This is a genomic window from Nonomuraea sp. JJY05, from assembly GCF_043496855.1.
Lineage (GTDB): Bacteria > Actinomycetota > Actinomycetes > Streptosporangiales > Streptosporangiaceae > Nonomuraea.
Genome location: NZ_JBIEIS010000036.1, coordinates 1 through 55120, shown reverse-complemented (window position 1 = coordinate 55120; position 55120 = coordinate 1). Strand labels below are relative to the sequence as shown.

The window sequence follows — 55120 nt, the reverse complement described above, 5'->3', positions numbered from 1 at the left end:
ACTCCCGTCCTTTGACAGGTAAACGGTTATCCCTTCGTCGTGGAGGTCGATCCACCCGCCGCCCTCCCCGTAGGGGGCATCCTTCGCGCGCATGGAGTCGGCGTACACAACACCATGGACGGCAACCGCTGGGTGCCGAAGCCGGCGATGAGGGTGTAGGTGGTGTCACGTTTCGGGGCGTCGGCGGCGTCCAGCACCAAGGAGTACTGGCCATGCGACCCGGTGTGCTTGACCTTGGGAACGGTCTTCCGGCCGCCCGGGAAAAGGATCTCGTATGTGAAGTCGTCGGATCCCTCCCAGCTCAGCGTGACCTTTGTTCCGGCGTCCACCACGGCGTTGTCCGCGAGGAAGCTGTGCGGCGCCGGTATCTCCTTTGGCGCGGTCTTCACCAGCGCCACCGCCGCGAAGCTGTTGCTCAGGCGCCCGGTCTTGGTTCTGCTGGCGGCCTCGGTCACCTTCAGCACGGCTAGCCCGGCGGTGGGGGCGACGGTGACGTTCTCCAGCGTCAGCACCATGTAATCGCCGGGGGCGAAAGGGGCTCTGCCGCCAGGGGCGGTGGCCTGGAAGGCGTTGGAGCCCTGTGATCCCGGCTGGACGTTCACCGACGACCGGGTGCCCGCCCACGTGCTGTACTCGCCCTTGGGCTCGATCTTGTCGAAGTCCGAGGTGAGGTCGCCGGCGCCGTTGCCGACGGGCACCTCCACCTTGATCGTGGACCAGAACGCCGCCTGCTGCCCGGTGTTCGTGACGAGCAGGTACACCGTCCCTGTGGACTTGGACTGCCGCCCGGCCTCTGACGCCGCCAGGGGCGCCGGGTCGGTGAGGATGGTGCAGGTCAGCATGGTCAAGGTCGCGACTCCTTCTCTTGGAGGACGGCGCAGGCTGATGACCGGCGCGCCCAGACAGGACCGGACTGGGCGGGACAGGTAGCGTTAGGGATGACACGTCCGAAATCCGCTGCTTGTGACGCACCGCAGAAGATCACTCCTAGATCCAAACGCCAGCATTGGAGCGTGACAAGAGCACTCAGGGACGCCATAACAGGGCGACTCGGCAACGTCCTCAGCGTCTTGACACGCATTCGGGCCATGCGTCACTGCGCCACGATGAGACGGAGCGGCGGCGAGAAAACCTAGGACTCTCCTCTTCGTCCAAGACGGCTACCGCGGCTGTGATCTAGCGTGGACCCGGCAGCTCGCCCCAGTATGAGGAGACGGCACAGTGCGTAACTTGGTCTACACCGGTTTCATGTCGCTCGACGGCGTCGTGGACTCGCCTGGCGGCGGGCCGGGGGAAGAACACCGCAGCGGCGGGTGGGTGTTCAAGGACCTCGAGTTCGTCCCCGAAGCCTGGTCGCTAAAGGGTGAGGAGCTCACCAACACGACGGCGCTGATGTTCGGCCGTCGCAGTTACGAGGCGTTCGCGGCGGTCTGGCCCGGCTCGGAGGACCACGCCGACTACAAGGAACTGCCCAAGTATGTGGTGTCGACCACGCTGTCCGACGACGCCATCGTCGACGGATGGGGGCCGACCACGATCCTGCGCTCGACCGAGGACGTCGCGGCGCTCAAGGAGGGTGAGGGCGGTGCGATCTTCATCCACGGGAGCGCGGAGCTGGCGCGGCGGCTGTCGGACGCAGGGCTGATCGACCAGTACAACCTGCTTGTCTTCCCCGTGCTGCTCGGTGCCGGGAAGAGCCTGTTCGGCCGGGCCGACCGGGACAAGCACATGCTGACGCTGCGGGAATCGGAGAGCTACTCGAACGGGATCCTGAAGCTGGTCTACGACGTCAGGCGCTGATCCAGATCGAGGGCGATCGCGCCGCCGACGCCCTCGCGCAGCTGCCTGGCCCCCGTACGCAACGCCGTGCGCCGCGACGTGGTCAAGCGGAACGTAGTGGAACTGCGCGAGGTCCCCGTGGGACGGGCGGGCAGGCCGTCCAAGGCGCTCACGCTCGACCAGGCCGAAGCGGTGCTCAAGGCGGCCGGGACAGCGACGTGCCGCATGCGCGCCTACGTCGTGGTCTCCCTGCTCACAGGCGCCCGAACGGAAGAGCTGAGGGACCTTCGGTGGAATCACGTCGTGGCATACGACGCCACCCGAAAATCCTGGCAGGCCGTAACCGACGTCAGGCAGTTGGAGACGCAGACACAAATATGCCCCATCCATATGATCATGGGCGGGGCCCGTGCTGGCAAATAATGGTGGTCAGGGGCAGGGTCGAACTGCCGACCTTCCGCTTTTCAGGCGGACGCTCGTACCAACTGAGCTACCTGACCCAGAGCGGTCCTGACGGGACTTGAACCCGCGACCTCCACCTTGACAGGGTGGCGAGCACTCCAAACTGCTCTACAGGACCTTGCGTTTCTTGCTGTTCTTGCCGTTTGCGCTCGTTTAGCTTACCAGCTTTTCGGTGGTCTTCGACCAGCCGTTTTCCGGTGCGCTAACCGCTCGCAGTGCCCCCAACGGGATTCGAACCCGTGCCGCCGCCTTGAAAGGGCGGTGTCCTAGGCCGCTAGACGATGGGGGCTCAGGATTCCCTGTCGCCTTCCGTCGGAGACCTCTGAAGCATAGGGGACGATTGCCCCTGATGCCAAAGTGGCTTACCGGCGGACGGCGATTGTGTGCCAGAGATCGGTCCCGTTGGCGACGGGGCGTTCGATGGCTCCGGGGAAATCATACGTTGTGGGTCGGGCTCCACGTGACGCTGGATGTACACCGACTGCTCCCCCAGCCCGCCTAGCGTGATGTCGTCCCATGCCTGCATGCGCTTCGTCTCCCTGTCGAAGTACAGGACCGAGGCCTGGACCGGCGTGGGCTGGGCGTGTTCGAGGGCGCGCAGGCCGGCGCCGCCGGTCGAGCCCTGGACGAGGAGGCGGGTGCCCGAGGGCAGCATGGACGTCTTGCGGGCGTGGGTGTGGCCGGCGAGGACCATGGGGGCCGCGCCGGAGAAACCCTTGCCGACGTCCGGGTCGTGTACGGCGATCACGTCCGGTTTGTTCACCTTGGCGAGGTGGGAGCGGGCGTACTCGCCGAGCACGGCCGGGTCCGAGTCGGCGGCCACGGACTTGTCCGGGGTGAAGCGGGGGTCGCCCAGGCCGTAGATCTTCAGGCCTGCCACGGTCTCGGTGGTGTCGTCCAGGACCACGGAGTTCTTCTGCTTCTCGACCGCTTTCTGGGTGGTCATCGAGTCGTGGTTGCCGCGTACGTACACGTACGGGACCCCGAGGCGGCCGATCTCGTCCACAAACTTGTTCTCGGCCTTGGTGCCATGGTCGGAAATGTCGCCCGTGTCGATGACCATGTCCACGCTGAACTGGTCCTTGAGGGAGCGGATGACGTTCCAGGCGATGGGGTTGATGTGGATGTCGGAGACGTGCAGGACCCGGATGGTCCTGGGGTTGGCGTCGTAGAGCGGCAGGGTGGACACCGTGTCGTACAGCTTGGAGACGTTCGTGACGAGTTTGGTGAGCTGCGATCGGTACGACTCGAAACGGGTCACGATCGACTCGGCGCTGCCCACGAGCGACGGCGCGGCGGCGACGAGGCCCGAGTAGCGGGGCTCGACGAGAGAGCTGGGACGGAACGTGAGGGCTGCGAGGACCCCCGTGCCCGCCAGCGCCACAGAGGCGGCCAGAAGGCCCAGCAGGGCCACTCTGGGGCGCCTGAAGACCATCAGGACCGCGATGAGCGCCCCCGCCCCCGCGCAGAGGAGCGAGCGGATCACGAGCGCGCGTACGCCGTCGAGGAGGTCGTCCTCGACGAGCCCCGGCAGGCGGTCGGCCAGGCGCGGGTCCTCGATGAGGGACTTGGCGCGTTCCTGGTCGATGTTCTCGAGCGTGATGCGCAGCCGCAGCGGCGCGTCGTGCGTGCGGAACGTGAGCGTGCCGAGCGGGCTGGCGTCCACGATCGTCTCGCCGCTCCAGGCCGGCCGGAGCGACATGCCGGTCTCCACGGGTCCGATCTGGGCTCGTACGGTGCCGCTGAGGAAGATGCCCAGCCAAGCGCCGACCGCGGCCACGAGGAGCACCGCCGCGCCCCTCGCCACCCTGGACCTAATGACTGCCTTTGACCTGTGAACGAACTTCATACGCTTTCTTGCCTACCCGAGGGACGGGGCAGAATGGCAAGTGTGATCGAGGTTTCGCGGGAGAAGTTCGAGGAACTCGTGGCCGAGGCATTGGACACGATCCCCCCGGATCTCACGCGCGCCATGAGCAATGTCGTCGTCACGGTCGTCGATGACCCGCCGGAGCCCCACCTGCTCGGCCTGTACACCGGTGTCCCCCTCACGGAACGCGGCGACTGGTACTCAGGGGTCCTGCCCGACCGCATCGAGATCTACCGCAATCCGATATGCCAGATTTGCGATACGGAGGACGACGTCATCGACGAGGTGCGCATCACGGTCGTCCATGAGGTCGGCCATCACTTCGGCATCGACGACGCTAGACTTCACGAGCTGGGCTGGTAACCCTTTGCTTTTGGTTGGCTTCTTTGGGTTGCGGCTTGCCATAATGATCGGGCACCTTAGGTGACGTAGCGAACACTGTAAGTCAGGCACAGCGGAGTCCAATGGGGGCCATGCGGGCAGGTCGTCCGCCGGGACGGCATCGCCGTGCTGAAGGGCACGCCACATATCGGGAAGTCATCGCACTCAGGGAGTTCAGGGCACTCTGGTACGGGCAGGGCCTTTCCCTCCTTGGCGACCAGCTCGCCCAGGTGGCACTCGCCGTACTCGTCTACGACCGCACGCAATCACCGCTGGCCACGGCGGCCGTGTACGCGCTGACGTACCTGCCGTCGATCATGGGCGGGCCGCTGCTGGCCGGGCTGGCGGACCGGTTCGCGCGCAGGGCCGTGATGCTGGCCTGCGACCTGATCCGGGCGGCGCTGGTGGCCGCGATGGCGGTGCCGGGCATGCCGTTCTGGGCGCTGTGCGCGCTCGTGTTCCTCGTGGTGCTGCTCAGCGCGCCGTTCTCGGCCGCGCGGGCGGCGCTGCTGCCCGAGGTGCTCGAAGGCGACCGGTACGTCATCGGCTCGGCGATCCAGAACATGACGAACCAGGCCGTACAGATGCTCGGTTTCGCGGCGGGCGGAGCGGTCATCGCGACCATGGGCCCCTACCGGGCGCTCGCGCTGGACGCCGCGACGTTCCTCGGCTCCGCGCTGATCCTCGTGTCAGGGGTACGGCGCCGGCCCTCCGCGAGCCACGACGGCTCGAAACCGTCCATGTGGACGATGACCCGGGCGGGAGCCCGGCTCGTGTTCGGGTCGCGGAAGCTGCGGACGCTTGTCCTGTTCGCGTGGTTGTGCGGCTTCTACATCCTGCCTGAGGGCATCGCCGTGCCCTACGCGGCCAAGCTCTCCACGGGGATGCTGTTCGCCACGTGGACGCTGCCGGTTCCGGTGATCACCGGACTGCTGATGGCGGCGATGCCGACCGGGACGGTGCTGGGGGCGTTCCTTTTCAGTAGGTTCGTGCCGCCGCCGCGGCGGCTGCGGCTCATGGGGTGGCTGGCCATGCTGAGCTGCGCGCCGCTCATCGTGACGGCGCTGCGGCCGCCGCTGGAGGTGGTGCTCGCCGCGTGGGTTCTGTCGGGGGTCGGCGGGGCTTACCAGCTTGCGGCCAATGCCGCCTTTGTCCAGCGCGTACCGGCCGAACGTCGCGCCCAGGCGTTCGGCCTCGTGCAGTCGGGGCTGATGGCCGTACAGGGGATCGGGATCTTGGTGGGCGGGTTCGCGGCGGAGAGACTCGGTCCTGAGCCGGTGGTCGCGCTGGCCGGATTCACCGGCCTGATCTGCGCGGCCGTGCTCGCCCTGCTCTGGACCGAGCCTCGCGAACGCGTGCCCGCCACGGCCTGATCACGGCTGCGGCTTCTGCTCGCCGCTCCAGTCCGTCCTGCTGCGGTCCTGCTGCTTGTTGATCAGGTCCTGTACGATGGAGGTGTCGCTGGCCTCTTCGGGCATGAGGAGCCAGCCGATCGCGTACACGCCGACGCCCAGCCCGCCGAACAGCGTGGCGATCGCGAGCGCGATGCGCACCAGGTTGGCGTCGATCCCGACGTACTCGCCGATGCCGGAGCAGACGCCCGCGACGATCCTGCCCTTGTGGGTCCGACGCAGTTTCTTGACGTTGTATTCGCTCATGTCTCAAGACTGCCCGTGGGCCCGGTATTAGCACATCAGGATTCCCCCTGGTAGAACCCTGGTAGCCCCCTATGTGACGAAGGGACCCGCGATGGACGACCTGCTGCGCCTGGACGACCGGCTCGACGCCGACCAGCGGCTGATCCGCGACACGGTCAAGTCGTTCGTCACCGACCGCGTCCTGCCGCAGGTGGGCGACTGGTTCGAGGAGGCGGTCTTCCCGGCGCGCGAGCTCGCGCCCGAGCTCGGCGCCCTCGGGCTGCTGGGCATGCATCTGCAGGGGTACGGCTGCGCCGGGACGGACGCGGTGTCGTACGGGGTGGCGTGCCGCGAGCTCGAGGCCGGCGACTCGGGGCTACGGTCTTTCGTGTCGGTCCAGGGCTCGCTGGCCATGTTCCCCATCTGGCGGTACGGCTCTGACGAGCAGAAGGAGGAGTGGCTGCCGCGGATGGCGGCCGGTTCGGCCATCGGCTGCTTCGGCCTGACGGAGCCGGACCACGGCTCCGACCCCGCCAATATGCGGACTTATGCCAAGAAAGATGGATCCGACTGGATCCTCAACGGCTCCAAGATGTGGATCACCAACGGCTCCATCGCCGACGTCGCCGTGGTCTGGGCGCAGACCGACGAAGGCGTCCGCGGCTTCGTCGTCCCGACCTCCACCCCCGGCTTCTCCGCCCCTGAGATCCACAAGAAGCTGTCCCTTAGGGCCTCGGTCACCTCGTCCCTCTACTTCGACGACGTACGCCTGCCCGCCTCCGCCGCCCTCCCGGGCGTCGTCGGTCTCCGCGGCCCCCTCTCCTGCCTCTCGGAGGCCCGCTTCGGCATCGTCTGGGGCGTCGTGGGCGCCGCCCGCGCCTGCCTGGAGGCCGCGGTGGACTACGCGAAGACCAGGGTCCAGTTCGACAAGCCGATCGGGTCGTTCCAGCTGACGCAGGAGAAGCTCGCCTGGATGTACGTCGGCACCGCCCAGGCCCAGCTCACCGCCCTCCATCTGGGCACCCTGAAGGACGCCGGCCAACTGGAGCCCCGGCAGATCAGCTTCGGCAAGCTGGCCAACGTACGCGCCGCCCTGGACATCGCCCGCCAGGCCCGCTCCATCCTGGGCGGCAACGGGATCACCCTGGAGTACCCTGTGATCAGGCACATGAACAACTTGGAGTCTGTGCTGACGTACGAGGGCACTCAAGAGATCCACACGCTGGTGCTGGGGGAGGCGCTGACGGGTCTGGCCGCTTACCGGTGATTTAGGCGTCGCGGGCAGGGCGGTAATCTCTGTACCCTTGCTGTTGCGAGGGGCGTTAGCTCAATTGGCAGAGCTGCGGACTTTTAATCCGTAGGTTCCGGGTTCGAGCCCCGGGCGCCCTACCACTCCGACCTGGGGTTTCCCGCGATTGTGTAGTCGAGTCGTCCGATCGTGAGTCACGGTGAGACACATGTGAGTCACGTACCAGGGCGAGCGTTGTTCACCTTGCGTGCTGCCTTGAGGACCAGCTGGGCGGTGGCTCGGGCGCTCTCGTGATACAGCTGCGGCAGCACCGACGTGTACGTGTCGGCGGCGAGCACGACGCTGGCATGACCGAGCAAGCCCTGCACCACCCGTAGATCCGCTCCTGCCGCCAGGGCCAGCGTCGCGGCCCCATGTCTCAAATCGTGCAGCCGCACCGAGGGAAGGCCGCTGGCCATGACCAGCTCGTGGAAGCGGTGGGTGAGGTAGTTGGGATCAATTGCCCCGCCGTTCTCGCGGGTGAACATCGGGGTTGACGGCGACCAATCGATGCCCAGTTCATCGCGCTGGACTTGTTCGTGGCGGTACAGAAGCCGGAGAGTGCCGAGGTCCAGAGCGATCCCACGCTGGCTGGAAGCGCTCTTCGGCGGACACGGCAACAGGCCGTGGTCGGTGTGGACAAGCTGGCAGGCAATGGTGAGTTCGCGCCGGTCGGTGTCGAGATCGATCCAGCGCAGGCCGGCCGCCTCGGCGCGCCGCAGACCGCGCAGAGCGATCAGCCACCACAGCGCGAACAGCCGGTCATCGCGGACGAAGGCGAGGAACTCGGTCAGTTGCTCGACGGTCCACACCGCCACAGCGGGGCGCTCGCCGGTGCGCCTCCACGCGGCCACCCGCCGTAGTGTCCAGACCACCGGGTGTACGTGGCGTGGCGACGGTAGGCGTAGTCCGCGAGCCAGGTTGTCACGGATTACGTCTTCCCGGACGGCTTCGTTCAAGGCGGCCTGCCGCGCAACGTCGGCGGTGGGGAAACCGCCACGACGCAGTCGCTACCGCCGTCCGGACACGTCCGTCACCTGGACGGCGAAATACCAGCCGCCATGGGCAGGATCGGCCAGCCGGACACAGCGGTTTCCCAGCCGCTTGCCTGTCACCGCGTCGGCGCAGCCACAACGCCGATACACAACGTGGCGATCTTGAACGCATGTCATCGTCACTTACTCCCTCACTTGGGTCACGTGAGATGACGGCAACAACAGCATCTACGTCCAACGAAGATCAGGTAGATCTCCTAGCCTCGATCTTTCTCGACCTTGAGCCGGTGGTCCATCGCCCCGGCCGAACGCCGCAGACAACAACAGGTCCTGGCCCTGCTCCACCAAGACCCCAACCGCCCCTGACCAGCCCGGGACATCGCCCGCCACCTCCGCGATGTCACCCTCAACACCATGTACCGGCAACTGTCTCGCTGGGCCAGCAGCCAACTCATCCGCAAGATCGGGCCGGGTATCTACACCGCCCGGCCAATCTCTTCAGCACTCTTGCCAACAGCCCAAAAGCCTTAACTACCTGGCCTTGGGCGAGCCCCCACCCGCTGCTACCGGAATCGTCTGCCGTTCCGTCCCGACCGACGACTGACAACCGGTGCGGTGATGGTCACGGGGATGCCTGAGGGAGCCTGGGCGCCCGTGATACGCCTCAGCTCGGCCTCGCCCGAACGGACCTCGCTGGTCTGCGGGACGATACCGGCGTCGGCCATCAAGCGGGTCATGTCACGGCGCTGATTGGGCAGCACCAGGGTGACGACGCTGCCGGACTCGCCGGCGCGGGCGGTGCGGCCGCCGCGGTGCAGGTAGTCCTTGTGGTCGCTCGGCGGGTCGACGTTGACAACGAGGTCCAGGTTGTCGACGTGGATGCCGCGGGCCGCGACGTTGGTCGCCACCAGCACCGTGACGTGGCCGCTCTTGAACTGGGCGAGGGTGCGGGTGCGCTGGGGCTGGGACTTGCCTCCGTGCAGCGCGGCGGCGCGCACTCCGCTGTTCAGCAACTGTTCGGTGAGCCGGTCCACAGCGTGCTTGGTGTCCAGGAACATGATCACCCTGCCGTCGCGAGCAGCGATCTCCAACGTGGTGGCCTGCTTGTCGGCACCCTGGACGTGCAGCACGTGGTGCTCCATCGTGGTGACCGCGCCCGCCGAGGGGTCAACCGAATGGACCACCGGGTCGCTCAGATAGCGGCGGACCAGCAGATCGACGTTGCGGTCCAAAGTGGCGGAGAACAGCATCCGCTGGCCATCTGGGCGCACCTGGTCGAGCAGGTGGGTGATCTGCGGCATGAAGCCCATGTCGGCCATCTGGTCGGCCTCATCCAGCACGGTGATGCCGACCTGGTCCAGGCGGCAGTCGCCGCGCTCGATGAGATCCCTGAGCCGTCCCGGGGTCGCGATGACGACCTCGGCACTGTTGCGCAGCGCATGGGCCTGGCGGCTGATCGACATGCCGCCGACGACCGTGGCCAGCCGCAGCTTCAGTGCTTGGGCGTACGGCGTGAGCGCATCGGTGACCTGCTGGGCCAGTTCCCTGGTGGGGACGAGGATCAGGGCAAGCGGTCGCCGCGATTGTGCCCGCTGTCCGGAGGTGCGGACGAGCAGGGCCAGGCCGAAGGCAAGTGTCTTGCCCGACCCGGTGCGCCCCCGCCCCAGGACGTCCCGGCCGGCCAGGGAGTTCGGCAGCGTGGCCGCCTGGATCGGGAACGGTTCGTTCAAGCCCAGGCCGGTGAGCACCTTCAGCAGTGCGGGCGGCATGCTCAGCTCAGCGAATGTCGCGGCTGCCGGCAGGGCCGGGGTTACGGTGACCGGCAGCGCGAACTCTCTCTGGAGCGCGGCGGGACGCCGCCCGTTGCCGGACCGGCTGGAGGCGCCTGAACGGCCCTGAGCCGGAGAGCTGAATCGGCCGCCCCTGCTTCGGGCGGAGCCGCCCGTACGGGGCGAAGAGTTGCGATCGTGCGCGCGAGTTGCGTGGTTCATGCAGAACCTTCCTCGATGCGGCACGTGTCAGGATCCTCGGCGCGATGAGCGGCACAAGAACAGCTAGCACGAGCCGAAGAAAGACGAGTCGAACCGGCGGAAACAGCCTGGGCTCGTACGTCGAAATGGTCGGCTTTCGCCGGGAAGAACGCGGCTGTGATGCGGCGCCGTAGAACTGGAGCGGGCCTATGCCCGAACCGGAGCCATCGGTGGTGCATCCGGTGTGCGGCGGAAGAACAGACACGCTGTGCTTCTCGGGTTGTGAGGTCATCACGGCACGATGGATGCCACAAAAGCAACGCGCCGGGGACCGCGCCCTGCGGCGCGGGCCCCGGCTACGTGGTGCGCAGTGTCAGGCGGGAACGATGTTCTCGGCCTGCGGGCCCTTCTGGCCCTGCGTGACGTCGAAGGCCACCTTCTGGCCCTCGCGCAGCTCACGGTAGCCGCCGTTGGCGACGATGTTGGAGTAGTGCGCAAAGACGTCGGCGCCGCCGCCGTCCTGCTCGATAAAGCCGAAGCCCTTTTCCGCGTTGAACCACTTCACGGTGCCAGAAGCCATGTTGATCTCCTTCGATGGGTGCAAAGCCGAAATCCGCATCGAACGGATTCCGCGTCGCGGCGATAGGACCACACACCCGGAGATGACCGGAGAACAAAAAATGCACCTGAGGCTACATACCGTCAGGTGCACACAAGTCTTTATGGGTACCACAACTGCAACTGAGTCCAATCTAGCACATGTGCCGTCGTGCTGCGCATGCCCCGCCAACGCCAACATCATCCGCGCGCCATTGCCTGTAGGGCGTCAAAACGCGCACACGTGGGTTGATCTGGGGTTTCACCAGTCGAGCTAGGCGGCTCGGCGGTACTCGTTGATCGCTCCTCCGAGTATGTTGTGGCGTTCGATTCGGCCTTCCATCGCCACCACCACATGCTCATCGTGATCAGGTGGCCGTTGCCTACGAGCCTGATGCGGCCGATGGCCGTGTAGTGATCGACATATTCGTTCAGGACCGAGCGCAGATGACGTTCGCCAAAGATCAGCCCGCGGTCGGTACACTCGGCTCGCACCGTCCGGACCCAGCGCTCGGCAAAGCAGTTCGCCCTCGGGGCCCGCGGCGGCGTCTTCAGCACTGTGATACCCACGGCGGCGAACACCTCATCGAAGGCAACGGTGAACTTGGCATCCCGATCGCGGATGAGAAAGCGGCATGACCCTGCCCGCTCGCCGAGGTCGATCAGGAGATTGCGGGCCTGCTGAGCCGTCCACGCGCCGGTAGGGTGACTGGTCACGCCCAGAACGTGAGCGTGTCGCGTGTGGACCTCCATCACGAACAATACGTACAAGCGCTTCAGCGAGATCGTGTCAACATGGAAAAATCGCAAGCCAGGAGCCCTTTGGCCTGTGCTCGTAAGAAAGTTCGCCAGGATGTGTCGAGATGTCGAGGCGCCGGCCCGAAACGGCGCGAGCGCAGGATGCGCCGCACGGTCGCCTCGCTGACCTGGAAGCCAAGCCGCACCAACTCCCCGTGCACCAGTCGATGGCCCCAGGCCGCGTGAGGCTGAAATAGGTTCACGGTTCTTTCCTGTGGGTGCCAAGAACTCGGCCGCCCTATGCGGCCTGCGCGTATTCGTGGATCAGGCCACCGAGGCGGTCACGCCGGATGACCTCGATATCGTCCTCGACCGAGTCGGGAAGGGCTCGCAGCGGAGCGGCCCGGCCCAGGAAGCGATGCGGGCGATGCTCATTGAAGTGGGCCTCGTACGCAGCCAGCCCGCGCCGTAAATGGCGGGCGTTAACGATGGGGATCCGATCGAGAAGTTCTCGGCGCAGGCCACCGATCCAGCGTTCGGCAAACGCATTGGCCCGCGGAGCGCGAGGCGGACACTTGAGAATGCGAATGCCTGCGGCCGTGAAGACTTCGTCGAACATCGCGGTGAATCCCGATCGCGGATGAGGAACCTGCCCCCTCCACCCTGTCCCCCAGCTCGATCATCAGGTTCCTGGCCTGCTGTGCAACCCACGGCCTGGTCGAATGCCCGGCGACGCCGAGGACGTGCACCCGGCAGGTGCTGATCTCCATGACGACCAGGCAATACAGGCGTCTGAACAGCAAGGTGTCGTAGTGAAAGAAGTCGCACGCCAAGATCCCCTCAGCTTGAGCACGCAGGAACTCATCCCAGGTTGGTCCCGCGCGTCGCGGCGCTGGGTCAACGCCGGTCTTCCTCAAGATCAGCCACGCAGTGGAAGCCCCCACCCAGTAGCCCAGAGCGGCGAGTGCCCCGGCGATCCGCCGCTAACCCCACAGCGGATTCTCCCCGAGCCAGACGAAGTACCAAGGTCCAGATGGTGGCGCGGGGGCGTGCCAGCGCAACAGCATGCCCGGCGTCACGAACAACCGCCGACGACCCGCTGGAGACAGTAGACGCGCCAGCACGCTGATCACCGCCCGATCCGCCCACGACGGCCGAGGGCCTTGCCACGTGCCCACGCAACACCGCGAGCTGGTGGCGCAAGGATTTCCACGTCCTTCGACCTCTGCGAGCGACCCAGCAACACCACCCAACCCACGAGCCGGACGAAGATCAAATAAAGCAACCGCAGCGCCATGGATAGCGATCATGCCCACCAGAACGGAACACCAACCCCCCAGGTCAGCCTCAACGGCCGAGTTTCGGGCACCCACACGCTCACCTACGTGGACGTCAGCGCGGCCACAATATTGACTCATAGTAAACAATTGCCTACCGTGAGTGTTTGACGTGGCGTAAAGCTCTTTCGAGGGGTGCAGCTCATGCTCAGACGAGTCGAATCCGACCGGTGGCAAGAATCACTCGATGTCAACCCCCTTTACAACGGGCTGGTGCCGGAAGGCGGCGTGCCCCGGTTCAAGATGCCGGCCAGCCCGATGAATCCCACAGCGGCCCAGGCGCTCATCCGCGACGAACTCCTGCTCGACGGCAACGCCCGGCTCAACCTGGCCACCTTCTGCACGACCTGGATGGAGCCCCAGGCCCGCGAACTCATCGCCGAAACCCTCGACCGCAACCTCGTCGACCACGACCAGTACCCGCAGACGGCCGACATCGAGGCGCGCTGCGTCAACATGCTCGATCACCTGTGGGGCGACCCGAACGGCTCCAGCGTCGGCTGCTCCACGGGCGGCTCCAGCGAGGCGGCCATGCTCGGCGCGCTGGCGATGAAGTTCCAATGGCGCGAGCGGCGCCGGACGGCCGGGCTGTCCACCGCCAACCCCAACCTCGTGATGGGCACTGCCGTCCACACCTGCTGGCCGAAGTTCTGCCAGTACTGGGACGTCGAGCCGCGCTGGATACCGATCGAGGAGCCGGCCTTCACCTTGAACCCGGCCCGGCTCGGCGAATTCTGTGACGACAACACCATCGGCGTCATCGGTGTGCTCGGCTCCACACAATGCGGCAAGTACGACCCGATCGAGCAGATGTCGGCCGAGCTGGACCGGCTGGAGGCCGAGCGCGGGCTGAGAATACCGCTGCACGTGGACGCGGCAGTGGGCGGCTTCATTACCCCGTTCCTGGAACCCGACAGGGTGTGGGATTTCCGGCTTCCCCGGGTGCAGTCGATCAACACCTCGGGGCACAAGTTCGGTCTGGTGTACCCCGGCGTCGGCTGGATCGTCTGGCAGGAGCCGGACGCACTGCCGCAGGACCTGGTGCTCTCCTGCGACCTGCTCGGCGGCAACATCGACACCTTCACGCTCAACTTCTCCCGCTCCGGCGCCCCGGTCGTCGCGCAGTACTACAACTTCCTGCGGCTCGGCTTCGAGGGCTACCGGGCCGTCCAGCAGACCTGCCGGGACGTGGCGACCTACCTCGGTGAGGAGATCTCGAAACTCCCTGAGCTCTCGCTCATCGCCGACGGCTCGGAACTGCCGGTGCTCGCCGTGCGGACCGCCCCCGGCTACGACGGCTTCACCGTCTTCGACCTGGCCGCCCGGCTGAAGATGCACGGCTGGCAGGCCCCGACGTACTACCTGCCGCCCGACCTGGAGCACATAGCCGTCATCCGCTTCGTCATCCGCAACGGCTTCAGCCAGGACATCGCCGCCAAACTGCTGGCTAACGTGCGCACCGAGGTCGAGTACCTGCGCAACAATCCGGTTCCGCGCCCTCGCCGCGCCGGCGACGAGGCGGCCGCCGAGCAGCCCGGTGTGCCGACGGGAGGGTGACGTCGATGAACGACTTCGCCGCGTCCATCACCTTCGACCAGCTCGGCAGTGACCCCTATCCGATCTTCGCCAGGCTCCGCCGCGAAGCGCCGGTCGTCCTGCTGCCGAAGCTCGACCTGTGGATGGTCACCCGCTGGGATGACGTGCGCCAGGTCCTCAGTGCCTACGAGTCGTACACCAGCGCCTTCCCCTCGCTGGCCACGCAGATATTCGGGGAACGGTCCGTACTCAAGGTTGAGGGCGACGCCCACGCCGATCTGCGAGCCGCCGTTGACACGCGATTCGCCCACGAACGCATCGAACGGGCCACCACAGTCACCCGCGAGGCCGCACGACCGTACGCCACCAAGCTCAGTAGCCAGGACGACCTGATGTCCAGCTACTTCGAACCCGCCGCGAGCACCGCCCTCGCCCATTTCATCGGCCTGCCGGACGTGGACACCGACACGCTCATACGCTGGGCCCGCAACCTCAGCGCCGGAATGAGCAACTTCACGGCGGACCCGGCCGTACACGAACAGGCGGTGGCCACCGCCACCGAGATCCGCCAGACGATCGAGCCCTTCGCCCGGCAGACCACAGACCGGCCCGACAACTCGGTCCTGTCACAGCTGCTCCACAGCGGCTGCCCGGCCGACACCGTCCGATCCGCCGAGAACATCATGCCCACCTTCATCGAGATCCTCTCGGCGTTCCTGGAACCGGCGGCCGGCGCCGGGCTCACGCTGCTCGCGCTGCTCCAGCACCCCACGCAAATGCAGGCCATCCGCGATGACCCGCGCCTTATCCGCAAGGCCGTCCACGAAACGCTGCGCTGGCTATCACCAAACGGCGCGCTCAGCCGCCGCGCGACCAAAGACGTGCTCCTCGCCGGACAGATCATCCCCGCCGGAGCGACCGTCATGGCGGCCATCGCCTCGGCAGGCCGGGACGAGAGCATCTTCACCGACCCAGACACCTTCGACATCAACCGGGACCCCTTCCCCAACCTGGGCCTCGGATACTCCCGCCACGCATGCCTCGCCGCCCCAGTCGTCGGTGCCATCATCACGGCCCTGCTGGACGTGCTACTCGAGCAACACCCACGGCTCTCCCTGGACCCCGAACAGCCGCACAACCTGCACGGCTGGAAATTCCGCGTGCTGACGAACCTGCATGTCCGCATCCGCGATCCGACCCGTGGAAGCTGAGTGCAGAAATTGGCGGTAGCGACCTGCGACCTCTTCGCTTGTCAGCGGTCCGTGATGTGGTGAGCCGGGACATCAAGTACGCCGACAGGGTCACATGGTGTTGAGGTCTACATCGAAGGTGTGTGCGGGATCAGTTCTTGGCTTTCCGGATCGGCGGTCCAGTCGGTGATGGCGCTGTGGCATCGGTGAAGCGGACGGAGAGGTGTTCGCGGCCCGCTCGCACGGCTCCCCGCAGCACTGCGGGGAGCCGCTACTTGCGCGGTGGTCCACTCTCACAAGCCGCCGACCCCAGAGTGGCGGCCTCCGCCGCAGCCCTGGGAGTACCAGGCCGTCCGGCTCGGAGACTGGGTGATGCAGGAGGAAGGCCGTCAACCCGAGATGCCATGGATAGCTCCCACCGCAAGATCATCCTTCTCGGACGCGCACTGGGACTCAGGCGTCGTGAAGGCCGACGTAGCGCAAGGCCGTCTCGACGGTGATGAACAGGTCGCAGATCCTGCGAACGTCGCCGGTGGCTTCGTCGAGGACGCGGCCCTCGACCAGGGTCTGAGCGGAGATGCCGAGTTTGGCGTTGACCCAGAAGGCGCTGACCGATGTGGTCAACACGGCGGTGTCGGTGTTGATGAACAGGTGCGGGTTGGCGGTTCTGGGCCACCGTCGGTGGCGTTCGTCCAGCCAGGCCACCAGCCGGGTGCGGACGGCGGCGGCCAGCGCGATCACCCGGCCGCCGATGCGGACGCCCGTCGACGATGTCGGTGAGCGGCAGGCTTCGCAATTCGCAAGGGCGCAGCGCGTGGAAGGCCAGGAGCGCGGCCAGCACCGCGCGGACCGGCCGCTCGGAGTTGAGCGCCGCCCTGAGCCGGTCGAGGTCGACCGGCAAGGGGATCGCGGGAGGAGCGTGCCTGCCGATAATGCCATCCGCGCAGGTCATCCGGCTTGCACAGCCAACACCAGCGACACCTTGCCGATATCTCGGCCGACCGGCCATGGCATGTACTCGTGCTGCGGCTGCGGCGGCCGGAACCGTCCCAGATGCACTCGTTCGGAACGATCATCGCCTGCCTGTCGGGCACGGGATCAAGCCCTTCTCCGGACAGCAACCATCCAGGAAGTCAGCTCACCAATCGAACGTAAAGTGAGAATGGTCAAGGGATGCCATCCGCCCCACGGTTGCTCGTTGCATGCTCGTCGGCACCTGATATGGCATGGCACCGGACGGCGTTCTTGGGCATTTTGAAAGCGGCATTTGCGGATAGAGTGACACTTTGAGTCATTGCGCGGCACGGCTCGGCATAATTTCTGTCGACTTTTAATCCGTAGGTTCCGGGTTCGAGCCCCCGGGCGCCCTCCCACTCCCACCTGCGGTTCCCGATCATCATGATCCGGAAGTCCGCCTGGTCGCATTTTCACGACGAAGATCCCGAGCAGTGCCACGGCGTCCGGAACGCGGGAGCATCGGCAGCGTTGGTTCGGCGCCACGGCCCATGCGGTCCCGGCAGGCCGCCGCGATGTTCGGGCTTCGGCGCAGCCGCCGCGATGTTCGGGCTTCGGCGCAGCCGCCACGATGTTCGGGCTTCGGCGCAGCCGCCGCGATGGATGCCAGCGAGCTGGAAGCGCTTCGCACCGGATCGTGCGAGCCGGCATGAACGGCGAAATCCCAAGGTCCAACTGATTCACAGAATGATCGTCTGCGCGCTACTCTGCCTCCGGCCTAACGGAAACGGAGACCGTGGATGCCCAAATTAGCCAGGTCCGGTTTTGCCCTGTCCTTAGTGGGGGCCATGGTCGCGGCCACCCTGATCGCCACCGCACCGGCCGCGTCAGCCGCGCCCGCGCGCGGCAACGGGCACCGGATCACCGTCATGGTCCACGGGTTCGACCGCGAGGCCGACATCAGCTGCTCGGGCGCGTGGAACAGCGCCGAGAACCTGCTGAACGCGAATGGTTGGGGCGACGTCGTCACCTTCGGCTACTACAACAAGGCCACCAACTGCGACCTCAGGCTCCAGGGGACCACCGACACGCGCATCCAGGAGGTCGGCCGCCAGTTCGCGTGGACCGTCTACTACCTGTACTCCAGCAAGGACGTGGCCATCGACGTCGTGACGCACTCCATGGGCGGTCTGGTCGCGAAGGCCGCCATCGAAGGCGTCAACAGGTACGGCGTGGGCAAGCCGCCGCCCGACCTGAGCGGGCTGACCGTCGATCCGAACAACCTCGGCGCGACCGTGTGGCCCAGAGACTGGCCCCCATTCCTGTACATCGAGGACATGGTCACGTTCGCCACCCCACACCGGGGCATCGGCAGCGCGGTGGTGACCGCGTGCGCCCTCACCCACGAGCAGTGCAGCGACATGCGTCCGGGCAGCGGCTTCATCAGCTGGCTGGGAAAGCAGCCGCTCTCCCAGATGGGCACGGACTACACCTTCCTCGCCTCGAGTCACGACGACACGGTCAGCGCCGACTCGGCGACCAACAAGCGCACTGCCCACCATTGGGCGCTCTACGACTCGAACGCCGACGGTGGCACGCTGAGTCACACCTCCATCCGGAACACCTCAACCGGCGACTGGCAGGCGTCGTACGGAGGGGAGTTCAGCGAGGAGGGTGCGGGCTCGTATCCCGCCCCGCTGCCGCGGATGCTGGACGGCCTGTACGACCAGCAGGCCCAGTAGCCTGGAACGACGATCGGCACGGCCGAGGGATGCCGACCGGCGAGCCTTCCCGGCCCGGCCGAGGACGATGTCAAGGTCGTCGAGGTGACCGCCTCGGCGGGCTGATCCACGAAGACGCGCACCCTCGGACCCTGGGCGGCGGGCGCCGAGGGCCCGTTCAGCCTCGTCCCGCAGGCCGGGGGTCAGTAGTCGGCGTCCGGCGGGTGGCGGTCAGGTAGGCGACCGCCGCCCCGAAGGCCAGCAGCGCGGTCCAGACGTTGAAGCGCAGCCCCAGGACGAGAGGGGCGGGGTCCACGCGCAGCCACTCGATCCAGGCGCGGCCGGTGGTGTAAGCCGCGGCGTACAGGGCGAACACCCGGCCACGGTCCAGCCGGAAGCGCCGCTCGGCCCAGACGACGAGCCCCGCCACACCCAGGTCCCACAGCGACTCGTAAAGGAAGGCCGGGTGGTAGGTGGCCGTGGATTCCATGCCCGCCGGTCGGTGGGCGGGGTCGATCTCGAGCGCCCAGGGCAGGGTGGTCGGCCTGCCGTACAACTCCTGGTTGAACCAATTGCCCCAGCGGGCGATCGCCTGCCCGAGTGCGATCCCGGGCGCGACGGCGTCGGCGAAGTCGCGCAGCGGGATGCCGCGCCGGCGGCAGGCCAGCCACGCGCCCAGCGCGCCGCCGGCGACGGCGCCCCAGATGCTGATCCCGCCCTCCCAGATCGCGAACGCGCGCAGGGGGTTTTTGCCGGGGCCGAAGTACTGCTGCCAGTCGGTGGCCAGGTGGTAGATCCGCGCCCCGATCAGGCCGAACGGCACGGCCCATGTGGCGATGTCCCCCACCACGCCGCGCTCGCCGCCGCGGGCCGTCCAGCGGCGTTGGGTGACCCAGATGCCGACGGCGACGGCGAGCACCATGAGCAGGGAGTAGGCGCGGATGGGCAGCGGGCCGAGGTACCAGACGGCTTGGGACGGGCTGGGGATGGCTGTCACGCCGTCGAGTCTTGCTCCAGTGCGGCCGCGCGCACATCGAGCGGGACACCGATCGCCGGGTCAGTCGACTGGTTGATGCCGGACCGGCGGGTGGTTGATTATCGTCGGTGCTGTGGAGTCCTGGGAGCGGTCCCGGCGCCGGTGGCAACACGCCTTCTTCGCCTCGTGGCTGGTGCTGACCTCGGCCGGGCCGCTGATGGAGGTGGGTCAGGTCCTGCCGGTGGCGCTCGTGGCCGGGCTGGCCGCCTGGTATGCGGTGTGGTTCGTGCTGCGCACGCCTCCTGCGGGTGAGGTGCCCCTGCCGTACATGGTCGGCGGCGGGCTGCTCTGGCTGGGGCTGATCGCCATCGACTCGTCCTTCCTGGTGGTCTGCCTGAGCGTGCTCGTGCCGTACTGCCTGGACGCGGTGCGCATCGGGCTGGTCGCGGTGCTGTCGTGCGCCGGGGGATGGTTGTGGCACAGCTACCACGAAGGCGGGTCGATCACCTGGACCGAGATCGCCATCACCGCGCTGATCGCGATCAGCGCGGCCGCCTCGGTCGGGTACTTCTATTCGGTGGCCCGGCAGAGCGCCGAGCGCAAGGAGCTGATCGACCAGTTGCAGGCCGCCCAGGAGGCGCGGGCGGCCGCCGAACGGCAGGCGGGCGTGGCCGCCGAGCGGCAGCGGCTGGCTCGCGACATCCACGACAGCCTGACCCAGGGGTTCGCCAGCGTGGTGATGCTGCTGGAGGCGGCGCAGGAGCGGTTGCCGGACGACCGGCACCTGACCCAGGCGTTGCGGGCGGCCAGGGAGAACCTCGTGGAAAGCCGCCGCGTGGTGCGGGCGCTGCGGCCCGGCGAGCTCGACGACGGCGGCCTGCCGGAGGCCCTGCGGCGGCTGTCGGGCCGGCTGTCCGACGAGACCGGGATCGACGCACACACCGTGATCACCGGGGCGCTGCGGCCCCTGGACGCGCACATCCAGGTGGAACTGCTGCGGGTGGCGCAGGAGGCGGTCGCCAACGCCCGCCGCCACGCCCGCGCCGAGCAGGTCACCCTGACCCTGTCGTACATGGAGGACCTGGTCGTGCTGGATGTCCACGACGACGGCGACGGCTTCGATCCCGAGCGGGCCGGCGCCGGCCACGGCCTCCTGATCATGCTTGAGCGGATGGAGCAGCTCGGCGGCACGCTCCTCGTGGAAAGCGCGTCCGGGGAGGGCACCACGATCGTGGCCAGCCTCCCGGCGGTGGCACGATGACCGCGCGAGATGCGGCGGGTGCGGCGGCCGCGCCGGATGCGATGGCCGCGCGAGGCGCGATGACCGAGCCGGGCGCGATCCGGGTCCTGATCGCCGACGACCACCCGGTGGTCCGTGACGGCATCCGGGCGATGCTCGGCACCCAGGACGACCTGGAGGTGGTCGGCGAGGCGGTCTCGGGCTCGGACGCGGTCCGGCTGGCGCGTGACCTGCGGCCGGATGTCACGCTGATGGACCTGCAGATGCCCGAGCTCGACGGCGCCACGGCGATCAGCCGGATCCGCGAGCACGACCCCGCCGCCAGGGTGATCGTCCTGACCACCTATGACACCGACAGCGACATCTCCCGTGCCATCGACGCCGGAGCGATCGGTTACCTGCTCAAGGACACACGCCGCGAGCAGCTGTTCGACGCCGTCAGGGCGGCGGCCCGAGGGGAGAGCGCCCTGTCGCCGGCGATAGCGACCCGGGTGTTGTCGTGGGCGCGCGCCGACGCGCCCGGCGCCCTCAGCGGCCGGGAGATCGAGGTCCTGGGCGCGGTCGCCCAGGGGATGAGCAACAAGGCCATCGCCGCCCACCTGTGCATCAGCGAGGCCACGGTCAAGACCCACCTGCTGCACATCTTCGCCAAGCTCGACGTCGACGACCGCACCGCCGCCGTGACCGTGGCGGCCACGCGGGGGATCATCCGCCTTGGCGGCCAGGAGCGGTCCTAGCCGTAGGGTGCCATGAGCTGAGCGGCGGGCACTCGCGCGAAGCCGGGGTCCCTTCGCGCCCGAGCCGGCCGCCGCAGCCGCTCCTGATGGCCGGACTCCGCACCCCGCCGGCCGTTCGCGAAGGGTTCGGGAACTCGTACGTGGCCGCCTCGGGCAGCTGTGGGGCCGTCCTGGCGAACGCGCGCCCACGTACCGCGTCACAACCGGTCTGAGCTGGCGTTTCTCGCCATCGGACCACCTGTCGAACGGCGCGTGCGCCCGTACGGAAAAGCCTGTCGAACAGGCTGACAACACCGATCTTCTAGCGGACACGTGAGCCGAACCGAAACGTTGGCTTCCGTCACACAGGAATCGCCCAGCACCCCTGACCCAGGAGTAACGATGAAGCTGCCCTCATGCGCCGCCGCCCTCATGGCGGCTGCCCTGTTCGCCTCGCTGACCGGAGTGTCCGAGGCGTCGGCGGCGCAGAAGGCTGACGCTGAGGCCCTTCCGAGCCTGAACATGGAAGCCGCCGTCAAGGCGGCCCAGATCGACCCGCGGCGGCCCGACAGCACGCTGACCCCGGGCGCCAAGGCCAGCGTGCTCCTGGTCGAGCAGGCGCTGCGTGACCGGCACTTTCTCGACGCGAAGTGGGTGGACGGTTACTTCGGCACCACAACGGTCGCCGCCTACGCGAACTACCAGAAGTCGCTCGGCCTCAGCGGTCTCGACGCCAACGGCCTGCCCGGCAAGACGTCGCTCACCAAGCTCGGCAGCGGCCGCTTCAAGGTCACCGACATCATCGACCCGGGCGCCCGGGTGTCCATCGGCGGTTTCGTCGTCAACACCCGCACGCGAAACATGCTGGCGGAGGCCAATCGGCTGCTCGGCCGCGAGCTCAAGCTGGATCAGGGTTCGTACAACCCCGGCGGCGACCCCACGTCCGCGGGCACCCACGACGGCGGCGGCGTCGTCGACATCTCGGTCAAGGGGATGAATTCCGCCACCCGCACCGCGGCCGTCCGCGCGTTGCGCCTTGTCGGCTTCGCCGCATGGCTGCGTAGCCCCCAGCAAGACGACTGGCCGTGGCACATCCACGCCGCCGCCATCAGCGACACGAGCCTGTCCGGCCAGGCCCAGCACCAGATCGGTGACTACTACCTCGGCCTGAACGGACTCGCCGGCCGCGGCCCGGACGACGGCCCGAAGGTGACCATCCGCACCTGGGAGGAGTACCGGCGTCGCTGACTGCTCATCCATCCGAAATCCAGACCCCGCAAACAGAGAAGAGAACAGCATGAGAACGCTCACCAGGATCCTCACCGCGACGACCGCCGCGATGGCGCTCAGCGGAACGGTCCTCGGCACCGCATCGCCCGCCTCGGCCGCAGAGCGCGACGGTGTCTGCGATACCGGCGAGTTCTGCTACTACTTCAACAGCAACAACCAGGGATCGGTCTCGGACTTCACCGGATCGATCGACGACTACGCCACCACCCAGCCCACCTGCTACGACTTCAAGGGCCCCGGCGACGGCAAGGGCAAATGCATCAAGAACGCCGCCGCCTCCGTCTGGAACCGCAGCAGCAAAACCGTCCGCGTCTACTTCAACAGCGGCCACACCGGCGTCTACCAGGACTTCGCCGCAGGCGCCAAGGGCAACCTGAACGCCTCCCTCAAGAACCAGAACGCCTCGCACCAGTTCAGCCCGTCGTCATCACCGTCGCGCAGCAACATGTCGACCTCGCTCTACAAGGCCAGCGCCACGATCACCTGCGGCTTCGACGGTTACACCTCCACCTCCGGCCGGCACGAAGGCATCGACATCGCCCGCGGCATCGGCTCGAATGTTTACAACCTGGTGGCCGGCAAGGTCATCAACGTCGTACGCGGATCCACCGGCAGGGCGGGACTTTCCACGATCGCCGTCTACAACGCCGCAGCGAACAAGACGGTGATCTACCTGCACTCCGCTCCGCTGTCCTCCCTGCGCGTGGGCCAGCAGGTCAGCCGCGGCCAGGTCATCGCCACCGAGTCGTGGCACGGGGTGTCGAGCCGTTCGTCCGCGCACACCCACGTCGAGATGCGTCTCGGACAGCAGACGCGTGCGGCCAAGAGCGTCGGCGACCCGCACCTGGAGAACCCGAACCCGACCTCGTTCTGGAACTCCCAGGGCTACAGCATCCGATAACGCTTCGCGGCCACCGACAAGATGAGGAAGACAACTGTGCCTTTACGAACTGTCCGGCTGATCTCGCGGCTGGCCGCGGCGACCGCCGCGATGGCGCTCGGCGGGACGGTCCTCGGCACCGCATCGCCCGCCTCGGCCGCAGAGCGCGACGGCGTCTGCGATACCGGCGAGTTCTGCTACTACTTCAACAGCAACAACCAGGGATCGGTCTCCGACTTCACCGGATCGATCGACGACTACGCCACCACCCAGCCCACCTGCTACGACTTCAAGGGCCCCGGCGACGGCAAGGGCAAATGCATCAAGAACGCCGCCGCCTCCGTCTGGAACCGCAGCAGCAAAACCGTCCGCGTCTACTTCAACAGCGGCCACACCGGTGTCTACCAGGACTTCGCCGCAGGCGCCAAGGGCAACCTGAACTCCACCCTCAAGAACCAGAACGCCTCGCACGAGTTCCTGAGTTCCACGTCGCCGACGCCGACCGGGTGCAAGACCGACGGCACGGACACCAAGCTGCCCACGACGATCCTCGTGTACCGCAAGTCCCTCGATCGCGTGGAGCGGGTGGAGTTCAAGACCTACGTCAAGAACGTCCTGCCCAACGAGTGGGTGTCGAGCTGGCCGAGCGAGTCCCTCAAGGCCGGGGCGATGGCCGTGAAGAACTTCGGCTGGTACTGGGCGCTGCACTCCAACCGCAAGACGGCAGACGGCCGCTGCTTCGACGTCTACGACCACACGTCGAGTCAGGTGTACAAGCCGGGCTCCGCGAAGGCGGTGACGAGCGCCGCGGTGGACGCGACCTGGGGCGCCCGGCTGACGCGCAACGGGAAGATCTTCCGAGCCCAGTACTGCGCCACGACGACGGCGTGCGGAAACTGGGTCGACGGCGACTGGATGTCGCAGAACGGCTCTCGCGATAAGGCCAGAGCGGGCTGGAGCTACTCCAGGATCCTTCAGCACTACTACACAGGGATCGTTCTCAGCTCCTGACTCCCCTGAGACCGTCCCGCTCCGGTTCCCCGGCGTGCCACGCACGTCGGGGAACTAGAGTCCGTCGACGATGATCTGGAAGTTGATCGGCCGGCTTCCGGGGAACGCGACCGCTCCCGAAGCGTCCACCATCTTGAATCGCACGTAGCACAGGCCCGGCTTCTTGGGCGTGGTGATGTCGGTCCGGATGTCGACTGTCTCGCCAGGTTGCGTGTCCTTGATCGGCACGTCGGAGATGGTCTGGCAGTGGTCGGCTTGCTGCGCGAGGTCGAGGCGACGCAGCGAATATCCCTTCCACGGCACCGTCCCGGCGTTCTTGAGCCGCCATACCTTGGTCATGATCTTGCCGGGACCGACGCGCGTGCAGTCGGCAAGCGTGACGTCCTCGATGAACACGGCCGCGTCACCCTTGTGCAACGGCGGGGCCCAAGGCGGGTTGGTCGAACGTACCGGGCAGTCGGCCGGGGACAGCGCGGCAATCGATGGGCTGCCGGTCGGGCTCGGGCCGGGTCCCTCGGGACTGGAGCCGCGATTGACGACCGCCACGACGAGGACCGCCGCCCCCACGATGACAGCCGCTGTCGCGAACGCGGCCGGCAGGGTCAGCCGTAATCGTGCTCCGCTTCCCTGCGCAGGACGCGGAGGCTGCACGTCGCCCGCGAAATCGTCGGACGGTGGCGACGGCATGGGCACGGATGCCGAGATCTTGCCGGCCGACCGGAGCGTTGGTGACCCGAGGGCGAGGTGCACGGTACGAGGCTCAGCGGCGCCTGTGACGGAGGCCGCGAGTCCATCAGGCGCACGGTCCACCGAGGCGTCCACGCGGATCGCGGGATCCCCCGCGCTCGTCGATCTGACCGCCCGGTTCGCTCTCTCCCAGAGTTCGCGGTACGCGGCCGGATCCGCATTACACACCTTGACGAATTCGACGGTGGTCTCCCAACTCGGGAGCCGGTTACCCTTGGTGGCTTCGTGCAACGTGGTGTGAGAAATCGCCCCCGACCGGCCGGACATCTCACGGAAAGGTGGGTTGCCGACTGCGTTGCGTAGCTCACGCAGAGTCGCCGCAAAGTCCTCGATTATCTCCGCCCGTGCACGCCTGTCGTCCACCGTGCGAAGGTAACAGCACCCACGGTCTTCACTCAACCCGAACCGGAATCGGTGCGAAACCAGGCGACATGGGCGCGCAAAAGGCCGCACCGCTCATGCCCGCCGCGTCTTGAAGCGCCGCGCACCAGGCCGAACAGGCCCGCATCCTGGTCGAACGCGGCAAAGGAGACCGATAAAAGCCCTCAGACCTACACCCTCCACCCAATAGTGATGGATATAGACGATTACGCATATGAGTCGAGTCACTACAAAGAGCCGGACACCACGTTGACCGGAACACCCTCCCGGGGTCCGTTACCGTGACCGGAACAGTACGCAACGGAGTGGCTCGGGCCAGGCTTTGAAATCCGGTGTGGCAGGCCCGGGACAATTTCTGCCGGCTTTAATCCGCATAGCTGGACCAGCACCGGAATCGAGATGCAGATCCCAGGGCGGTACGGGCGACGCAGCCGTATTTACCGCGGCTCGGTGCCGTGTCATCATGCGCTCACCGTCTGTCGATGGGAGCGTAGTGATCCGCGACCTACTGACCGTTCTGCGCTGTGCCCGGCTGGCGATCGCCCTTCCCGTCGCGCTCAAGGACGCCGTCGCCTGCGCTCCCGACGCCGTACGCGACTTCGAGCGGGCCGTGGAACCGATCGTCCGCGACGTGCTCCCCGAGCCCGAGCGCGGGGCGATGATCGACTCCCTGCGCGGCACCGCGCTGAGCTTCAACGTCGGCATCCATGCCTACGCCAGGATGGCGGGCCGCACGTGTGACGGTGAGCTGGTCATGCTCGCCGGGTCGGTCGCCCGGCTGTACGACGACATGATCGACAACGGCGGCGACCCCGCGATCGACTCATGGGTGGCGTCCCTGTTCAAAGCCGATGGGCCCGCCGTGCCGAGTGATCATCACCGGCGCCTGCTGGCCGCGCTCTACGCGGAGATCCGCCGCCGTGCCCCCGGCGAGCTCTGGCACACCGCGCTGCTCGAACTCCACGACTACCAGGTGCTCTCCCGCACGCAGCGCGATCCCGCCACCCCGGCGGCGCAGCTCGGCAAGATCACTCGGGGGAAGGGCGGGCTGGCGGGCCTCGTGCTGTTCGGGCTGGTGCATCCGGACATGAGCGTGGTGCAGCGCGACGCGGTGATGGAGGCGGGCGAGGCGCTGCAGCTCCTGGACGACTACCTCGACCAGGAGGCCGACCTGCGCGCCGGCATCGGCACCCCAGTCAACCGGGGCGAGGTGAGCCTGGCCGAGGTGGGCGCCCGGCTGCTGGCCCTGCGGCCTCGGCTGGCAGCCTGCTACGGGGGCGCCGCCGCCCGGCCCTTCGCCGCGACGCTCTTTCTCCTCCTGGCGGCCAACGTGCTCAAACGCCACTGGCGCGAACGTGTCACCAGAACAGACACCCCGCTGGGGCTGCTGCTCGCCGGCGGCGACCACGCCATCCCCCCGAAGAGAGCCTCCTAGATGCGCAGGTTGAAGACGGCGTTCTTCGTCATCCTCCCGCTGGCGTTCGTCCTCCTGGCAGTCGTACGGCTCGCAGTGGGCGGCTGGTCCGACGTCGAGGCGGTCATCGCCGCGGCCGCGCTCGTCGTGGCCTACATCGGCACCCTGCGCGGCGAACGTCCCCAGGACGACAGCTCCGACCTGGCCGACAGGCTGGCCGACCAGGTCATGCAGGCGGCCAGGCGGGAAGCGGGCAACCGCGACGTCCGGGACAGCCGCGGCATCCCGATCCGCTGCGAGTCCGGCGGCGTCCTTCCTGGAACGATCGAGGAACTGGCCGACCACCTCCTCACCATGAAGGGGCCCGTCGTGGTGACGGGAGAGCGGGGCTCGGGCAAGACCACGCTCGGCCTGCTCCTCCCGCTGCGCATGGTCTCGGGACAGCACCGGCCGATCCCGGTCACGCTGCCGCTGTCGTCGTGGGAGCCGCGCCTGGCCCTGCGCGAGTGGGTGGCGCTGCGGCTGGCCGCCGAATACCCGTTCCTGCGGGCCGCTCCCCGCGCGTTGGAACGGCTGATCGGCAGCGGCAGCCTGCTGGCCGTGTTCGACGGCCTGGACGAGGTGCCGCCGGCGCGCCGTGCCGAAGTGGTCAGGGCCATCGACGAGGGCTGGCCCCGCTCGTACGTGCTGACCAGCCGCGTCGAGGCGTTCACCGGCCCCCTCACCCGCAGGCTCGCCGGGACGCCGGTGGTGCGGCTGCTGCCGGTGGATGCCGCGGGGGTCGCCGGATACCTGGAGTCGCGCTGGGGCGACGTGCCCGAGGCCGCCGCGCTGGTCGCCCGGCTGCGCGCGGAGCCCGGGGGGCCGCTGGCCGAGGCCCTCGACACCCCGCTGATGATCTTCCTGGCGGCGCGCACCTGCGAGAGCGGCCACACCCCGCGCATCGACGGCACGGCCGCGCATATCAGGCAGAGCCTGGTCGCCGGGTTCGTGCCGGCCGTCTACCGGCCGGAACCAGAGGCGGATCCACCCTGGAGCCCCGACGAGGCGGCCCGCTACCTTCGGTTCCTGGCCGAGTTCCTGCACCGCAGGGGGACCCGCGACCTGGCCTGGTGGGAGCTGCACCACGCGTTGCCCCGCGCGGTGATCCCCGCCTTCCAGGCCGTGCTCGGGATGGCCCTCTTCGGGCCGCTCTGCGCCGCCGTGGCCGCGCTGTTCGGGCTGGGGGCGGTCGGCTGGTGGTTCGGCCTGGCGATCGGGCTGGCCAGTGGTTTCGCGGTGGCGCTGGCCAGGCAGCACTACCCGCGTGAGGCGCGGCCGAAGCTGCGCAAGACGCTGACCCGGCGCTACTTGCTGCGCCGCCTCGTCCAGGGCCTGGTGTGCGTGGTGCCCGGCATGGTGATCGTCCTGGTGCTGTACGACGGGGTGACCTACGCGCTCACTGACGGCGCGGTGTTCCTGGTCGGCTTCCTGGCCGCCTCCCTTGCCCTGGCTCCCGCCAACGTGGACAAGGCGGGCACGCCCGACGGCTTCCTGCGCAACGACCGGGCGGCCGTGCTGCTGGCCTTCGCCGCGGGCGGCCTGATCGGGCTCGCCATGGGCGCCTATCTCGGCTGGTGGATGGAGACCGGACTGCGGGTCAGGGACCACGTGTGGCTGCTCACCCTCGGCCACTGGCAGCAGACGCTCATCAGCGCCGCCAATGGCGCGGTGCTCGGCGCGGCGGGGTACGGCGTCACGATGATGGCGCCGAGCGCGTGGGGGCGGTTCGTCGACGTCCGGGTATGGTTCGCGGCGCGGCGGGTGCTGCCGCTGCGGCTGATGGCCTTCCTGCGCGACGCCTACAAGCGTGGGGTGCTGCGCCGCACCGGGCCCTACTACCAGTTCAGGCACGAACTCCTGCAGGACCAGGCCGCAGCTCGGCCGGAACCGCCGGGGTCAGGACCACCTGCCCCGCCAGCGACCACACCGTGACCCGGCCGCTCGCGCCGATGACGTAGCTCGCCTCGGGGAAGCGCACCCGGCCGCTGTCCGGCGCGAAGCGCGCGTACCGGATCTCCAGCTCCGCGCGCCTGCGGCGGACCCGTTCGACCGCGACGCGCCCGCCCGCCGCGGGCCGGTAGCCGAACTCCAGCACCACCTCCTCGTCAGGCGCGGCGCGCGTCAGCGTCTCCACGTCGCCCGGCCTGGTCAGGTCGCAGACCCGGCCGCCGACCGTACAGCGCAGGATGTCGAAGCCGTGCCCGCGCAGCACCCGCGTCTGCGCGGCCAGCCAGGCCGGCTCGAACCGGCGCTGGGCGCGCGCCAGCAGGCGCAGCATCACGACCCGCGCCACCACGTACGCCGCGGTCAGCCAGGTGGCGGCGGAGAAGAGCGGATGCGGTGCGAAGGTCGCCGCCAGCGCCAGCGCGGCGGTGACCACCGCCCAGCCGAACGTCGCCGCGGGGGCGCGCTCCGGCGACGGCCCCGCCAGGGCCCGGCGAACCAGCAGCGGCAACCCGCGCAGCGGCACGAGCGGGACCGGCAGGTCGGGGCGGGAGTGTTCGGGCCCGTAGGTGACCGGCATCTTGCCAGTATCACCTGAGACGCCGCCTGGCGTTACTGACGCCGTGGACGTCTCCTCGGGCGAACCGCGGTGGTGTTTCCGGGCCGGCGGTGAGGAGCGGGTGGCCGGCAGGGCCGCGACCTCCGGATGCCGCGGCCCCTCTTCGCCTCAGATGATCGTGCCGGTCAGCCGAACGGCTGGTTGTCCAGCGTGTTCACCTTCACGGCGGTGATCTTCACCTGCCTCATCAGCACCTGGGGCGCGCCCGCCGGCTTGGTGCAGGCGAAGCTGAGCGGTCCCGTGCTGGGGTAGTTGTGCACGACGTTGAGGAAGATGCTGTGCCTGCTGTGCGGCGCCAGCGTCACCTCGGTGATGTCGCCGTCCGAGTTGGGGCCCGTACCGATCGTGCAGAGGTAGTTGATCGCCGAGGCGCCCGTGTTCTCGGCGTACAGCTTCGCGGTGATCGTGTACGCGCCCGTCCCCAGCAACCCGCTGAAGCCGGGGCTGAGGGAGTTGGAATGGACGATCTCGTTGTCCCACCGGCTGATCACCTCCGGTGGCACCGCCTCGGCCGAGTTGACGTTCCCCGCCAGCAGCGCGCCCGCGGCCACGACGGCGGCCAGCGCGGACAGGCGCAGGCTTCGGCGGCGTGATGGGACGGTTGAGGGCTTGGTCATGTGAGTTTCTCCTGGTGTGAGCCGTTCCCGCTCGCGCGGACGCGCGAGGGGCCGCACGCTGTCGCCGGCCGAGGCGGCGGTCACCGGCTCGCGTGCACCCCGGAAACGTAGCCCTCGCGCTTTCGCAGGACCGCGCAAAAATAGCCGCGCCGGCCGTGCCGGTCGTCATCGCGCTCGTGCGAGCGGACTCTCGGTGCTCTGCCGGCGCTCTGGCGGCCAGGCAAAGTGCCCTGCGCTGCAGCCGGGAGACGTCAAAGCTATGGTCGTGATCATGTGGATTGACAAGGTGACCGAGATACTGATCGACGCCGCCGAGATCGCGATCCAGCCCCGGTTCCGGGCGCTGGCCGACGGAGAGGTCGCCGAGAAGTCGCCCGGCGAGGTGGTCACCGTGGCCGACCGTGAGGCCGAGGAGCTGATCAGCCGTCGCCTCCTCGGCGTGGTGGATGCCCCGGTCGTCGGTGAGGAGGCGGCCGCCGGTGATCCTCGGCTATTGACGACCCTCCGTGAGGCACCGGCGGCCTGGCTGGTCGATCCGCTGGACGGGACCTCCAACTTCGTTGCCGGGCGCTCCGAGTACGCGGTGATGGCGGCGCTCGTCCGCGATGGTGAGACAGTGGCGGCGTGGATCGTGCGGCCGGCCGAAGGCCGCGTCTATGTGTCCGAGCGCGGGTCGGGGACCTGGCGTGACGGGGTACGGGTGCGCAGGGAGCCCGCTCCCGCCGATCCGGCGGCGCTACGCGGGGCCGCGCTCACCAGGTTCCTCGATCCACCGGCAAGGGCACGGGTCGAGGCCGCGACGCCTCGCTTCGCCGCCCTGGGGCCGGGCACCGGCTGCGCGGGCGTGGATTATCCCCGGCTGCTGGACGGCGAGCAGGACTTCGTCCTGTTCCAGCGGACCCTGCCCTGGGATCACGCCCCCGGCGTTCTTCTGCTGAGCGAGGCGGGCGGTGTGGCACGCCGCCCGGACGGCGACCCTTATCGGCCGGCTGACCCGCGCCCGGGGTTGCTCAACGCGGCGGACATGAACTGCTGGAACACCGTGCGCCCGCTCCTGCTGGGCTGATCTCACGCGATCCTCCGTGCGCGCGACGTGGTCTCACGTGCTCGGGAAGTGACGCAACGTGGCCTCGATCCAGCCGTACGCGATCCCGGGCTCCGCCGGCCAGGGCCTGTCCTCGATGATCGACACCAGCTCCCACAGCCTGGCCGCCCGCGGGTCGTGTTCGTCGAACGTGCGCCGCAGCTCCTCGCGGCTCTGCCCCATCACCGCCAGGATCCGATCGAGAATCGGCTCGGATTCGGGTGAGCCCGGCTCGATGCCCGCCCGCGAAGCGGTCAGCGCCTCCCGCATGATCTGGGCGTTGATCTCGTTCCAGGCGTCGAAATCCCGGTCCTGCTCCCAGAAGCCGGCGCTCTGCCGGCGCAGGCTCTCGCGGTAGTCCTCGTCGGCGAGCAGCTCGGCCAGCTCCAGCCATGCGTCGAGCTGGGCGACGGTCGGCTCCTCGGGAAGTTCGGGGAGCATGCAGTCGCGCATGTTGGTCAGCCACTCGTGCCGAGGCTCGATGTCGCCGCCGACCTCGTCCACGAACTCGTCCAGCAGGATCTCCATCTCGGCCGTGCCGAGCCGGCCGAGGGCGTGGAGCCTGCTCAGATCCTCCTCGGCGGGATCGCCGTCCCGGGCGAGGGTCGCCCTGAGCACCGCTCTGGTCCGCTGGAGCGACTTGAGCTGGGTCTCGACCGCCTTGAGGTGGAGATCGAGCACGTCCCTCAGCCGGCGGTCGCCGAGCGAGCGGATCGTGGCCAGGTCGACCCCGATCTCCCTGAGCGTGCGGATCAGCTCCAGCCGGGCGCGGTCCTCATCGCCGTAGAGCCGGTAGCCGGAGGGAGTGCGCTCGCGCTCGGGCAGCACGCCCGCGTCCGAGTAGAAGCGGATCGTCTTCACGGGCAGGCCGGTCAGCTTGGCCAGGCGGCCGATCGTGTAGCTCATAATTCCCTTGAGTCTCCAGTAACTGGAGACTTTAGCGTAGCCGACATGGCGAAGCAGAAGATAGCCAGGGTCGTCACCCTGCACATTCAGGCCGGTGAGGCGGGCCCGGCGAACGTCGGCAAGGACCTCGGCCCCCTCGGCATCAACCTCATGGAGTTCTGCCGGCAGTACAACGCGCAGACCCAGGACCGGCGCGGGTTCGTGATCCCCGCGGTCATCACCGTGTACGAGGACAGGTCGTTCGAGGTCGTCACCAAGCAGCCGACCACCGCCTCGCTGATCCGCCGAGTCGCCGGGCTCGACGGCGGCAGCCCGCGCCCTGGCCACCAGAGCGGCGGCTGGATCACCCGCGCCCAGCTCCGCGAGGTCGCCCAGGCCAAGCTCCCCGACCTCAACACCGCCGACCTGGATCAGGCCGAGAAGATCGTCGCGGGCACGGCCCGCTCCATGGGCCTCACCGTCCGCGACTAAAACCCGGTGCGGCGGAGCTTGTCCGCCCAGATCATGATGGGCATGAGGGTCTGCGTTTTCTGCGAGATCATCGCCGGGCGCGCCGAGGCCAGCGTGGTTCACGAGGACGAGAGCGTGGTGGCCGTCCTGGACCACAAGCCGGCCACGGTCGGCCATGTGCTGGTGATCCCGCGCGTACACGTGGTCGGGCTGGCGGAGGCCGACGACGCGCTCGGCACGGCGATCTGGCGCGCCGCGCGGCGCGTGTCGGGCGCGCTACGGGCGTCGGGGCTGCGCTGCGACGGGGTGCGCCTCTCCCTGGCCGACGGGGAAGCCGCCGGTCAGGACGTCTTCCATCTGCACCTGCACGTGGTGCCGCGCTTCCCGGGAGACGGCGTCGTGGTCACCGCCGACTGGAAGAAGCGGTCGCGCGAGCTTCTCGACCAGGACGCGGCGCTGATCCGGGAAGCCCTTGCGTGAGCTGCCGGGCTCGGCGAGCTCGTCGCGGATGTCTCCGGCGACACTCCCATCAAGAAATATATTTCGATAATCGCCTGTTTTGATCATTTCCATCTTTTTCTCCAAGTCGATCCCCGTGTGAGTTATCCCGCCATCGAGCGGGTACCTCAAGTTCGCACCATCAGGGGGATGTGGCATTAAGTCCGATTCTTCCGAATCCGACCTATAGGGGGAAAACAGGTGATTAATCACCGAAGCACCAGGAGCGCGCTGGCCTTTGCTCTGGCAGCGGCGGCGGCCAGTGGATTCGCGACTCTTACGTTCACGGCGTCGGCGAGCGCCACGGCCGTCACCAGCGTTCACAGCGTGGTGGACACCAAGGCGGCGACCACGATCAATCTCGCCACCGATCCGAGGTCGGACAAGGAAGACAGGCCGACCCGCGCGATCGACTCGGCCTTCCAGGGCGACCCGGAGGACCCCAAGAGGCAGCCGGTCAAGTTCGTGGGGGTCATCCGCGACGACAGGGTCGCGATCAGGGACCCGCGGACGATGCCGCAGTGGCATGACCTGACCTCGCTGCTGCCGCGCGACTTCGGCCGCCTGGTCGACATCACGCTGGCCGCGCCCGACGAAGGCGACACCGTGCACATCACCGTGCTGAACGAGCGCGGCAAGGTGGCCCAGAGCAGGTGCACGGTCTTCCCGACGCCGGGCACGAAGGGGACGCCGGAGTGGCCTGACAATTGCACCGACTTCATCGACCTCACGCGTAGGTGAGTCGCCCGATCCGCCGATGATGAATGCCGTGCCCGGGAAGCTTTCCGGGCACGGCATTCATCGCACACTTTTTGCTACATCTTTGTGACCGTACGGCACACCCGATTAGCCAATTGCACGTTTTGTCACCCCACCGACCGCACCATTATTGGGCGATTTATGCGCAGAAAGCGCGCTATAGCGTTACTCGAGGCTTGGCCTGGACGAAAGCGCCGCAGGCGCTGCAGAGTCGTCTGTGTAATGCAACGAGCGAGCCGAAAGGAAATCGCATGAAGCGCTACGAGAAGCCCCGTCTTCTGGCGGCCGGATCCTTCCGCAAGGTCACGGGCCTCCTGGCACGGCACGGCAACGACCGCTTGATCTTCAGCAAGAACTGAGATCATGCCCGACGGCGGCATGCTGAGCCGGCCGCACCACGGCGAGGCGTACTTCGTGGTCCTCCCTGACCACGAGGCCGCGCCCGCCGTGGCGGCGGCCCTGCGTACGGCGACTGCCCGCACCATCACCCACGCCTCCGGACGTCCCTGGCTGGTCGGCCACTGGTCCGACGAGGAGCTGACGGTGGCCACGGCGGGCGCCACCAGGCTGGCCCTGATCGGCCGCTGCGCGATCGACGCCGAACGGCTGGCCACGGAGGCGAGCCGGCTGCGTGACCCGGCCCACCTCGACCGGCTGGCCCGGACCGTGCCCGGCAGCTTCCACCTCGTCGCCGCGCTGGACGGCCGGTTACGCGTCCAGGGCACCGCGTCCGGACTCCGGCTGACCTTCCACGCGCGTGTGAACGGCCTCACCGTCGCCTCCGACCGCGCCGACGTCCTGGCCACCGCCACGGGCGCCGGGCTCGACGTGCGGCGCCTGGCCGTACGGCTGCTGTGGCCCGTGCCCCACCCCCTGCCGCACCTCCTCCTCTGGCCGTCCGTGACCGCCGTCGAACCCGGCCACCACCTGACCGTCGGGCCGGACGGGGTGACCGCGGAACACCGCCGCTGGTGGACGCATCCCGAGCCCGTCCGTACGCTGTCCGACGCCGCCGAGGACATCCGGCGGACGCTCGACGACGCGGTCGGCGTGCGCACCAAGGCGGGCGGCACGGTGAGTTTCGACCTGTCCGGAGGGTTGGACTCCACGTCGCTGTGCTTCCTGGGCGCCGCCCGGCAGGAGGCGCAGGTCATCGCCGCCACCTGGCCGGGCCGCGACCTGGCCGACGACGACCTGCCGTGGGCCCGCCGCGCGGCGGCACACCCGCGCGGCGTCGAGCATGTGGTTTGGCCGGCAGAGGAGTCCCCACTGGTCTACGAGGACCTGCTGAGAGTCGACGACACGCTGGACGAGCCCACCATCGGCGTCATGGACCGCGCCAGGGTGCTGGCGCACCTGCCCCGCCTGGCCGCCAGGGGCAGCCGGCTGCACGTGACCGGCATCGGCGGCGATCACGTGGCCTGGTGCTCGGAGGCGAGCTACCACCGGCTGCTGCTCAGGCGGCCGATGCTGGCGATCGAGCGGCTACGCGGTTTTCGCGCGCTGTTCCACTGGCCGTACGGGCCGATGTTCCGGACGCTGGCCGACCGCCGTTCCTACCGCCGCTGGCTGACCGGCTCGCTCGCCGACCTGCGCGCCCCGCTGGCGCCGCCGGTGGCCGGCGCGCTGGGCTGGGGATCGCCACCCCGGCTCTTCCCGTGGATCACGCAGGACGCGGGTCACATGGCCGCCGAGGTGCTCGCCGAGACCGCCCCGTACGCCGAACCGCTGGGAGCCGACCGGGGACAGCACGCCGACCTGCACGCCATCCACGACACCTGCCGGATCATCCGCCAGTGGGATCAGATGAGCGTCCGCGCGGGCCTGCCGATGACCTCCCCCTTCCTCGACGACCGGGTGATCGAGGCCTGCCTGTCGGTACGCCCGCAGGACCGGGTGACGCCGTGGCGCTACAAGCCCCTTCTGGCTGCCGCGATGCGCGGCGTCGTGCCCGAGGACTGCCTGCGGCGGACCAGCAAGGCGGAGGCCTCGCTCGACGCCGCCGAAGGGCTGCGTCGCCACGGCCCCGACGTGCAGGCGCTCTGGGCGGACTCCCGGCTGGCCCGGCTCGGGCTGGTGGACACCGCCCTGCTCAAGGACCTCACCGCGCACCCCGACACGCCGGGCCTGCGGGAGGCGATCCTGTACTCGACCATCGGCTGCGAGGTCTGGCTGCGGACCCTGGAGCCGTTCGACAAGGAGGACGGCCGATGAGCCTGCGGCTGAGCGCCGACGTGTCCACCGCCGACACCGACTACGGCATCGTGCTTCTCAACCAGCGCAACGGCGAATTCTGGCAGCTCAACCCGAGCGGCGCGCTGGCGGTGCGCCGGCTGCTGGACGGTGACACCCCGGAGCAGGCGGCCACGGCCTTGGCGGCGGAGTTCGAGGTCGGGCACGAGGACGCCCTGATGGACGTGCTGGCGCTGCTGGAGCAGCTGCGGGCGGCCGGGTTGGTGGCTCCGTGACCGTTCCGAGCGCGCTGGAGCGGCCGCAGGGGATTCCGTGGCGGGCCAGGCTGGCGGCGCGGATCGCGGTGGGAGCGGCGTTCTCGCTGGCCGTGCTGCCGCCCCGGCGGCTGCGTACCGTGCTCGCCCTGCTGAGCCGGCGCGCGAGGCCCGCCACGTACGCCCAGGCCAAGGACGCCAAGGACGCGGTGCTCGCGGTGAGCCTCGCCTGCCTGGGCGTGCACGGCTGCCTTCCCCGGTCGCTGGCCACCGCGCTGCTGTGCCGGATGCGGGGCTCGTGGCCGACCTGGTGCACGGGCGTCCGGGTACGACCCCCGTTCGGGGCACACGCCTGGGTCGAGGCGGAGGGCAGGGCGGTGGACGAGCCCACGCCGGAGGGGTATCTCGCTCCCTTGATCACGGTCGCCCCGCGCCGGGGACATCAGGAGCCGCGTGGGACCACCAGGCCGGATTCGTAGGCGAAGACCACGAGCTGGGCGCGGTCGCGGGCATCGAGCTTCGTCATGGCCCGGTTGATGTGCGTCTTCGCGGTCAGTGAGCTGATCGCCATGCGGCCCGGCACCGGTTCGCCCCGCTTGCGGGCCACGTGGACGGTGACCTCGGCCTGCACCTTGATGATCGAGATCGGTCATCGCGGCGCCGCGAGCTGCTGAGCCGGTCCCCGCGCCCCACCGCGATCTTCGCGGGCTCCGACGAGTCGGCGCTCGGCGTCCTGACCGCGCTCCACGAAGCCGGCCTCTCCGTCCCGGACGGCGTCTCCGTCGCCGGCTACGACAACACCCGGCTGGCCGCCCATCCCAACATCGCGCTGACCACCGTCAACCAGGACGGGGCCGTCATGGGCCGCACGGCGGGACGGCTGCTGCTCGAACGCGTCGAAGGCCGCACGACCGCGGTGCACTTCTCCGTCACGCCGAGCCTGGTCGTGCGCCGCTCCACCGCGCCTCCCGGCGGACCGGGCGCCTGGCGGCCTACGAGCAGGCGACGCCGGTCGGGCCGGCCGTGGACGGGCCGTTGGCCTGGAAGCCGAAGGTGGCCGTCGCGCCCGCCGCGAGGCTCGCGGCCCAGCTCGGCGCCTTGACCGTCCAGCTGCTGCCCGACGTCGTGATGGTGGAGCCCCAGGCGTTGACCAGGGTGACGCCGGACGGCGCGGTCCACGTGATCGTCCAGTTGTTCCAGGGCGTGGTGCCCGTGTTCTTCACCGTGACGTTGGCCGTGAAGCCACCCTGCCAGGCGCTGGCGACCTGGTGGTTCACGCTGCAGGAGACACCGGTGCCGCCCGTGGGCGTGACAGTGGGGGTCACGGTCGGGGTCACGGTGGGGGTCACCGTCGGGGTCACCGTGGGCGTGGAGGTCGGGCCCTGTGAGGTGGTGTAGCTGATCTTCGTGTACGGCGAGCCGCACGGGTTGCAGGCCGACGGCAGCGAGAAGCTGTACACCCGACCGCCGTTGATCAGCGTGTCCGTGGCGTCCCGCACCCGGATCTGGAACTGGCTCGCGCCCGACGTGATCCCGCCGATGACGTAGGACTGGCCCATGTCACTGTTCATCTGGGCCGTCTGCCACGTGCCGTTGGCGTAGTACTCGACGCCGTGGATGCCGTTGGCCAGGTGCGAGACGGAGATGGCCGGCCACCAGACCTGGGCGCCCTGCAGGAACCCGAGGTTGATGTCGCCGCTGTAGTTGGGCGCGGGGACGAACGACCAGGTGACGTGCCGGTTGTTCCAGTGGTTGGGGTACATGTCCCCGATCGCGGAGCCGTTCTTCACGAACCGGTTGAGCGAGTCCTTGGACAGGTCCAGGTGGTAGGGGTCGTCGCGGCACCAGCCGTTGGCGTCGCCGCAGCTGTCGGCGACGAGCATGGTCAGCTTCGCGCCGTTGTAGGCGTCGGAGACCCAGGAACCGTTGCGGCAGAACGCCTGGTTCGGCGCGCCGTCGTTGGTGCCCGTGCAGTAGTCACTGATCTCGACCTGGACGTAGCGGCCGCAGTTGAGGCCGTTGTTCCACAACCCGGCCTTGCTGAGGTTGGGTCCCGTCAGCGGCCGGGGGTAGAAGGCGTAGTCGCCGGGGGTGCTGTAGACGTTGAGCGCGACGAAGTCCTGTGAGTCGAGGTTCGCCTGGGGCATCCCGCAGCCGCCGTACGGCGAGCCGAGTCCGTCGAAGTAGGTGGCGTTGCCGGTCACCGGGCCGGGCGGGTCGCTGACCGCGCCGGCGGACTGCTCCGTCAAGGACACGAAGGCGCACAGCACGACCAGGAAACCTGGAAGCAGGACGGCAAGCAACCGGCGACGAAAGTGGCTCATCAGACTCCCAACCCAGGAAGGCTCGGATCGACTCTTTCCGCGGAGCCACCGTCCGGTCAAGGGCGGGCGATCGCGACCTGGGCGAACACGCCGGAGAGCCTGTAACTTTCATCGCGCGCTAGGCCACCGCGCCGTCCACGAGCTGCTGGACCCGCGCGGGGATGTAGATGCCGTCGACCAGCAGCTGCGCCAGGCCGAGCACGCCCGCGTGCGGGTCGAGGTCGCTGCGATCTGCAGGTTGCGGGTGGCCAGCGGGAGCGAGCGCCGGTAGACGATCTCGCGCATGCCGGCGAAGAGCTGCTCGTCAGTGTGGGCGAGCTGCCCGCCGATGGCGATGACGCGCGGGTTGAACAGGTTGACCGTGTCGGCGATCGCGTGACCATGCCGAGTTCGGGGGGCCGGGATGAGCTCCAACGTCGTCGAGCTGGAGGCGGTGACGGGCGAGGGCGAGATCCTCACGTGCTCGGCGAGCGCTCATGCCGAGCTCTTCGACGCCGTGCGCGGCGGGCTCAGCCAGTACGGGATCATCACGCGGGCACCTGGCACGATCCTCACCCCTGGCTGCACTCCTTCGTCCCGGACGCGGCCGTCGACGGGATGGTCCCGGAGCTTCTCGCCGACGTGGCCCAGGAGGGCCTGGGCGAGTTCGGGCGCATCCTGCTCCACCCCATCCGCCCCGGCCGTGCGAGCACGCCGCTGGTGCGCCTGCCGGAGGGGGAGTTCGCCTTCCTCTGCAGCCTCGTGTGCCTTCCCGCCGCCGATCCCGTGCTGGTGGACCGGCTGGTCAAGACCAACCGTGCGGTGTACGACCGCATCCGCGCCATCGGCGGCCACCTGTATCCGGTCAGCGCGGTCGCGCTCACCCAGGCCGGCTGGAAGGACCACTACGGCCCGTTGTGGCCTGCCGTCGAGGACGCCAAGGCCCGCTTCGACCCCCGCCACCTGCTCACTCCCGGGCAAGGGATGTTCTCCGAATAAATCTTGAAAAAACTTCTGCGCGCGTGTCGAAAACGCCTCGCCTCGTTCGCAGCGTCTCCAGAGGGCCGGATGGACCGGCCCCGCCGACGCGAGGTTGACGACCATGACCCAGCCGCTTGCCCACTCCCCCGCCCGCCCGATCTCCGCCCAGCGCCTGCTCCTCGGCTGCGGCGTCGTCGCCGGTCCGTTCTACGTGATCGTCGCCCTCGCCCAGGCGTTCACCCGGCAGGGCTTCGACCTGACCCGCCACCCGTGGAGCTTCCTGGCCAACGGCGAGCTCGGCTGGATCCAGACCGCCAACTTCGTCCTCACCGCCCTGGCCACCATCGCCGCCGCCGTCGGCCTGCGCCGGGCACTGGCGCCCGGCCGGGGAGCCCGGTGGGCGCCGATCCTGGTCGGCGCGTTCGGCGCCAGCATGATCGGCGCCGCGATCTTCCCCGCCGACCCCGCGATGGGTTTCCCCGCCGGAACCCCCGAAGGCCCGGGCGCCGTCACCACCTCGGGGATCCTGCACCTGGCCGTGGGCGGCGTCGGGTTCCTGTGCATGGCCGCGGCCTGCTACGTCGTCGCCTCCCGGCAGGCCCGCGAGGGCCGCAAGAGCTGGGCCCTGTACTCCCGCCTCACCGGCACGCTGTTCCTCGGCTCTTTCGTCGGCATCGCCAGCGGCGGCGGCGTCGCCTGGGCCAACCTGCTGTTCGTCGCCGGCATCGTGGCGATCTGGAGCTGGCTGTCGCTACTGTCGCTGAACCTGTCCCGCGCCTGACACCATCCATAGAGAAAGGAAATTTCACCATGCGCTACCTGGTCACCCTCAGACTCACCTCCCGGCCCGACGGGCCGCCGCCGGCCGAACTCATGGAGGCCATCTTCAAGCTCGGCCAGGAGGCCACCGAGGCCGGGGCCCTGCTCGACAACAGCGGCCTGGCCCCCAGCTCCGAGGGGGCGCGGGTCGAGGTGAGCGGGGGTCGGCTGACCGTCAGCGACGGCCCGTTCGCCGAGGCCAAGGAGCTGATCAGCTACGCCCTGTACGAGGTCAGGAGCAAGGAGGAGGTTGTGGAATGGACCAGCCGCTTCCTCAAGCTGCACCGTGACCTGTGGCCGGGATGGGAGGGCGAATCGGACGTGCTGCGGCTGTTCACGCCCGAGGACTTCGCCCCGCCGGCCTGACCCTGCGCCGCACCGGCCGCGGACGTGGTCAGCGGCCGGATGCTGTATGCAGGAGACATGACGGTAGCCGATTCGCACCGGGCGGTGGAGGCGGTGTGGCGGATCGAGTCCGCCCGGGTCATCGCCGCCCTGGCCCGCATGGTCAACGACATCGGGCTGGCCGAGGAGCTGGCGCAGGACGCGCTGGTGGCCGCGCTCGAGGAGTGGCCGCGTAAGGGCGTACCCGACAATCCGGGCGCCTGGTTGACGCTCACCGCCAAGCATCGGGCCCTCGACCAGTTCCGCCGCCGCGACACCTACCAGCGCAAGCTGCAGGAGGTCGGCCGGGACATGGAGCTGCGCCAGGAGACGGCGGAGGCCGAGCTCGACGAGGCCCTCGACGACCACATCGGCGACGACCTGCTCCGCCTGATCTTCACCGCCTGCCATCCCGCGCTGCCCGCCGAAAGCCGGCTCGCGCTCACCCTTCGCCTGCTCGGCGGCCTGTCCACCGCCGAGATCGCCCGCGCCTTCCTCGTTCCCGAACCCACGGTCGGGCAGCGCATCTCGCGGGCCAAGCGCACCCTCGCCGACAGGAAGATCCCGATCGAGCTGCCACCGCCGGCCGAGCTGCCGGCACGGCTGGGTTCCCTCCTGGAGGTCATCTACCTGATCTTCAACGAGGGGTACGCGGCGACCGCCGGCGACGACTGGATCCGCCCGTCGCTGTGCCAGGAGGCCATGCGCCTCGGCCGCGTCCTGGTCGGGCTCATGCCCGCGGAACCCGAGGTGCACGGCCTGCTCGCGCTCATGGAGATCCAGGCCTCGCGCATCCCGGCCAGGACAGCCCGCGACGGCTCCCCCATCCTCCTGCTCGACCAGGACCGCAGCCGCTGGGACCGGCTCCTCGTCCGCCGCGGCCTGGACGCGCTGCGCCGCGCCGAGGAGCTGGGCACGCTCGGGCCTTACGGGTTGCAGGCGGCCATCGCCGCGTGCCACGCCCGCGCGCTCACCCCGGAGGCCACCGACTGGGAACGCATCGCCGCCCTCTACCGGCTGCTGGCCCACCTCACGCCCTCGCCCATCGTCGAGCTGAACCGGGCGGTGGCGGTCGGCATGGCGTACGGGCCCGAGCGCGGGCTGGAGATCGCCGACAGCCTCCGGGACGAGCGCGCTCTGCGGGAGTACGCGCATCTGCCCGCCGTCCGCGGTGACCTGCTGGCCAGGCTCGGCCGGGCCGAGGAGGCGGCCGCCGAGTTCCGGCGCGCGGCCGAGCTGACCCGGAACGTACGCGAGCGCGACCTGTTCCTGGAGCGCGCCGCCGCGCTGTCAGCCTGACCAAGGGCAAGGGGCCGGCCGTCACCGAACAATGCGCTCCCTGGCCCGGAGCAGGGCGGCCACGATCTTCTCCTCGCGGTCGGGGTAGAGGCGGACGATGGGGATCGAGCAGCTCAGGGCCTCGTTCGGGGGCGAGGCGAAGTCGAGGGCGACGGCGAAGCAGCGCAGGCCGATGGTCGACTCCTGCTCGTCGACGGCATGGCCGCGCCGCCGGATCGCCTCCAGCTCGGCGCGCAGCTCCGCCCGGTCGGTGAAGGTGTTGGCGGTGCGGGGCTCCAGCTTCTCGGGCAGGAGCTGGTCGACCTCGTCCCACGGGCGGCCGGCGAGGATCGCCTTGCCGAGGCCGGTCGCCCAGGAGGGCAGGCGCCGGCCGGGGCGGGAGACGACGGCGAGGGAGTGCCGGGAGATGTTCGTGGCCAGGTAGACGATCTCCGCGCCGTCGAGGCGGGCCAGGTGCACGGTCTCGCCGAGTTCGTTGTTCAGCTCGTTCATGACCGGCTGCGCCCGCTGGACGACGTCGTCGTGCTCGACGTACGAGGCCCCGGCGCGCAGCGCGCGCAGGCCGATCCGGTAGCGGCCGGCGCCGTCGGCGTCGATCCAGCCCGTGTTCACCAGCGTGGTGAGCAGCGCGTACGCGCTCGCGCGGGGCAGGCTCAGACCGGTGGCCACCTCCCGCAACGAGCAGGCGTGATCGGCGGAGCTGAGGTATTCGAGCACGGCGATCGTCCGCTCGGCCGATTTGACGCTGCGGACGCCCCCGGAGTCAGCGGGCTTGAGCGACGGGTCCGAACCTTCTTGCGTCATCGACTGACCTCTTGACGTCCGTTGAAACCCCGACTTAATGTCTCGGCTACAAATATAGACACTGTCTTCGTATGTAGACAAGAGGTTGTCCGAGTGATCAATACCCCCAGCCGCCGTCAGGCGGCCTCTGCCCTTTTGGCGCTCGGCGCCACCTTGTCGGTCACCGCCTGCTCGGTCGCCAACAGCGGCCCGGAGCCCTCGTCCGGCGCGGCGGCGAGCACCGTCCGCATCGTGCTGCCGGAGGAGCCTCCGACGCTGGAGCCGTGTGACGCCTCCCTCACCGCCACCGGGCGCGTCACCAGGGCCAACATCACCGAGGCGCTCACGGAACGCGACCCGGGCACCGGCCAGCTCCAGCCGGCGCTGGCCACGGAGTGGAAGCAGGACTCGCCCACCGAGTGGACCTTCACCCTGCGCAAGGGCGTGAAGTTCCACGACGGCACCGCGTTCGACGCCAAGGCGGCCGCCTTCTCCATCGACCGCACCGTCAACTCCAAGATCGACTGCAACGTGAAGGGCTACGTCTTCGGCGGCATCGAGCTGACGGCCACGGCCACGGACGACGCCACCCTCAAGGTGAAGACGGTCAAGCCGGACCCGATCCTGCCGCTGCGGCTGTCGTTCGTGGAGATCGTGCCGGCCACCACGAGCGCCACCGCCAAGGTCCGCGAACCCGTCGGCACCGGGCCGTACAAGATCGCCAAGTGGGACACCGGTCGAAGCCTGCGCCTGGAGCGGTACTCCGGCTACTGGGGCAAGGCGCCGGAGTTCGCCGCGGCCCAGTACGTCTGGCGCGCCGAGGGCAGCATCCGCGCGGCCATGGTCACCAGCGACGAGGCGGACGTGGCCATCGGCCTCGCCCCCGAGGACGGCGCCGGGGCCGCCGCCGTGCAGTTCCCCAACAACGAGACCTCCTTCCTGCGCATCGACGCCGACAAGGCGCCACTCAACGACCTGCGCGTGCGCCAGGCGATCAACTACGCCATCGACCGGAACGGCCTGGTCGCCTCCGTGTTCGCCGGGCTCGGCAAGCCGGCGGGCCAGCTCGTCCCCGAAGGGGTGACCGGCCACAGCACGTCCGTCCAGCCCTGGCCCTACGACATGGCGCAGGCCAAGAAGCTGATCGCGGAGGCCAAGGCCGACGGCGTCCCCACCGACACCCAGATCACGATCATCGGCCGGAACGGCATCTACCCCAAGGCCGCCGAGGCGATGGAGGTCGTGCAGAACGCGCTGACCGAGGCCGGGCTCAAGGTCAAGATCCAGATGCTCGACGTGAACGCCTGGCTGGAGTACCTGCTGTCACCGTTCGTCAAGGACGCCGGTCCCATCCTGCTGCAGGCCCAGCACGGCAACCAGGCCGGTGACGCGGCCTTCACGATGGGCCAGATCTACGGCACCAAGGGCGCGCAGAGCCCGTACGGCACCAAGGAGCTCGACGAGCTGATCGCCGCCGGCGAGCAGGCCTCGGGCGAGGAGCGCCAGGCGGCGTTCGCCAAGGCGCTGGAGTACCAGAGCAAGGACGTCGTACGGGACGCGGTCCTCGCGCACATGACCGGAATCCTCGCCTTGTCGAAGAAGGTCACCTACAAGCCCAACGCCGCCACGAACGACGAGATGCGGCTCGCCGAGATGCACCCGGCCGGCTGAGGGGGCAGGCGTGCTGACCTTCCTGCGGCATCGCGTCATCTCTAGTGCGATCCCGCTGGTCGTCGTGATCCTCGGGGTGTTCTACCTGGCGCGCCTCACCGGCGACCCGGCGAATCTCTACCTGCCGCTCAGCGCAACGCCGGAGATGCGGGCGGAGTTCTCCGCCCAGCACGGGTTCGACCGGCCGGTGCTCGTCCAGTTCGGCGACTATCTGGCCCAGGTCATCCACCTGGACTTCGGCGAGTCGCTGCGGACCGCCGAGCCCGCCGCCGCGGCCGTGCTGCGGGCGTTCCCCGCGACACTGCAGCTGGCGGGAGCCACGATGATCCTGGCCATCCTCGGCGCGGTCGTCGTCGGGAGCTGGGCGGCCTACCGCCCCAACTCCCTGGCCGACCGGGTCGCCAGCTTCACCTCGACGACCGCGGCGAGCATGCCGGACTTCTGGTTCGCCATCATGGGCGTGCTCGTCTTCGCCGTGGCCCTCGGCTGGCTGCCCACCTCGGGCACGGAAGGCGCGGCGGCGTGGGTGCTGCCGGTGGTCACGTTGCTGATCCGGCCGTTCGGCGTGCTCGTGCAGGTGGTGCGCGGGGCGATGGTCACCGCGCTGTCGGCGCCGTACATCAAGGTCGCCCGGAGCAAGGGCGCGGGCGAGCTGCGGGTGGTCTTCGGCCACGCGCTGCGCAACGCCGCGCCCCCGGCGCTCACCGTGGCCGGTGACCTCGCGGTCGGGCTGGTCAACGGCGCCGTGGTCGTGGAGACCATCTTCGGCTGGCCGGGGATCGGCAAGCTGATGATCACCTCGATCCTGCAGCGGGACTTCGCGGTCCTTCAGGCCGCGGTCCTGGTGACCGCGGTCACGATCTTCGCGCTCAACATCGTCATCGACGCCTGTTACGCGCTCCTGGACTCCCGCGTCCGTCAGGGGGTGACGGCATGACCACCATCGACGCCCCTGCGGCAAGGCCCGCCGTTCGGCGGATCTCCATGTGGCGGCTGCTGCTGCGGGACAAGTTCGCCTGCCTGGCGGTGGTGATCCTGCTGGTCGTGGCCGTCGCCGCGATCGTGGGACCGATGCTGTTCGGCGACCTGGCCGTGAAGCAGAACCTGCGGGCGGTCAACCGGCCACCGTTCAGCTTCGACGACGGCTGGGCGTTCGTGCTCGGCAGCGACTCGCTCGGGCGCAGCGTGCTCGCCAGGCTCGTCGTGGCGAGCCGCACGACGCTCTCCGTCGCGATCCCGGCCGTCCTGATCTCCCTCGCCGTCGGCTCCGTCTGGGGGATGTGGGCGGGCTACCACCGGGGGTGGCGGGAGAACGTCTCCATGCGGGTCGCCGACGTCATCCTCAGCTTCCCGTCGCTGCTGCTGGCCGTGGTCGTCCTGTACGTCTTCTCGCCCAGCGCCGCCAACATCATCCTGGTCCTGGCGATCGCGAGGATCCCGATCTACCTTCGGGCCGCCCGGGCGGAGTCGGCGGAGCTGCAGAGCCGGCTGTTCGTCGACGCGGCGCGCACGTTCGGCGCCAAGAGCTGGGCCATCATCGGCCGGCACGTCGCGCCGACGGTCATGCCCACGTTGTTCACCGTCGCGACGCTGGACTTCTGTTTCGTGATGCTGACCGAGTCGTCGCTGAGCTTCCTGGGCATCGGCATCCAGCCGCCGGACATGAGCTGGGGCCTGATGGTCGCCCAGGGCCGGCAGGTGCTGCAGAGCGCCTGGTGGATCGCCGTCTTCCCGGGCCTGGCCATCGTGGTGACCACCGTGTCCGCGACCGTGCTCGCGTCCTGGGCGCGCCTGGCCATGGACCCCGGCCAGCGCTGGCGCCTCACTCTCAGCAAGGAGGTGAAGCCGTGACGACTCCGGCGCTGGAGGTGGATCGGCTGGCGGTCGACATCCGCACCCCCGCGGGGACGGTCCGCGCCGTGCGCGAGGTCAGTTTCTCCGTACGCTCCGGCGAGACGCTGGCGCTGCTGGGCGAGTCGGGCTGCGGCAAGAGCATGACGGCGCAGGCCATCGTCGGGCTGCTCGACCCGGTCGCGCACGTGGCGGGCGGCGCCGTGCGCCTGGACGGGACCGACGTGCTCACCCTGCCGCCCGCGCAGCGCCGGAAGCTGGCCGGTCCCGGCCTGTCCATCGTGTTCCAGGACGCGCTCACCGCGCTGAACCCCGTCCAGACGGTCGGCGCCCAGCTCGCCGAGCCGTTCCGGATCCACGAGCGCCTGTCGCGCCGCGCCGCGCGGGAGCGGGCGGTCGAACTGATGGAACGGGTCGGCATCCCCGAGCCGCGGGCCCGGCTCCGCGCCTACCCGCACCAGTTCTCCGGCGGCATGCGCCAGCGCCTGCTCATCGCGCTGGCCGTGGCCCTGCAGCCCAAGGTGCTGCTCGCCGACGAGCCCACCACCGCTCTCGACGTGACCGTACAGGCCCAGATCATGGAGCTGCTGCGCGAGCTGCGCACCGAGCAGCAGACGGCGCTGATCCTGATCACCCACGACCTCGCGGTCGTGGCCGAGCAGGCCGATCACGTGGCCGTCATGTACGCGGGCAGCATCGTCGAGACCGGCCGGGTGGCGGACGTGTTCTCCCGGCCCCGCCACCCGTACACCCGCGGGCTGCTCGACTCGGTGCCGGCCGAGGTGGCGCGCGGCACCAACCTGAAGTCCATCCCGGGCAGCCCGCCCGACCTGCACTCGGTCCCATCGGGCTGCGCCTTCCGCGCGCGCTGTCCGATGGCCACCGAGGTGTGCGCGGAGGAGCTCCCGGTCCTCACCGAGTCCGGGCCCGGACGTCTGGCCGCGTGCCACCACTGGAAGGAGCTGGCCGATGACTGAGCCTGCCGCGGAAGCTCCCCTGCTGGACGTGGCAGGGGTGAGCAAGACCTTCCACGTGGCCGGTCGCGGCCGGCTGCGCGCGCTGGACGGCGTGGACCTGCGGCTGGCCCGGGGCGAGACGCTCGGACTGGTCGGGGAGTCCGGCTGCGGGAAGTCGACCCTCGCCAGGGTGCTGCTCATGCTGGAGCGTCCCGACCAGGGCCACGTGCGGTTCGAGGGGATGGACCCGTTCGCGCTGCGTGGCAAGGAGCTGCTCAGGTGGCGCCGGCGCGTCCAGATGGTGTTCCAGGACCCGTTCGCGTCGCTGAACGCCCGCCTGTGCGCCGAGGACATCGTCGCCGAGCCGTGGCGGACGCACCGCGACCTGGTGCCGGTGAAGGAGCGCGGCAAGCGGGTCGCCGAGCTCCTCGAGATGGTGGGGCTGCGGGCGGGCGACGCGCGGCGCTATCCGCAGGAGTTCTCCGGTGGTCAGCGCCAGCGGCTGGGGATCGCCCGCGCCCTCGCGCTCGAACCCGACGTCATCGTGTGCGACGAGCCCGTGTCGGCGCTCGACCTGTCCGTCCAGGCGCAGGTGCTCAACCTGCTCACCGACCTGCAGGCCAGGCTCGGAGTGTCGTACGTGTTCATCTCCCACGACCTGTCCGTGGTCCGCCACGTCGCCGACCGCGTCTCGGTCATGTACCTCGGCAGGATCGTCGAGACGGGCCCGACGCAGCAGGTGTTCGACCGGCCGCGCCATCCCTACACGGCCGCGCTGATGTCCGCGGCGCCGGTGCTCGACGTCACCTCGGGAGCGCGGCGCGAACGGATCCTGCTCAAGGGAGAGGTGCCCTCCCCGCTCGACCCGCCGTCGGGGTGCCGGTTCCGGACCCGCTGCTGGAAGGCGCAGGACCTCTGCGCCCAGCAGGCGCCGCCCCTGGAGCCGGCCGAGGACGAACCGCTGCACGGGGCCGCCTGCCACTTCCCGCTCCAGGAGGTGGCGGCCGCTGGTTGATCAGGAGGCGACCGTGGTCCGGCTGAACAGCCGGCCCGCGAGCCGTCCGGACCGGCGTTGGCCGGCGAATCGCCGGCCCACAGCCGGTCCGCTCGCTGTAGCGTGGGATCACGTTCCCTGTCGGAGGTGATCACGGTGCACCCGGTCTTATGACGGCCCCAGCCAGGGGCGTCACGGAGCCGAAAGGCGACCGGATGAGCAGGACCGACAAGACCCGCCCCTGGTGGGTGGGGATGGCCGACGTGCCGATGGTGACGTGCCGCCCCATGCATGATCATCGCTTCGGGCCGTGCACGCTGCCGGACGACATCACCGCCGACAGCGCGTCCCTCAACCGCCGCACGAGCGGCTGTTACTGGGGCGCCACCGCCTACTACCTGTTCGAATGCGGCCCCATCAGCGGGGGCCGGGAGTGGTACGCCCTCCGGCGCGAAGAGCGCCGCCGGAGCCGTCACCAGGCACGCCGCGAGCTGCGCGCCTGGCTGCGTGACGAGCGGGTACGTGCCCGCCCCGGGGGCAGGGCGGAGCCGGTCATCTCACGGTCACGATGATTCGCTGGTAGGCGGTCAGCGCCGGGCTGCCGTCGTCCTTCACCTCGACGATGACGTGGATGGTGCTCCCCGGCCGTGCGTCCGCCGGCACGGTGAAGCTCGCCCTCGAAGAATGGCGCCCCGGCGCGGCGGTCGCCGTGTCGCCATCGGTGGTGATCTCGACGGCGCCCTGGTAGCTGCCCGCCTCCTGGTACTGCCACCAGCGAGAGCTGAGCTTGTCCCCGTCGGGATCCGTCGCCCTGGCGGAAAGGTGCACTTTCTGCCCGGGCCGGGCAGTGAGGTCGCGGCGCCCCGCCGGCAGGGTGATCTCGGGCCGGTGGTTCGCGTCGCGGAAGTCGGGCGTCACGCTCCACCGCAGGCGTGCGGCGAAATCGAGCTGCGCGGCCTCGAACCAGCGCGCCGCCGCATAGTCGGCCGGCGCGTTGCCCTGCGGATCGCGGTCCACGGCTTTGGCGGCGAGCCATTCGGACGGATCGTCGGGGTTCTGCTCCTGGCGGCCGCCCCATCCGCCGTAGTTGCCTTGCTCGTAAGCGCGCAGACCGTTGTCCACGAGGTTCATGAAGTTGGACGTGTCGCCTTCGGAGATCCAGGAACCCTTTTCCTGGATGGGCATCCAGATCTTGTAGCCGCGGGTGCGCAGCTCGTCCTCGCCGAGGTAGGAGAGGCCGAAGTGATCCCAGACGTCGCCCTCCACCATCTGCTTCCCGTCACCCCAGATCCGGTACAGCGCGCCGAAAGGTCCGTTGCCGGACACGTTCTCCGCCGTCCATCGGGCCGACAGATACTGCGCGTGCTCGGGAAGGACCGTGCGGCGGGCGAAGTAACCCCAGATCGTGGTCGCCACGTCCCGTGCCTCGATGTCCGGCCAGTTGGGGGCGATGTAGTCCTGATAGGTGGCGTCCTGTGAGCCGAACTTGGTGATGATCGCCTTTCGGGACACCTCGCGGCGGACGCGCTCCCATCGGGGAGTTCCCTCGTACTGCTCCTGGATCGATTTCAGCGCCCGGGCGATCGTGCTCGTCCCTCCCCATGCCTGCAGGTAGACGGGCCCGCCCTTGCCGTCGAGGAGAACGTCCTTGATGAGGTTCGACCCAGGGGTCTCTTCGGAGATGTCCCCTTCGAATTCGACGTTGCCCACGCGGATCTTGGAGTAGAGGCTGCGGGGGTCGGGGTAGCGACGGTCATGGCGTACGAGATTGGGATAGACCTCGGCGTACGCCTTCACCGCCGTGTGGATGAACTGCTCGTCCTGGGCCCATCGCCACGACGTCTGCGGGGTGGTGTATTCCCTGCCGGGCAGGAAGAACTCCGTCCCCTTGCCGTCGCCTTTCCAGTGGAACCGGCTGCTGGCGTAGATGAGCCCCTCGGTCGTCACCTCATTGCTGTAGAGCAGGTATCTGATCAGCGAGTTGGCGTCGTCCAGTTCCGGGTCGGCGGTGACGATGGTCCGCGGCCGGGGGCTCCGGGTGACGGCTTCGGCCGGGGACGCCGTCATGCCCGCGGCGAGCGAGAGCAGTAAGAAGGTCCCGACAGAATTCCGTACCCAATGACTTGCCATGCTCTCTCCTGCCGCGCAACGTCCCGTTATGAATATTTATTCAGTAACGACTGGACATTAATCACGGTACGGAGGAGTGCACAATCATGTCAATGCCCGCCGGTGGACTCGCGGGCCACGACCGTGAAGCGACTGACGAACTCGCGCGCGACCTCCCGCTTCTTGCCCTTCTCCGTGATCCGCTTGACGAGGAACCGGACGGCCGTGCCGGCCATCAGCGGGTGATCGGGGTCGATCGACGACAGGGAGGGCACGGTGTAGGCGCCTTCGGTGATGTTGTCGAAGCCGATGACCTTCACCTGGTCGGGCACGCGTACCCCGCGGTCGGCCAGCCCGCGCAGCACGCCGATCGCCACCGTGTCGGTCACGCAGAACACGCCGTCGAAGTCCACCCCGCCGTCCACCAGGCGCCGGGCCGCCGCGGCCCCGCCCTCCATCGTGAACTGCGTGGTAGGAGCCACGAGCCGGGGGTCCAAGGCGACGCCCGCCTCCTCGTGCGCCTCGCGGTAGCCGGTGTAGCGCAGGCTGGAGACGTTGACCTCCTCGCGCTGGGCGCCGCCGTCGACGAGCGCGATGCGGCGGCAGCCCCGCTCGATCAGGTGGGCGGTGGCGGCGCGGGCGCCTTCGACGTTGGGCATGGCGACGTGGTCCACGGGCCCGTCGAAGATGCGCTCCCCCAGGATGACGATGGGGTAGTCGACCTTGAGCAGGTCGGTGTCGGTCGGCCCGAGCCCGACGGTGCTGAGGATGAGCCCGTCGTAGAGGCGGTTGCGCGACAGGGCGAGCGCGTCCAGCTCGCCCTCGCGCGAGGCGCCGGTCTGCTCGATGGCCACCTTGAGGTTGTGCCGCGCCGCCGCCGTGATGATCTCGGCCGCGAGCTGCCCGAAGTAGGGCCGGTCCACCTCGGGCACGGCGAGCCCGATCGTGCCGGTCCGCCCCGTGCGCAGGTTGCGCGCCGCCACGTTGACCCGGTAGTCGAGGTCGGCGATGGCCTGCAGCACGCGCGCCCGCGTCTCGTTCTTGACATGAGGGTGGTCGTTGAGCACGTGGGACACCGTCATGGCGGACACGCCCGCGGCCCTGGCCACGTCCTGGATCGTCACCATTCCTGGTTCACCCGCACGGCCCGCATCCTCTCACGCGTCAACCCTTGACGCTCCCCCGCAGCAGCCCGTTGACGATGTGCCGCTGCATCGCGATGAAGAAGATCACGACGGGGGTGAGCACGATCACGCTGAGCGTCATGAACGCCGGCCAGTCCACCGAGTACTGCCCGACCGCCTTGTAGACCTGCAGGACGAGCGTCTGCTTGTCGGGCGAGCTGATGAACACGTTGGGGGTGATGAAGTCGTTCCAGATCCACATGGTCTGGAACACCCCGACCGTGATCAGGATGGGCCGGATGAGGGGCAGCACGATCCGCCAGTAGATCTGCCACGGCCCGGCGCCGTCGATGCGCGCCGCCTCGAAGATCGAGATCGGCAGTGACCGCAGGTAGCCCTGGATGAGGAAGTAGCAGAAGACGGAGCCGGCGGCGTACAGGAAGACGAGTCCTTCGAGGCTGTCGACCAGCCGCAGCTGCACGAGGATCCGGTAGACCGGGATCAGCGTGGCCTGCCCCGGCACCAGGAAAGCGATCACGAGCAGCACTCCGGCCACCCGGTTGACCAGGGTCTTGCGCAGCAGCATCGCGTACGCCGCCATCGACCCGATGATCAGCATGATCACGATGGAGACGGCGGTGACGTACACGGTGTTGAGGAAGGACTGCAGGATCGGCGTGTTCTCGAAGACCCGCACGTAGTTGTCGAGATACAGGCCCGACGGCAGGCCCAGGGGTGAGGCCGACGTCTCCGCCTGGGTCTTGAACGTGTTGACGACGATGTAGTAGAACGGCACGCCGACCACGGCGGCGGCCAGGATCATCGCGAAGCTGAGCAGCGGCCTTCTCATGACAGGCGCCCTTCGAGCCGGCTCGACAGGACCAGCTGGACGGCCACGATCGCGCCGACGACCAGCATGAAGACCACCGCCAGCGCAGATGCCTGGCCGAACTTGGCCTGCGCGATGCCGCTCTGGATGATCGACTGGGTGATGGTGAACGTGGCGTATCCGGGGCCGCCCTTGGTGAGGGTGTAGGGCAGGTCGTAGACCTTCAGGCCGCCGGTCATCAGCAGCAGCGAGCTGATGGTGACGGCCGGCGCCAGCAGCGGCAGCGTGATGGAGAAGAACGACTGGCGCGGTGAGGCGCCGTCCACCCGCGCGGCCTCGTAGTAGTCGTCGGGGATCGACTGCAGGTAGGCCAGATAGAGGATGGCGTGCCAGCCGGTGGACGACCAGACGGCGACCATGATGACCGACAGCTGGGCGAGCGTGCTGTCGGACAGCCACGGCACCGGGCCCAGCTCTCCGAGCAGGCTGTTGATCGCGCCCGAGCCGAGCGGCGACAGGATGAACCCCCACACCAGGCCGAGGATCGCGATGCTGGGGATGGCGGGGAAGAAGAACACGGCCCGCACCACGTTCCGGCCGAAGAAGCGCCGGTTGAGCAGCACGGCCAGCGGGATCGCCAGCACCGTGATGATGACGGTGGTGCCGATCGCGAACAGCAGCGTGAACCCCAGCCCGGCCAGCATGGCCGGGTCTGAGAAGATCTTCCGGTAGTTCTCCAGCCCGACGAAGTTGACCTCCGTCGAGTAGCCGTTGAAGTCGGTGACGCTGAAGTACAGCGACTGCGCCAGCGGGATCGCGAACAGCACCGCGAACACGATCCCGATCGGCACCAGGAACGCCTGCAGCCGCAGCCCCTCCAGCCGTTTCGGCGAGATCAGCCAGGACACGGCGCCCCTCGCGGCGGGCGCCCTCGTGCCGAACGCGGTCATGTCAGCTCTGGCCCTTGAGCCGGTTGTCGAGCGCGGCGGCCACGTCGGCCGGCTGCTCCTTGCCCTGCACCATCAGCTGGAGCTGCGCGACCGCCTCGGTGTTGAGCGCGTCCTGCACCCTCGGCCAGGCGATCTGCGGCAGGTAGAAGGTGCCGTCCTTGAGCGCCTGCAGGTTGGGCTCGAGCACCTTGTCGATCTCGGGCGTGACGTCCGACGTGGTGGTCATGGCCGCCGTCTGCTTGTTGAACAGCGTCACGCCCTCCTTGCTGCCGAGGTAGGTCAGGAACGCCTCGGCCTCCTTCTCGTGCTCGGTCTTGGCGTTGATGGCCCAGCCGGGCGAGGCCGCGCCGGACCAGAACGGCTTGCCGTCGGGCGTCGGAACGCCGACGAAGGCCATGTTCATCTTCGGCGCCTTCTCCCGCAGCGTGGTCACGTCCCACGGGCCGGCGGAGATCATCGCGACTCGGCCGTTGGCGAACTCGTCCACGATCTGCGCGCCGGTCAGGCCCACGACGTCCTTGCTCATCACGCCGCTGGTGAACAGCTGGTTGAAGTTCGTCAGCGGCCCGAGCCACAGGTCTCCGAACTTCTTCTGGCCCGCGAAGATCTGCGCGTCCACGTCGCCGCCCTGGCGGGCGTTCTCGTGTCCGACCAGGGCCGCGAGGGTGAGCGGCATGCCCGTCACCGAGTCGTAGTACGGCGTCGTGCCCGCCGACTTGAGCTTCTGGCACAGCGCGAGGAAGTCGTCCCACTTGGTGGGGAACTCGGTGACGCCCGCCTTGGCCAGGATGTCCTTGTTGTAGAGGATGCCGGCGGACCACGACGAGATCGACATGCCGTACGCCTTGCCGTCCCGGGAGTAGGTCGCGGTGTTGAACTTCGACATGTTCGCCATGAACGGCTTGCCGGTCAGGTCCTTGACGAAGCCGCCCTGGATGAGGTTGGTCTTGTTCTCGGCCGCGATCACGAACACGTCCGCGGCGGTGCCCGAGACGAGCCGGGTCTGCAGCGTCGAGATGTACTCGGCCACCGGCGGGGCCGTGGAGAACTCGACGTCGACGGTGGGATTCTGCTTCTCGAAGGCGTCGATGAGCGGTTTCATCGACTGCTCGTTGTCCCAGGAGAAGAAGGTCAGCTTGGTCTTCCCGCCGCCTCCGCCTCCCGAGCCACATCCGGTCAGGGCCAGGACGGCAGCCGCCAGGACGGCAGTTGATCTTCTGAGCAGGGACATCGCGCACCTCTTTGGCACTCTTACCGGGGGGTCGGGCACGTCGGATCGTCGTCCGCGGGAGCCTGGACAGCCGCACCCGCTGAGGGGTTGTATCGATAAAAGATGTATCGACACAGATCGCAGCCTGTCAAGGGTGCGTTACCGATCGCGCAACAGGCCACGTCCACCTGAGTGAGCCTCCGGTCAGGCCCGGCGCAGACCTGTAACGTTACGAACCTCGCGCCGGGCCGGGCACTTCTAGGCCGTGTTTCATAAGGATCTTTGGGGCTTGCGGCGTGTCGATGATCGTGAAAAGTAGAGGTCTCCGGTAGTTGGTTCAACGACCAAGAAGAGCCAAGTACCGGAGACCTCGTGGCCAGC

The 55120-nt window shown here is 68.8% G+C and carries 56 protein-coding genes, 4 tRNA genes and 1 pseudogene; 34 read left to right on the top strand and 27 right to left on the bottom strand.

The features are described from left to right. Positions 1-26: 26 nt before the first annotated feature. Positions 27-848, bottom strand: coding sequence for a hypothetical protein (locus ACFKCF_RS42745; RefSeq protein WP_394501068.1), 822 nt, complete (start codon positions 846-848; stop codon positions 27-29). A 373-nt stretch (positions 849-1221) separates the two neighbouring features. Between ACFKCF_RS42745 and ACFKCF_RS42740 the strand changes: the two genes are divergently transcribed. Continuing rightward, positions 1222-1800 (top strand): dihydrofolate reductase family protein, encoded by a 579-nt coding sequence (locus tag ACFKCF_RS42740; protein ID WP_394501067.1) that lies wholly within the window; start codon positions 1222-1224, stop codon positions 1798-1800. On the opposite strand, the gene ACFKCF_RS42735 is transcribed toward ACFKCF_RS42740, so the two are convergent. From ACFKCF_RS42735 to ACFKCF_RS42715, 5 genes are all read right to left on the bottom strand, one after another. Next, positions 1782-2006: a hypothetical protein gene (locus tag ACFKCF_RS42735; RefSeq protein WP_394501066.1), complete on the bottom strand. Its 225-nt coding sequence runs from the start codon at positions 2004-2006 to the stop codon at positions 1782-1784. The genes ACFKCF_RS42740 and ACFKCF_RS42735 overlap by 19 nt on opposite strands. Positions 2007-2202: 196 nt before the next feature. Further along, a tRNA-Phe gene (locus ACFKCF_RS42730) sits at positions 2203-2279 on the bottom strand. 5 nt (positions 2280-2284) lie between these two features. Further along, positions 2285-2359, bottom strand: a tRNA-Asp gene (locus tag ACFKCF_RS42725). A 98-nt stretch (positions 2360-2457) separates the two neighbouring features. Beyond that, positions 2458-2530 (bottom strand) — tRNA-Glu (locus ACFKCF_RS42720). After that, positions 2531-4030: a metallophosphoesterase gene (locus ACFKCF_RS42715; protein ID WP_394501065.1), complete on the bottom strand. Its 1500-nt coding sequence runs from the start codon at positions 4028-4030 to the stop codon at positions 2531-2533. It abuts the tRNA gene before it with no gap. Positions 4031-4123: 93 nt separating this feature from the next. Here ACFKCF_RS42715 and ACFKCF_RS42710 point away from each other — a divergent pair, with 93 nt between their 5' ends. Further along, positions 4124-4474, top strand: a complete 351-nt coding sequence (locus ACFKCF_RS42710) for a metallopeptidase family protein (protein ID WP_221519270.1) — start codon at positions 4124-4126, stop codon at positions 4472-4474. 110 nt (positions 4475-4584) lie between these two features. Then, positions 4585-5865, top strand: a complete 1281-nt coding sequence (locus tag ACFKCF_RS42705) for an MFS transporter (protein ID WP_394501064.1) — start codon at positions 4585-4587, stop codon at positions 5863-5865. On the opposite strand, the gene ACFKCF_RS42700 is transcribed toward ACFKCF_RS42705, so the two are convergent. Next, positions 5866-6150, bottom strand: coding sequence for a PspC domain-containing protein (locus ACFKCF_RS42700; protein WP_394501063.1), 285 nt, complete (start codon positions 6148-6150; stop codon positions 5866-5868). A 91-nt stretch (positions 6151-6241) separates the two neighbouring features. Here ACFKCF_RS42700 and ACFKCF_RS42695 point away from each other — a divergent pair, with 91 nt between their 5' ends. Beyond that, the gene (locus ACFKCF_RS42695) at positions 6242-7396 is read left to right on the top strand and encodes an acyl-CoA dehydrogenase family protein (protein ID WP_394501062.1); all 1155 of its coding nucleotides are present in this window, start codon (positions 6242-6244) and stop codon (positions 7394-7396) included. Positions 7397-7445: 49 nt separating this feature from the next. Beyond that, a tRNA-Lys gene (locus tag ACFKCF_RS42690) sits at positions 7446-7521 on the top strand. A 72-nt stretch (positions 7522-7593) separates the two neighbouring features. Here ACFKCF_RS42690 and xerC read toward each other — a convergent pair. From xerC to ACFKCF_RS42665, 5 genes are all read right to left on the bottom strand, one after another. Then, the gene (gene xerC, locus ACFKCF_RS42685) at positions 7594-8271 is read right to left on the bottom strand and encodes a tyrosine recombinase XerC (protein WP_394501061.1); all 678 of its coding nucleotides are present in this window, start codon (positions 8269-8271) and stop codon (positions 7594-7596) included. A gap of 704 nt (positions 8272-8975) precedes the next feature. After that, the gene (locus ACFKCF_RS42680; protein ID WP_394501060.1) at positions 8976-10403 is read right to left on the bottom strand and encodes a DEAD/DEAH box helicase; all 1428 of its coding nucleotides are present in this window, start codon (positions 10401-10403) and stop codon (positions 8976-8978) included. A 352-nt stretch (positions 10404-10755) separates the two neighbouring features. Next, the gene (locus ACFKCF_RS42675; RefSeq protein ID WP_020545593.1) at positions 10756-10962 is read right to left on the bottom strand and encodes a cold-shock protein; all 207 of its coding nucleotides are present in this window, start codon (positions 10960-10962) and stop codon (positions 10756-10758) included. Between the two features lie 218 nt (positions 10963-11180). Beyond that, a complete protein-coding gene (locus tag ACFKCF_RS42670; protein WP_394501059.1) occupies positions 11181-11789 on the bottom strand; it encodes a hypothetical protein in 609 nt (202 codons plus the stop codon). 226 nt (positions 11790-12015) lie between these two features. Further along, positions 12016-12336, bottom strand: a complete 321-nt coding sequence (locus ACFKCF_RS42665) for an integrase core domain-containing protein (RefSeq protein ID WP_394501058.1) — start codon at positions 12334-12336, stop codon at positions 12016-12018. 862 nt (positions 12337-13198) lie between these two features. Between ACFKCF_RS42665 and ACFKCF_RS42660 the strand changes: the two genes are divergently transcribed. Both ACFKCF_RS42660 and ACFKCF_RS42655 read left to right on the top strand, forming a co-directional pair. Next, positions 13199-14611 carry a glutamate decarboxylase gene (locus ACFKCF_RS42660; RefSeq protein ID WP_394501057.1) on the top strand — a complete coding sequence of 471 codons (1413 nt, stop codon included), beginning with the start codon at positions 13199-13201 and terminating at the stop codon, positions 14609-14611. 5 nt (positions 14612-14616) lie between these two features. After that, positions 14617-15801, top strand: a complete 1185-nt coding sequence (locus tag ACFKCF_RS42655; protein ID WP_394501056.1) for a cytochrome P450 — start codon at positions 14617-14619, stop codon at positions 15799-15801. A 432-nt stretch (positions 15802-16233) separates the two neighbouring features. Here the strand turns inward: ACFKCF_RS42655 and ACFKCF_RS42650 are convergent, their stop codons facing one another. Next, on the bottom strand, positions 16234-16521 hold the full coding sequence (locus ACFKCF_RS42650) for a hypothetical protein (protein ID WP_394501055.1): 288 nt from the start codon (positions 16519-16521) through the stop codon (positions 16234-16236). Between the two features lie 1013 nt (positions 16522-17534). On the opposite strand from ACFKCF_RS42650, the gene ACFKCF_RS42645 reads away from it, so the two are divergent. Beyond that, positions 17535-18476 carry a lipase family alpha/beta hydrolase gene (locus ACFKCF_RS42645; RefSeq protein ID WP_394501054.1) on the top strand — a complete coding sequence of 314 codons (942 nt, stop codon included), beginning with the start codon at positions 17535-17537 and terminating at the stop codon, positions 18474-18476. Between the two features lie 157 nt (positions 18477-18633). Here the strand turns inward: ACFKCF_RS42645 and lgt are convergent, their stop codons facing one another. After that, the gene (gene lgt / locus ACFKCF_RS42640) at positions 18634-19452 is read right to left on the bottom strand and encodes a prolipoprotein diacylglyceryl transferase (protein WP_394501053.1); all 819 of its coding nucleotides are present in this window, start codon (positions 19450-19452) and stop codon (positions 18634-18636) included. Positions 19453-19564: 112 nt separating this feature from the next. On the opposite strand from lgt, the gene ACFKCF_RS42635 reads away from it, so the two are divergent. The 5 genes from ACFKCF_RS42635 (at position 19565) to ACFKCF_RS42615 (ending at position 24568) form a co-directional block, all read left to right on the top strand. Next, a complete protein-coding gene (locus ACFKCF_RS42635) occupies positions 19565-20692 on the top strand; it encodes a sensor histidine kinase (RefSeq protein WP_394501052.1) in 1128 nt (375 codons plus the stop codon). 59 nt (positions 20693-20751) lie between these two features. After that, positions 20752-21408 carry a response regulator gene (locus ACFKCF_RS42630; RefSeq protein WP_394501169.1) on the top strand — a complete coding sequence of 219 codons (657 nt, stop codon included), beginning with the start codon at positions 20752-20754 and terminating at the stop codon, positions 21406-21408. Between the two features lie 381 nt (positions 21409-21789). Further along, on the top strand, positions 21790-22635 hold the full coding sequence (locus ACFKCF_RS42625) for a peptidoglycan-binding protein (RefSeq protein WP_394501051.1): 846 nt from the start codon (positions 21790-21792) through the stop codon (positions 22633-22635). A gap of 49 nt (positions 22636-22684) precedes the next feature. Then, the gene (locus tag ACFKCF_RS42620; protein WP_394501050.1) at positions 22685-23578 is read left to right on the top strand and encodes a peptidase inhibitor family I36 protein; all 894 of its coding nucleotides are present in this window, start codon (positions 22685-22687) and stop codon (positions 23576-23578) included. Between the two features lie 36 nt (positions 23579-23614). Then, positions 23615-24568, top strand: coding sequence for a SpoIID/LytB domain-containing protein (locus tag ACFKCF_RS42615; RefSeq protein ID WP_394501049.1), 954 nt, complete (start codon positions 23615-23617; stop codon positions 24566-24568). Positions 24569-24622: 54 nt separating this feature from the next. Here the strand turns inward: ACFKCF_RS42615 and ACFKCF_RS42610 are convergent, their stop codons facing one another. Then, complete coding sequence (locus tag ACFKCF_RS42610) at positions 24623-25678, bottom strand: NBR1-Ig-like domain-containing protein (protein WP_394501048.1); 1056 nt, start codon at positions 25676-25678, stop codon at positions 24623-24625. Positions 25679-26189: 511 nt separating this feature from the next. On the opposite strand from ACFKCF_RS42610, the gene ACFKCF_RS42605 reads away from it, so the two are divergent. Both ACFKCF_RS42605 and ACFKCF_RS42600 read left to right on the top strand, forming a co-directional pair. Beyond that, a complete protein-coding gene (locus ACFKCF_RS42605) occupies positions 26190-27131 on the top strand; it encodes a class 1 isoprenoid biosynthesis enzyme (protein WP_394501047.1) in 942 nt (313 codons plus the stop codon). Next, positions 27132-29084, top strand: coding sequence for an NACHT domain-containing protein (locus tag ACFKCF_RS42600; RefSeq protein WP_394501046.1), 1953 nt, complete (start codon positions 27132-27134; stop codon positions 29082-29084). On the opposite strand, the gene ACFKCF_RS42595 is transcribed toward ACFKCF_RS42600, so the two are convergent. Together ACFKCF_RS42595 and ACFKCF_RS42590 are read right to left on the bottom strand one after the other, a co-directional pair. Next, positions 28996-29676 carry a hypothetical protein gene (locus tag ACFKCF_RS42595; protein ID WP_394501045.1) on the bottom strand — a complete coding sequence of 227 codons (681 nt, stop codon included), beginning with the start codon at positions 29674-29676 and terminating at the stop codon, positions 28996-28998. The genes ACFKCF_RS42600 and ACFKCF_RS42595 overlap by 89 nt on opposite strands. A gap of 164 nt (positions 29677-29840) precedes the next feature. Further along, on the bottom strand, positions 29841-30332 hold the full coding sequence (locus ACFKCF_RS42590) for a hypothetical protein (protein WP_394501044.1): 492 nt from the start codon (positions 30330-30332) through the stop codon (positions 29841-29843). A 271-nt stretch (positions 30333-30603) separates the two neighbouring features. On the opposite strand from ACFKCF_RS42590, the gene ACFKCF_RS42585 reads away from it, so the two are divergent. Further along, positions 30604-31398: an inositol monophosphatase family protein gene (locus ACFKCF_RS42585; RefSeq protein WP_394501043.1), complete on the top strand. Its 795-nt coding sequence runs from the start codon at positions 30604-30606 to the stop codon at positions 31396-31398. 33 nt (positions 31399-31431) lie between these two features. On the opposite strand, the gene ACFKCF_RS42580 is transcribed toward ACFKCF_RS42585, so the two are convergent. Beyond that, entirely contained in the window at positions 31432-32322 is an 891-nt protein-coding gene (locus tag ACFKCF_RS42580) for a MerR family transcriptional regulator (RefSeq protein ID WP_394501042.1), read from the bottom strand. A 45-nt stretch (positions 32323-32367) separates the two neighbouring features. Between ACFKCF_RS42580 and rplK the strand changes: the two genes are divergently transcribed. From rplK to ACFKCF_RS42545, 7 genes are all read left to right on the top strand, one after another. Beyond that, complete coding sequence (gene rplK, locus ACFKCF_RS42575; RefSeq protein ID WP_355194027.1) at positions 32368-32793, top strand: 50S ribosomal protein L11; 426 nt, start codon at positions 32368-32370, stop codon at positions 32791-32793. Between the two features lie 42 nt (positions 32794-32835). Further along, a complete protein-coding gene (locus ACFKCF_RS42570; RefSeq protein ID WP_394501041.1) occupies positions 32836-33252 on the top strand; it encodes an HIT family protein in 417 nt (138 codons plus the stop codon). A gap of 219 nt (positions 33253-33471) precedes the next feature. Continuing rightward, positions 33472-34011 (top strand): hypothetical protein, encoded by a 540-nt coding sequence (locus ACFKCF_RS42565; RefSeq protein WP_394501040.1) that lies wholly within the window; start codon positions 33472-33474, stop codon positions 34009-34011. A 269-nt stretch (positions 34012-34280) separates the two neighbouring features. Continuing rightward, positions 34281-34388 (top strand): keywimysin-related RiPP, encoded by a 108-nt coding sequence (locus tag ACFKCF_RS42560; RefSeq protein WP_394501039.1) that lies wholly within the window; start codon positions 34281-34283, stop codon positions 34386-34388. Positions 34389-34392: 4 nt separating this feature from the next. Then, positions 34393-36243, top strand: a complete 1851-nt coding sequence (locus ACFKCF_RS42555) for a lasso peptide isopeptide bond-forming cyclase (RefSeq protein WP_394501038.1) — start codon at positions 34393-34395, stop codon at positions 36241-36243. Continuing rightward, a complete protein-coding gene (locus tag ACFKCF_RS42550; RefSeq protein ID WP_394501037.1) occupies positions 36240-36497 on the top strand; it encodes a lasso peptide biosynthesis PqqD family chaperone in 258 nt (85 codons plus the stop codon). Before ACFKCF_RS42555 ends, ACFKCF_RS42550 begins: the two co-directional genes overlap by 4 nt. Next, positions 36494-36955, top strand: a complete 462-nt coding sequence (locus ACFKCF_RS42545) for a lasso peptide biosynthesis B2 protein (protein ID WP_394501036.1) — start codon at positions 36494-36496, stop codon at positions 36953-36955. Before ACFKCF_RS42550 ends, ACFKCF_RS42545 begins: the two co-directional genes overlap by 4 nt. On the opposite strand, the pseudogene ACFKCF_RS42540 reads toward ACFKCF_RS42545, so the two are convergent. Then, positions 36919-37050: pseudogene (locus ACFKCF_RS42540) on the bottom strand (LuxR C-terminal-related transcriptional regulator); the annotation flags it as partial. The gene ACFKCF_RS42545 and the pseudogene ACFKCF_RS42540 sit on opposite strands and share 37 nt — an antisense overlap. 33 nt (positions 37051-37083) lie before the next feature. On the opposite strand from ACFKCF_RS42540, the gene ACFKCF_RS42535 reads away from it, so the two are divergent. Beyond that, positions 37084-37578 carry a substrate-binding domain-containing protein gene (locus tag ACFKCF_RS42535; protein ID WP_394501035.1) on the top strand — a complete coding sequence of 165 codons (495 nt, stop codon included), beginning with the start codon at positions 37084-37086 and terminating at the stop codon, positions 37576-37578. Here the strand turns inward: ACFKCF_RS42535 and ACFKCF_RS42530 are convergent. Both ACFKCF_RS42530 and ACFKCF_RS42525 read right to left on the bottom strand, forming a co-directional pair. After that, entirely contained in the window at positions 37469-38800 is a 1332-nt protein-coding gene (locus ACFKCF_RS42530) for a cellulose binding domain-containing protein (protein WP_394501034.1), read from the bottom strand. The genes ACFKCF_RS42535 and ACFKCF_RS42530 overlap by 110 nt on opposite strands. Before the next feature lie 108 nt (positions 38801-38908). Beyond that, complete coding sequence (locus ACFKCF_RS42525) at positions 38909-39259, bottom strand: hypothetical protein (RefSeq protein ID WP_394501171.1); 351 nt, start codon at positions 39257-39259, stop codon at positions 38909-38911. Between ACFKCF_RS42525 and ACFKCF_RS42520 the strand changes: the two genes are divergently transcribed. The 4 genes from ACFKCF_RS42520 to ACFKCF_RS42505 all read left to right on the top strand — a co-directional run bounded on the left by ACFKCF_RS42520 (position 39182) and on the right by ACFKCF_RS42505 (position 42262). Then, positions 39182-39778, top strand: coding sequence for a hypothetical protein (locus ACFKCF_RS42520; RefSeq protein WP_394501033.1), 597 nt, complete (start codon positions 39182-39184; stop codon positions 39776-39778). The genes ACFKCF_RS42525 and ACFKCF_RS42520 overlap by 78 nt on opposite strands. Before the next feature lie 103 nt (positions 39779-39881). Continuing rightward, entirely contained in the window at positions 39882-40541 is a 660-nt protein-coding gene (locus ACFKCF_RS42515) for a DUF998 domain-containing protein (protein WP_394501032.1), read from the top strand. 29 nt (positions 40542-40570) lie between these two features. Beyond that, entirely contained in the window at positions 40571-40945 is a 375-nt protein-coding gene (locus ACFKCF_RS42510; RefSeq protein ID WP_394501031.1) for a YciI family protein, read from the top strand. 57 nt (positions 40946-41002) lie between these two features. After that, complete coding sequence (locus ACFKCF_RS42505; RefSeq protein WP_394501030.1) at positions 41003-42262, top strand: RNA polymerase sigma factor; 1260 nt, start codon at positions 41003-41005, stop codon at positions 42260-42262. A gap of 21 nt (positions 42263-42283) precedes the next feature. Here the strand turns inward: ACFKCF_RS42505 and ACFKCF_RS42500 are convergent, their stop codons facing one another. Then, complete coding sequence (locus tag ACFKCF_RS42500; protein ID WP_394501029.1) at positions 42284-43066, bottom strand: IclR family transcriptional regulator; 783 nt, start codon at positions 43064-43066, stop codon at positions 42284-42286. Between the two features lie 93 nt (positions 43067-43159). Here ACFKCF_RS42500 and ACFKCF_RS42495 point away from each other — a divergent pair, with 93 nt between their 5' ends. The 6 genes from ACFKCF_RS42495 to ACFKCF_RS42470 all read left to right on the top strand — a co-directional run bounded on the left by ACFKCF_RS42495 (position 43160) and on the right by ACFKCF_RS42470 (position 49089). Next, entirely contained in the window at positions 43160-44716 is a 1557-nt protein-coding gene (locus tag ACFKCF_RS42495) for an ABC transporter substrate-binding protein (RefSeq protein WP_394501028.1), read from the top strand. Positions 44717-44726: 10 nt separating this feature from the next. Beyond that, a complete protein-coding gene (locus ACFKCF_RS42490; protein ID WP_394501027.1) occupies positions 44727-45653 on the top strand; it encodes an ABC transporter permease in 927 nt (308 codons plus the stop codon). Beyond that, complete coding sequence (locus ACFKCF_RS42485; protein ID WP_394501026.1) at positions 45650-46567, top strand: ABC transporter permease; 918 nt, start codon at positions 45650-45652, stop codon at positions 46565-46567. Before ACFKCF_RS42490 ends, ACFKCF_RS42485 begins: the two co-directional genes overlap by 4 nt. Then, positions 46564-47544 (top strand): ABC transporter ATP-binding protein, encoded by a 981-nt coding sequence (locus ACFKCF_RS42480; protein WP_394501025.1) that lies wholly within the window; start codon positions 46564-46566, stop codon positions 47542-47544. The genes ACFKCF_RS42485 and ACFKCF_RS42480 overlap by 4 nt, the downstream gene beginning before the upstream one ends. Continuing rightward, positions 47537-48538 carry an ABC transporter ATP-binding protein gene (locus tag ACFKCF_RS42475; RefSeq protein WP_394501024.1) on the top strand — a complete coding sequence of 334 codons (1002 nt, stop codon included), beginning with the start codon at positions 47537-47539 and terminating at the stop codon, positions 48536-48538. Before ACFKCF_RS42480 ends, ACFKCF_RS42475 begins: the two co-directional genes overlap by 8 nt. A 194-nt stretch (positions 48539-48732) precedes the next feature. Continuing rightward, positions 48733-49089: a hypothetical protein gene (locus ACFKCF_RS42470; protein WP_394501023.1), complete on the top strand. Its 357-nt coding sequence runs from the start codon at positions 48733-48735 to the stop codon at positions 49087-49089. Here the strand turns inward: ACFKCF_RS42470 and ACFKCF_RS42465 are convergent. From ACFKCF_RS42465 to ACFKCF_RS42445, 5 genes are all read right to left on the bottom strand, one after another. Beyond that, positions 49070-50647: a nucleoside hydrolase-like domain-containing protein gene (locus ACFKCF_RS42465; protein WP_394501022.1), complete on the bottom strand. Its 1578-nt coding sequence runs from the start codon at positions 50645-50647 to the stop codon at positions 49070-49072. The two genes, ACFKCF_RS42470 and ACFKCF_RS42465, sit on opposite strands and share 20 nt — an antisense overlap. A gap of 89 nt (positions 50648-50736) precedes the next feature. Beyond that, entirely contained in the window at positions 50737-51753 is a 1017-nt protein-coding gene (locus ACFKCF_RS42460; protein ID WP_394501021.1) for a LacI family DNA-binding transcriptional regulator, read from the bottom strand. A 37-nt stretch (positions 51754-51790) separates the two neighbouring features. Next, positions 51791-52600, bottom strand: coding sequence for a carbohydrate ABC transporter permease (locus ACFKCF_RS42455; protein WP_394501020.1), 810 nt, complete (start codon positions 52598-52600; stop codon positions 51791-51793). Continuing rightward, entirely contained in the window at positions 52597-53529 is a 933-nt protein-coding gene (locus ACFKCF_RS42450) for a carbohydrate ABC transporter permease (RefSeq protein ID WP_394501019.1), read from the bottom strand. The genes ACFKCF_RS42455 and ACFKCF_RS42450 overlap by 4 nt, the downstream gene beginning before the upstream one ends. Position 53530: 1 nt before the next feature. Continuing rightward, entirely contained in the window at positions 53531-54760 is a 1230-nt protein-coding gene (locus tag ACFKCF_RS42445; protein ID WP_394501018.1) for an ABC transporter substrate-binding protein, read from the bottom strand. Positions 54761-55120 lie beyond the last annotated feature (360 nt).

What these genes read in the sequence shown, in the direction of transcription:
- ACFKCF_RS42700 (WP_394501063.1), bottom strand. Translation starts at nt 6,150, where the DNA reads ATGAGCGAATACAACGTCAAGAAACTGCGTCGGACCCACAAGGGCAGG.
- ACFKCF_RS42450 (WP_394501019.1), bottom strand. Translation starts at nt 53,529, where the DNA reads ATGACCGCGTTCGGCACGAGGGCGCCCGCCGCGAGGGGCGCCGTGTCC.
- ACFKCF_RS42515 (WP_394501032.1), top strand. Translation starts at nt 39,882, where the DNA reads ATGACCCAGCCGCTTGCCCACTCCCCCGCCCGCCCGATCTCCGCCCAG.
- ACFKCF_RS42520 (WP_394501033.1), top strand. Translation starts at nt 39,182, where the DNA reads ATGCCGAGTTCGGGGGGCCGGGATGAGCTCCAACGTCGTCGAGCTGGA.
- ACFKCF_RS42460 (WP_394501021.1), bottom strand. Translation starts at nt 51,753, where the DNA reads ATGGTGACGATCCAGGACGTGGCCAGGGCCGCGGGCGTGTCCGCCATG.
- ACFKCF_RS42665 (WP_394501058.1), bottom strand. Translation starts at nt 12,336, where the DNA reads ATGTTCGACGAAGTCTTCACGGCCGCAGGCATTCGCATTCTCAAGTGT.
- ACFKCF_RS42630 (WP_394501169.1), top strand. Translation starts at nt 20,752, where the DNA reads ATGACCGAGCCGGGCGCGATCCGGGTCCTGATCGCCGACGACCACCCG.
- ACFKCF_RS42570 (WP_394501041.1), top strand. Translation starts at nt 32,836, where the DNA reads ATGAGGGTCTGCGTTTTCTGCGAGATCATCGCCGGGCGCGCCGAGGCC.
- ACFKCF_RS42505 (WP_394501030.1), top strand. Translation starts at nt 41,003, where the DNA reads ATGACGGTAGCCGATTCGCACCGGGCGGTGGAGGCGGTGTGGCGGATC.
- ACFKCF_RS42500 (WP_394501029.1), bottom strand. Translation starts at nt 43,066, where the DNA reads ATGACGCAAGAAGGTTCGGACCCGTCGCTCAAGCCCGCTGACTCCGGG.
- ACFKCF_RS42660 (WP_394501057.1), top strand. Translation starts at nt 13,199, where the DNA reads ATGCTCAGACGAGTCGAATCCGACCGGTGGCAAGAATCACTCGATGTC.
- rplK (WP_355194027.1), top strand. Translation starts at nt 32,368, where the DNA reads ATGGCGAAGCAGAAGATAGCCAGGGTCGTCACCCTGCACATTCAGGCC.
- ACFKCF_RS42695 (WP_394501062.1), top strand. Translation starts at nt 6,242, where the DNA reads ATGGACGACCTGCTGCGCCTGGACGACCGGCTCGACGCCGACCAGCGG.
- ACFKCF_RS42510 (WP_394501031.1), top strand. Translation starts at nt 40,571, where the DNA reads ATGCGCTACCTGGTCACCCTCAGACTCACCTCCCGGCCCGACGGGCCG.
- ACFKCF_RS42465 (WP_394501022.1), bottom strand. Translation starts at nt 50,647, where the DNA reads ATGGCAAGTCATTGGGTACGGAATTCTGTCGGGACCTTCTTACTGCTC.
- ACFKCF_RS42735 (WP_394501066.1), bottom strand. Translation starts at nt 2,006, where the DNA reads ATGCGGCACGTCGCTGTCCCGGCCGCCTTGAGCACCGCTTCGGCCTGG.
- ACFKCF_RS42550 (WP_394501037.1), top strand. Translation starts at nt 36,240, where the DNA reads ATGAGCCTGCGGCTGAGCGCCGACGTGTCCACCGCCGACACCGACTAC.
- ACFKCF_RS42455 (WP_394501020.1), bottom strand. Translation starts at nt 52,600, where the DNA reads ATGAGAAGGCCGCTGCTCAGCTTCGCGATGATCCTGGCCGCCGCCGTG.
- ACFKCF_RS42645 (WP_394501054.1), top strand. Translation starts at nt 17,535, where the DNA reads ATGCCCAAATTAGCCAGGTCCGGTTTTGCCCTGTCCTTAGTGGGGGCC.
- ACFKCF_RS42680 (WP_394501060.1), bottom strand. Translation starts at nt 10,403, where the DNA reads ATGAACCACGCAACTCGCGCGCACGATCGCAACTCTTCGCCCCGTACG.
- ACFKCF_RS42675 (WP_020545593.1), bottom strand. Translation starts at nt 10,962, where the DNA reads ATGGCTTCTGGCACCGTGAAGTGGTTCAACGCGGAAAAGGGCTTCGGC.
- ACFKCF_RS42710 (WP_221519270.1), top strand. Translation starts at nt 4,124, where the DNA reads ATGGCAAGTGTGATCGAGGTTTCGCGGGAGAAGTTCGAGGAACTCGTG.
- ACFKCF_RS42445 (WP_394501018.1), bottom strand. Translation starts at nt 54,760, where the DNA reads ATGTCCCTGCTCAGAAGATCAACTGCCGTCCTGGCGGCTGCCGTCCTG.
- ACFKCF_RS42530 (WP_394501034.1), bottom strand. Translation starts at nt 38,800, where the DNA reads ATGAGCCACTTTCGTCGCCGGTTGCTTGCCGTCCTGCTTCCAGGTTTC.
- ACFKCF_RS42655 (WP_394501056.1), top strand. Translation starts at nt 14,617, where the DNA reads ATGAACGACTTCGCCGCGTCCATCACCTTCGACCAGCTCGGCAGTGAC.
- ACFKCF_RS42705 (WP_394501064.1), top strand. Translation starts at nt 4,585, where the DNA reads ATGCGGGCAGGTCGTCCGCCGGGACGGCATCGCCGTGCTGAAGGGCAC.
- ACFKCF_RS42475 (WP_394501024.1), top strand. Translation starts at nt 47,537, where the DNA reads ATGACTGAGCCTGCCGCGGAAGCTCCCCTGCTGGACGTGGCAGGGGTG.
- ACFKCF_RS42585 (WP_394501043.1), top strand. Translation starts at nt 30,604, where the DNA reads ATGTGGATTGACAAGGTGACCGAGATACTGATCGACGCCGCCGAGATC.
- ACFKCF_RS42555 (WP_394501038.1), top strand. Translation starts at nt 34,393, where the DNA reads ATGCCCGACGGCGGCATGCTGAGCCGGCCGCACCACGGCGAGGCGTAC.
- ACFKCF_RS42560 (WP_394501039.1), top strand. Translation starts at nt 34,281, where the DNA reads ATGAAGCGCTACGAGAAGCCCCGTCTTCTGGCGGCCGGATCCTTCCGC.
- ACFKCF_RS42600 (WP_394501046.1), top strand. Translation starts at nt 27,132, where the DNA reads ATGCGCAGGTTGAAGACGGCGTTCTTCGTCATCCTCCCGCTGGCGTTC.
- ACFKCF_RS42625 (WP_394501051.1), top strand. Translation starts at nt 21,790, where the DNA reads ATGAAGCTGCCCTCATGCGCCGCCGCCCTCATGGCGGCTGCCCTGTTC.
- ACFKCF_RS42595 (WP_394501045.1), bottom strand. Translation starts at nt 29,676, where the DNA reads ATGCCGGTCACCTACGGGCCCGAACACTCCCGCCCCGACCTGCCGGTC.
- ACFKCF_RS42620 (WP_394501050.1), top strand. Translation starts at nt 22,685, where the DNA reads ATGAGAACGCTCACCAGGATCCTCACCGCGACGACCGCCGCGATGGCG.
- ACFKCF_RS42470 (WP_394501023.1), top strand. Translation starts at nt 48,733, where the DNA reads ATGAGCAGGACCGACAAGACCCGCCCCTGGTGGGTGGGGATGGCCGAC.
- ACFKCF_RS42590 (WP_394501044.1), bottom strand. Translation starts at nt 30,332, where the DNA reads ATGACCAAGCCCTCAACCGTCCCATCACGCCGCCGAAGCCTGCGCCTG.
- ACFKCF_RS42580 (WP_394501042.1), bottom strand. Translation starts at nt 32,322, where the DNA reads ATGAGCTACACGATCGGCCGCCTGGCCAAGCTGACCGGCCTGCCCGTG.
- ACFKCF_RS42485 (WP_394501026.1), top strand. Translation starts at nt 45,650, where the DNA reads ATGACCACCATCGACGCCCCTGCGGCAAGGCCCGCCGTTCGGCGGATC.